Annotated in this window: 51 protein-coding genes and 9 pseudogenes (1 of these 60 only partly in view); 20 read left to right on the top strand and 40 right to left on the bottom strand. The window is 67.7% G+C overall.

Annotated elements, in window-relative coordinates; translation table 11 throughout:
* Both ACIRP2_RS37875 and ACIRP2_RS37870 read left to right on the top strand, forming a co-directional pair.
* Positions 1-1,171 (top strand): annotated as a pseudogene (locus ACIRP2_RS37875) (NF041680 family putative transposase); it begins 288 nt to the left of the window's first position.
* 54 nt (positions 1,172-1,225) lie between these two features.
* Entirely contained in the window at positions 1,226-1,849 is a 624-nt protein-coding gene (locus tag ACIRP2_RS37870) for an MBL fold metallo-hydrolase (RefSeq protein ID WP_404258316.1), read from the top strand.
* A 291-nt stretch (positions 1,850-2,140) separates the two neighbouring features.
* Here the strand turns inward: ACIRP2_RS37870 and ACIRP2_RS37865 are convergent, their stop codons facing one another.
* Positions 2,141-2,752, bottom strand: coding sequence for a TetR/AcrR family transcriptional regulator (locus ACIRP2_RS37865; RefSeq protein ID WP_404258315.1), 612 nt, complete (start codon positions 2,750-2,752; stop codon positions 2,141-2,143).
* A gap of 86 nt (positions 2,753-2,838) precedes the next feature.
* On the opposite strand from ACIRP2_RS37865, the gene ACIRP2_RS37860 reads away from it, so the two are divergent.
* Complete coding sequence (locus tag ACIRP2_RS37860) at positions 2,839-3,264, top strand: nuclear transport factor 2 family protein (RefSeq protein ID WP_404258314.1); 426 nt, start codon at positions 2,839-2,841, stop codon at positions 3,262-3,264.
* Positions 3,261-4,109: an NmrA family NAD(P)-binding protein gene (locus tag ACIRP2_RS37855; RefSeq protein ID WP_404258313.1), complete on the top strand. Its 849-nt coding sequence runs from the start codon at positions 3,261-3,263 to the stop codon at positions 4,107-4,109. Before ACIRP2_RS37860 ends, ACIRP2_RS37855 begins: the two co-directional genes overlap by 4 nt.
* A gap of 272 nt (positions 4,110-4,381) precedes the next feature.
* On the opposite strand, the gene ACIRP2_RS37850 is transcribed toward ACIRP2_RS37855, so the two are convergent.
* The 5 genes from ACIRP2_RS37850 to ACIRP2_RS37830 all read right to left on the bottom strand — a co-directional run bounded on the left by ACIRP2_RS37850 (position 4,382) and on the right by ACIRP2_RS37830 (position 8,726).
* Positions 4,382-5,419 (bottom strand): ImmA/IrrE family metallo-endopeptidase, encoded by a 1,038-nt coding sequence (locus ACIRP2_RS37850; RefSeq protein WP_404258312.1) that lies wholly within the window; start codon positions 5,417-5,419, stop codon positions 4,382-4,384.
* Complete coding sequence (locus ACIRP2_RS37845) at positions 5,416-5,781, bottom strand: hypothetical protein (protein ID WP_404258311.1); 366 nt, start codon at positions 5,779-5,781, stop codon at positions 5,416-5,418. Before ACIRP2_RS37845 ends, ACIRP2_RS37850 begins: the two co-directional genes overlap by 4 nt.
* 533 nt (positions 5,782-6,314) lie before the next feature.
* Positions 6,315-7,361, bottom strand: coding sequence for a TniB family NTP-binding protein (locus ACIRP2_RS37840; RefSeq protein WP_404258310.1), 1,047 nt, complete (start codon positions 7,359-7,361; stop codon positions 6,315-6,317).
* Positions 7,352-8,041, bottom strand: coding sequence for a hypothetical protein (locus ACIRP2_RS37835; RefSeq protein WP_404258309.1), 690 nt, complete (start codon positions 8,039-8,041; stop codon positions 7,352-7,354). Before ACIRP2_RS37835 ends, ACIRP2_RS37840 begins: the two co-directional genes overlap by 10 nt.
* A 262-nt stretch (positions 8,042-8,303) precedes the next feature.
* The gene (locus ACIRP2_RS37830) at positions 8,304-8,726 is read right to left on the bottom strand and encodes a MerR family transcriptional regulator (RefSeq protein WP_404258308.1); all 423 of its coding nucleotides are present in this window, start codon (positions 8,724-8,726) and stop codon (positions 8,304-8,306) included.
* 55 nt (positions 8,727-8,781) lie between these two features.
* Here ACIRP2_RS37830 and ACIRP2_RS37825 point away from each other — a divergent pair, with 55 nt between their 5' ends.
* A complete protein-coding gene (locus ACIRP2_RS37825; protein ID WP_404258307.1) occupies positions 8,782-9,753 on the top strand; it encodes an SDR family NAD(P)-dependent oxidoreductase in 972 nt (323 codons plus the stop codon).
* Between the two features lie 217 nt (positions 9,754-9,970).
* On the opposite strand, the gene ACIRP2_RS37820 is transcribed toward ACIRP2_RS37825, so the two are convergent.
* From ACIRP2_RS37820 to ACIRP2_RS37810, 3 genes and pseudogenes are all read right to left on the bottom strand, one after another.
* Positions 9,971-10,165, bottom strand: a complete 195-nt coding sequence (locus tag ACIRP2_RS37820) for a hypothetical protein (RefSeq protein WP_404258355.1) — start codon at positions 10,163-10,165, stop codon at positions 9,971-9,973.
* 128 nt (positions 10,166-10,293) lie between these two features.
* Positions 10,294-10,557, bottom strand: a pseudogene (locus tag ACIRP2_RS37815) (DUF6262 family protein); the annotation flags it as partial.
* Positions 10,554-11,732, bottom strand: a complete 1,179-nt coding sequence (locus ACIRP2_RS37810; protein WP_404258306.1) for a tyrosine-type recombinase/integrase — start codon at positions 11,730-11,732, stop codon at positions 10,554-10,556. The pseudogene ACIRP2_RS37815 and the gene ACIRP2_RS37810, both read right to left, overlap by 4 nt.
* A 128-nt stretch (positions 11,733-11,860) precedes the next feature.
* Between ACIRP2_RS37810 and ACIRP2_RS37805 the strand changes: the two genes are divergently transcribed.
* Positions 11,861-12,046: a hypothetical protein gene (locus tag ACIRP2_RS37805; RefSeq protein WP_404258305.1), complete on the top strand. Its 186-nt coding sequence runs from the start codon at positions 11,861-11,863 to the stop codon at positions 12,044-12,046.
* Between the two features lie 278 nt (positions 12,047-12,324).
* Here ACIRP2_RS37805 and ACIRP2_RS37800 read toward each other — a convergent pair whose 3' ends face one another.
* From ACIRP2_RS37800 to ACIRP2_RS37780, 5 genes are all read right to left on the bottom strand, one after another.
* Positions 12,325-13,173, bottom strand: a complete 849-nt coding sequence (locus ACIRP2_RS37800) for a hypothetical protein (RefSeq protein WP_404258304.1) — start codon at positions 13,171-13,173, stop codon at positions 12,325-12,327.
* A complete protein-coding gene (locus ACIRP2_RS37795; RefSeq protein WP_404258303.1) occupies positions 13,170-14,177 on the bottom strand; it encodes a tyrosine-type recombinase/integrase in 1,008 nt (335 codons plus the stop codon). Before ACIRP2_RS37795 ends, ACIRP2_RS37800 begins: the two co-directional genes overlap by 4 nt.
* Before the next feature lie 3 nt (positions 14,178-14,180).
* Entirely contained in the window at positions 14,181-14,321 is a 141-nt protein-coding gene (locus tag ACIRP2_RS37790) for a hypothetical protein (RefSeq protein WP_404258302.1), read from the bottom strand.
* A gap of 120 nt (positions 14,322-14,441) precedes the next feature.
* A complete protein-coding gene (locus ACIRP2_RS37785; protein WP_404258301.1) occupies positions 14,442-15,830 on the bottom strand; it encodes a hypothetical protein in 1,389 nt (462 codons plus the stop codon).
* A 64-nt stretch (positions 15,831-15,894) separates the two neighbouring features.
* Positions 15,895-16,584, bottom strand: a complete 690-nt coding sequence (locus ACIRP2_RS37780) for a TnsA-like heteromeric transposase endonuclease subunit (RefSeq protein WP_404258300.1) — start codon at positions 16,582-16,584, stop codon at positions 15,895-15,897.
* A 483-nt stretch (positions 16,585-17,067) separates the two neighbouring features.
* On the opposite strand from ACIRP2_RS37780, the gene ACIRP2_RS37775 reads away from it, so the two are divergent.
* Entirely contained in the window at positions 17,068-18,288 is a 1,221-nt protein-coding gene (locus ACIRP2_RS37775; protein ID WP_404258352.1) for a hypothetical protein, read from the top strand.
* A 68-nt stretch (positions 18,289-18,356) separates the two neighbouring features.
* The gene (locus ACIRP2_RS37770; RefSeq protein ID WP_404258299.1) at positions 18,357-18,866 is read left to right on the top strand and encodes a hypothetical protein; all 510 of its coding nucleotides are present in this window, start codon (positions 18,357-18,359) and stop codon (positions 18,864-18,866) included.
* A gap of 183 nt (positions 18,867-19,049) precedes the next feature.
* Here ACIRP2_RS37770 and ACIRP2_RS37765 read toward each other — a convergent pair.
* Positions 19,050-19,196: pseudogene (locus tag ACIRP2_RS37765) on the bottom strand (NAD-dependent deacetylase); the annotation flags it as partial.
* 60 nt (positions 19,197-19,256) lie between these two features.
* Between ACIRP2_RS37765 and ACIRP2_RS37760 the strand changes: the two are divergent.
* Complete coding sequence (locus ACIRP2_RS37760; protein ID WP_404258298.1) at positions 19,257-19,829, top strand: XRE family transcriptional regulator; 573 nt, start codon at positions 19,257-19,259, stop codon at positions 19,827-19,829.
* A 26-nt stretch (positions 19,830-19,855) separates the two neighbouring features.
* Here the strand turns inward: ACIRP2_RS37760 and ACIRP2_RS37755 are convergent, their stop codons facing one another.
* Entirely contained in the window at positions 19,856-20,911 is a 1,056-nt protein-coding gene (locus ACIRP2_RS37755; RefSeq protein ID WP_404258297.1) for an NAD(P)/FAD-dependent oxidoreductase, read from the bottom strand.
* Between the two features lie 305 nt (positions 20,912-21,216).
* Between ACIRP2_RS37755 and ACIRP2_RS37750 the strand changes: the two genes are divergently transcribed.
* The 3 genes from ACIRP2_RS37750 (at position 21,217) to ACIRP2_RS37740 (ending at position 24,366) form a co-directional block, all read left to right on the top strand.
* The gene (locus ACIRP2_RS37750; RefSeq protein ID WP_404258296.1) at positions 21,217-21,855 is read left to right on the top strand and encodes a rhodanese-like domain-containing protein; all 639 of its coding nucleotides are present in this window, start codon (positions 21,217-21,219) and stop codon (positions 21,853-21,855) included.
* 251 nt (positions 21,856-22,106) lie between these two features.
* Entirely contained in the window at positions 22,107-23,471 is a 1,365-nt protein-coding gene (locus ACIRP2_RS37745) for a rhodanese-like domain-containing protein (RefSeq protein WP_404258295.1), read from the top strand.
* Between the two features lie 145 nt (positions 23,472-23,616).
* Positions 23,617-24,366, top strand: coding sequence for a sulfite exporter TauE/SafE family protein (locus tag ACIRP2_RS37740; protein ID WP_404258294.1), 750 nt, complete (start codon positions 23,617-23,619; stop codon positions 24,364-24,366).
* Between the two features lie 225 nt (positions 24,367-24,591).
* Here ACIRP2_RS37740 and ACIRP2_RS37735 read toward each other — a convergent pair whose 3' ends face one another.
* Positions 24,592-24,894: a sulfurtransferase TusA family protein gene (locus tag ACIRP2_RS37735; RefSeq protein ID WP_404258293.1), complete on the bottom strand. Its 303-nt coding sequence runs from the start codon at positions 24,892-24,894 to the stop codon at positions 24,592-24,594.
* 358 nt (positions 24,895-25,252) lie between these two features.
* On the opposite strand from ACIRP2_RS37735, the gene ACIRP2_RS37730 reads away from it, so the two are divergent.
* Together ACIRP2_RS37730 and ACIRP2_RS37725 are read left to right on the top strand one after the other, a co-directional pair.
* Complete coding sequence (locus tag ACIRP2_RS37730; RefSeq protein ID WP_404258292.1) at positions 25,253-25,549, top strand: hypothetical protein; 297 nt, start codon at positions 25,253-25,255, stop codon at positions 25,547-25,549.
* Positions 25,536-25,757, top strand: coding sequence for a hypothetical protein (locus tag ACIRP2_RS37725; protein ID WP_404258291.1), 222 nt, complete (start codon positions 25,536-25,538; stop codon positions 25,755-25,757). Before ACIRP2_RS37730 ends, ACIRP2_RS37725 begins: the two co-directional genes overlap by 14 nt.
* A 331-nt stretch (positions 25,758-26,088) precedes the next feature.
* On the opposite strand, the gene ACIRP2_RS37720 is transcribed toward ACIRP2_RS37725, so the two are convergent.
* The 6 genes and pseudogenes from ACIRP2_RS37720 to ACIRP2_RS37695 form a co-directional block, all read right to left on the bottom strand.
* On the bottom strand, positions 26,089-26,970 hold the full coding sequence (locus ACIRP2_RS37720; protein ID WP_404258290.1) for an alpha/beta fold hydrolase: 882 nt from the start codon (positions 26,968-26,970) through the stop codon (positions 26,089-26,091).
* 38 nt (positions 26,971-27,008) lie between these two features.
* On the bottom strand, positions 27,009-28,289 hold the full coding sequence (locus tag ACIRP2_RS37715; RefSeq protein ID WP_404258289.1) for a hypothetical protein: 1,281 nt from the start codon (positions 28,287-28,289) through the stop codon (positions 27,009-27,011).
* Positions 28,290-28,400: 111 nt separating this feature from the next.
* Positions 28,401-28,979, bottom strand: coding sequence for a TetR/AcrR family transcriptional regulator (locus ACIRP2_RS37710; protein WP_404258288.1), 579 nt, complete (start codon positions 28,977-28,979; stop codon positions 28,401-28,403).
* An 89-nt stretch (positions 28,980-29,068) separates the two neighbouring features.
* Positions 29,069-30,127 (bottom strand): annotated as a pseudogene (locus tag ACIRP2_RS37705) (transposase); the annotation flags it as partial.
* A 15-nt stretch (positions 30,128-30,142) separates the two neighbouring features.
* A complete protein-coding gene (locus ACIRP2_RS37700) occupies positions 30,143-30,370 on the bottom strand; it encodes a DUF4232 domain-containing protein (RefSeq protein ID WP_404258351.1) in 228 nt (75 codons plus the stop codon).
* A 52-nt stretch (positions 30,371-30,422) separates the two neighbouring features.
* Positions 30,423-30,674 (bottom strand): annotated as a pseudogene (locus tag ACIRP2_RS37695) (DDE-type integrase/transposase/recombinase); the annotation flags it as partial.
* A 247-nt stretch (positions 30,675-30,921) separates the two neighbouring features.
* Between ACIRP2_RS37695 and ACIRP2_RS37690 the strand changes: the two are divergent.
* From ACIRP2_RS37690 to ACIRP2_RS37680, 3 genes and pseudogenes are all read left to right on the top strand, one after another.
* Complete coding sequence (locus ACIRP2_RS37690) at positions 30,922-31,323, top strand: peptidase inhibitor family I36 protein (RefSeq protein WP_404258287.1); 402 nt, start codon at positions 30,922-30,924, stop codon at positions 31,321-31,323.
* 803 nt (positions 31,324-32,126) lie between these two features.
* Positions 32,127-32,225: pseudogene (locus ACIRP2_RS37685) on the top strand (IS5/IS1182 family transposase); the annotation flags it as partial.
* A 248-nt stretch (positions 32,226-32,473) separates the two neighbouring features.
* A complete protein-coding gene (locus tag ACIRP2_RS37680; protein ID WP_404258286.1) occupies positions 32,474-33,316 on the top strand; it encodes an IS5 family transposase in 843 nt (280 codons plus the stop codon).
* Here ACIRP2_RS37680 and ACIRP2_RS37675 read toward each other — a convergent pair.
* The 5 genes and pseudogenes from ACIRP2_RS37675 to ACIRP2_RS37655 all read right to left on the bottom strand — a co-directional run bounded on the left by ACIRP2_RS37675 (position 33,311) and on the right by ACIRP2_RS37655 (position 37,507).
* The gene (locus ACIRP2_RS37675) at positions 33,311-33,616 is read right to left on the bottom strand and encodes a hypothetical protein (protein ID WP_404258285.1); all 306 of its coding nucleotides are present in this window, start codon (positions 33,614-33,616) and stop codon (positions 33,311-33,313) included. The two genes, ACIRP2_RS37680 and ACIRP2_RS37675, sit on opposite strands and share 6 nt — an antisense overlap.
* 180 nt (positions 33,617-33,796) lie before the next feature.
* Positions 33,797-34,966 (bottom strand): hypothetical protein, encoded by a 1,170-nt coding sequence (locus ACIRP2_RS37670; RefSeq protein ID WP_404258284.1) that lies wholly within the window; start codon positions 34,964-34,966, stop codon positions 33,797-33,799.
* A gap of 302 nt (positions 34,967-35,268) precedes the next feature.
* Positions 35,269-35,893, bottom strand: a pseudogene (locus tag ACIRP2_RS37665) (transposase); the annotation flags it as partial.
* A 28-nt stretch (positions 35,894-35,921) separates the two neighbouring features.
* Positions 35,922-36,761, bottom strand: a complete 840-nt coding sequence (locus ACIRP2_RS37660) for a DUF2690 domain-containing protein (protein ID WP_404258283.1) — start codon at positions 36,759-36,761, stop codon at positions 35,922-35,924.
* Positions 36,758-37,507, bottom strand: coding sequence for a peptidoglycan-binding protein (locus tag ACIRP2_RS37655; RefSeq protein WP_404258282.1), 750 nt, complete (start codon positions 37,505-37,507; stop codon positions 36,758-36,760). Before ACIRP2_RS37655 ends, ACIRP2_RS37660 begins: the two co-directional genes overlap by 4 nt.
* A gap of 418 nt (positions 37,508-37,925) precedes the next feature.
* On the opposite strand from ACIRP2_RS37655, the gene ACIRP2_RS37650 reads away from it, so the two are divergent.
* Positions 37,926-38,360: a hypothetical protein gene (locus ACIRP2_RS37650; RefSeq protein WP_404258281.1), complete on the top strand. Its 435-nt coding sequence runs from the start codon at positions 37,926-37,928 to the stop codon at positions 38,358-38,360.
* Positions 38,361-38,807: 447 nt separating this feature from the next.
* Here the strand turns inward: ACIRP2_RS37650 and ACIRP2_RS37645 are convergent, their stop codons facing one another.
* Positions 38,808-39,362 (bottom strand): hypothetical protein, encoded by a 555-nt coding sequence (locus ACIRP2_RS37645; RefSeq protein ID WP_404258280.1) that lies wholly within the window; start codon positions 39,360-39,362, stop codon positions 38,808-38,810.
* 165 nt (positions 39,363-39,527) lie between these two features.
* Complete coding sequence (locus ACIRP2_RS37640; RefSeq protein ID WP_404258279.1) at positions 39,528-39,917, bottom strand: DUF6009 family protein; 390 nt, start codon at positions 39,915-39,917, stop codon at positions 39,528-39,530.
* 73 nt (positions 39,918-39,990) lie between these two features.
* On the opposite strand from ACIRP2_RS37640, the gene ACIRP2_RS37635 reads away from it, so the two are divergent.
* Positions 39,991-40,851 (top strand): IS110 family transposase, encoded by an 861-nt coding sequence (locus tag ACIRP2_RS37635; protein WP_404258278.1) that lies wholly within the window; start codon positions 39,991-39,993, stop codon positions 40,849-40,851.
* 17 nt (positions 40,852-40,868) lie between these two features.
* Here the strand turns inward: ACIRP2_RS37635 and ACIRP2_RS37630 are convergent.
* The 5 genes and pseudogenes from ACIRP2_RS37630 to ACIRP2_RS37610 all read right to left on the bottom strand — a co-directional run.
* Positions 40,869-41,197, bottom strand: a pseudogene (locus ACIRP2_RS37630) (transposase); the annotation flags it as partial.
* Positions 41,198-41,240: 43 nt separating this feature from the next.
* A complete protein-coding gene (locus tag ACIRP2_RS37625) occupies positions 41,241-41,435 on the bottom strand; it encodes a hypothetical protein (protein WP_404258277.1) in 195 nt (64 codons plus the stop codon).
* A gap of 189 nt (positions 41,436-41,624) precedes the next feature.
* Entirely contained in the window at positions 41,625-42,101 is a 477-nt protein-coding gene (locus ACIRP2_RS37620) for a hypothetical protein (RefSeq protein WP_404258276.1), read from the bottom strand.
* 1 nt (position 42,102) lies between these two features.
* Positions 42,103-43,014: a hypothetical protein gene (locus ACIRP2_RS37615; RefSeq protein ID WP_404258275.1), complete on the bottom strand. Its 912-nt coding sequence runs from the start codon at positions 43,012-43,014 to the stop codon at positions 42,103-42,105.
* Positions 43,015-43,059: 45 nt separating this feature from the next.
* Complete coding sequence (locus ACIRP2_RS37610; RefSeq protein WP_404258274.1) at positions 43,060-47,226, bottom strand: hypothetical protein; 4,167 nt, start codon at positions 47,224-47,226, stop codon at positions 43,060-43,062.
* An 868-nt stretch (positions 47,227-48,094) separates the two neighbouring features.
* Between ACIRP2_RS37610 and ACIRP2_RS37605 the strand changes: the two genes are divergently transcribed.
* Positions 48,095-48,787, top strand: a complete 693-nt coding sequence (locus ACIRP2_RS37605) for a DUF6882 domain-containing protein (protein ID WP_404258273.1) — start codon at positions 48,095-48,097, stop codon at positions 48,785-48,787.
* 23 nt (positions 48,788-48,810) lie between these two features.
* Here ACIRP2_RS37605 and ACIRP2_RS37600 read toward each other — a convergent pair whose 3' ends face one another.
* The 5 genes and pseudogenes from ACIRP2_RS37600 to ACIRP2_RS37580 all read right to left on the bottom strand — a co-directional run bounded on the left by ACIRP2_RS37600 (position 48,811) and on the right by ACIRP2_RS37580 (position 54,773).
* Positions 48,811-50,052 (bottom strand): IS701 family transposase, encoded by a 1,242-nt coding sequence (locus tag ACIRP2_RS37600; protein ID WP_404258350.1) that lies wholly within the window; start codon positions 50,050-50,052, stop codon positions 48,811-48,813.
* Between the two features lie 641 nt (positions 50,053-50,693).
* Positions 50,694-50,996: pseudogene (locus tag ACIRP2_RS37595) on the bottom strand (transposase); the annotation flags it as partial.
* Positions 50,997-51,144: 148 nt separating this feature from the next.
* Positions 51,145-53,091, bottom strand: a complete 1,947-nt coding sequence (locus ACIRP2_RS37590; RefSeq protein ID WP_404258271.1) for a WD40 repeat domain-containing protein — start codon at positions 53,089-53,091, stop codon at positions 51,145-51,147.
* A 639-nt stretch (positions 53,092-53,730) separates the two neighbouring features.
* Complete coding sequence (locus ACIRP2_RS37585) at positions 53,731-53,934, bottom strand: hypothetical protein (RefSeq protein ID WP_404258270.1); 204 nt, start codon at positions 53,932-53,934, stop codon at positions 53,731-53,733.
* Positions 53,931-54,773 carry an IS5 family transposase gene (locus tag ACIRP2_RS37580; RefSeq protein WP_404258269.1) on the bottom strand — a complete coding sequence of 281 codons (843 nt, stop codon included), beginning with the start codon at positions 54,771-54,773 and terminating at the stop codon, positions 53,931-53,933. Before ACIRP2_RS37580 ends, ACIRP2_RS37585 begins: the two co-directional genes overlap by 4 nt.
* Positions 54,774-54,969: the final 196 nt, after the last annotated feature.

Below are 54,969 nucleotides of genomic sequence, written 5' to 3'. Positions count from 1 at the left end.
CGTCTGGTGCTGGCGGTTGACGTGTCGCCGTGGCTGCGCTCGGACGCGCCCTGCTCGGCAGACCGGCTGTTCTGCCACGTCTACGGCCGGGCGAAGTCCGCCTCCCAGTTCATCCCGGGCTGGCCGTACTCCTTCGTCGCTGTCCTCGAACCGGGCGCCACCTCGTGGACGTCGATCCTGGACGTGGTCCGGCTCGGACCCGAAGACGATGCGACCGCCGTCACCGCCACCCAACTCCGCGCCGTGGCCGAGCGGCTCATCTCAGCCGGCCAGTGGACGCCCGGCGACCCGGACATCACGATCGTCATGGACGCGGGTTACGACGTCACCCGCCTGGCCTGGGTCCTGCGGGATCTTCCTGTCGAGCTGGTCGGACGGATCCGCCGCGACCGGGTGATGCGGCTGCCGAAGCCCTCGCTCAAGGAGTACGCCCTGGCCTATCCCCAGGGCGGGCGGCCTCCGAAGCACGGCAAGGAGTTCCGCTTCGCCAAACCCGAGACCTGGCCGACGGCGGCGATCACCACCGTCACCGACACCACCAACTACGGCAAGGCCGAAGCCCAGGCAGGGGACCGGGTCCACCCGAGGCTGACCCACCGCTCAGCCTGGCTGGAGCACGACGGTGAACTCCTCGTCGTCGAGGGCACCTTGGTCCGATTGAAGGTCGAGCGCCTCTCCAGGGAACGGGAAGCACCGCCGGTATGGCTATGATCCTCCAGGACCGGCGCCATCCCGGCAGACGTGGATCTGTGGTGGCAGGTGTTCCTCAGGAGATTCGATCTTGAGCACACCTTCAGGTTCGGAAAGCAGATCCTCGGCTGGACCACCCCGAAGGTCCCGTACTCCCGAGGCCGCGGACCGGTGGACCTGGCTCATGGTCGTCGCCCACACCCAACTCCGCCTCGCCCGGCCACTGGACGCCGACCTCCGCCGGCCCTGGGAGAAGCCGACCAGACCCGAACGCCTCACCCCGGCCCGGGTCCGCCGGGGGTTCAGGAACATCCGAGCCCACCTGCTCTGTCCTGCCCGTGTTCCCCAACCACGCGGCGCTGGCCCCGGACGACCACCCGGGACCAAGAACCGCCGTCCCGCTCCCCGCTACGACGTCGGCAAAACCGTCAAACGCCCCGAGACCCTCAAGGTCATCGGCAGACCTGGCCGATCTTGGTAGATAAAGAACAAGCTCCAAACCAAGGTCATTGCCATACCTGTGCTCGGTCGGCACGTGGTCGACGCCTACCTGCTGCTGGGCAGACACCCGGTCATCGTCGACGCCGGAACTCCCGGCAGCGGCCAGCTGATCTACGACCGGGTAGTCGCTCACGGCGTCGACCCCAAGGACGTCCGCCTGGTCGTCGTCACCCATGGACCCGTCGATCATTTCGGCTCCGCAGCAGAACTCAGCCGGCTGACCGGTGCACCTATCGCAGGCCATATCGCCGACCTCGGCATCTACCGAGCGGGCGGGGTCAGTGAGCCCTACCTGCCTATCGGGCTGTTCGGGCGTCTGTTCGTGCGCACCTCAAGGGCGCGCGAAACCACCGAGCCGTTCGAACCGAACGTGCTCATCCGTGGTGAGACCCGCTCGGCGGACTTCGGTATCGAGGCCCGCATCATGCCCACGCCGGGCCACACGGCCGGCTCCGTCTCCGTCCTTACCGACACCGGCGACCTGGTAGCCGGAGATCTCGTGGCCATCCGTTGCTGGGCGTCATCAAGGGGCGTCCCAGCAATCCGCCCTTCCACGACGATCGGCTCGGCAACCTGGCGCGCCTGCGCGAAATGCTGGCCCTCGGCCCCACCAAGCTCCACGTCGGCCACGGCGCGCCTCTCGACCCCGAACGGGTAGTCCGTTGGGCAGCAGCGGAGCAGCAACGGCTCGACCGCCTCTCGGCCCGGGGATGGTGGATGACGTGCAGGTTCCCCGAGGGCTTCCAAAAGCGGAGAAGGTTGTCCCGTCCCGTTCGACATTCTCGCGCCGCGCCTCGGTGACCAGGGGGTAGGCACATCATGGTGAAGACCGCAGTTCACGAAATCCCAGGAGACGTTGTCGCCCAGAGTTACGCGTGTGCAGCTGTCCCAACCTTCGTTGCCGGTCGTTTGCGAGGCTTCGCTGATCAAGGACTTGCCCGATCCTCGATCACTCCTCGGCGGTCAACCCTTGCAGTGGACCGCAGGCCAGGACTCTGGTGGCGAAGTTCGCCAACTGTGCCCGCATTCTTTCCCGCGGAATGCGCCCTTCTCCGGCCAGGTGCTCGACGAGGTCGGCTCGTGTGGCGGCGAGCAGGGCGTGGGTGGTGAAGTCGCTGTCGGTCAGGCCGGGGATCTGCTCCAGTACGGCTCGCAGCAGGCTGTGCCACCGCTCGTAGTGCTCCGCCTGGTACGGGCTGCTGCTCCCGCCTTCCTCCAGGGCCAGCGCGAGGCGCCGGTTGTCGAGTTTGAAGCACAGGATGGCATCGAGCAGGGCGGGTACGCGATCTTGCGGTGGGGTCGCGGGCCCCAGGGGTGGTGGGCCGGTCTCGACGGCCTGCCTGATCGGTTCGAGCCGTGCCTCGTACAGCGCGCGGAGCAGCCCGGCGCGATCGCCGAAGGCCCGGAAGAGCGTGCCCTTGCCGACGCCGGCCGCTGCCGCGACGTCGGCCATGGTGACGTCCTCGGGACTCTCGCGGCGAGTGAAGAGGGCGTCGGCGGCCGCGAGCACGGCCTCCCGGTTGCGGATGGCGTCCTTGCGGGACGACTGGCGTTCGGGCATGCCACTCCTTCCACTTGCAAAACGGACCCGTGGTCCATATCGTCGAATCGGACCCAGGGTCCGGATTCTATGACTGGAGGATACCCATGTCCGCACCGACCTCCCCAGCGGATCTATACCGCCACAGCCTTCAACTGCTGCTCAACAAGGACATTGCCGCGTGGGTCGCCCTGTGGGCCGAGGACGGCCTCATGGAGTTCCCCTTCGCCCCCGACAGCTGGCCCCGGCGCCTGGAGGGCAAAGAGGCCATCGCCGCCTACATGCGCCACTACCCCGACCACATCGACCTGCACGACTTCCCCGACCTGCGAATCCACCAGACCACCGATCCACAGACCATCGTGGTCGAAATGCGCGGCATCGGTCGCCTGGTGGACAGCAACGCTCCCTTCGACATGACCTACATCGCCGTTGTGACCGTTCGAGACGGGCACCTCACCTCCTACCGCGACTACTGGAACCCCCTCGCCGTCCAGGAACCCGGCACCGACTTCACCAGGAGCAGCCGATGACCACCACCGGCACCACCCTGGTCATCGGCGCCACCGGCACCACCGGAAGCCGCACCACCACACAGCTGACGGCCGCGGGTCACCGCGTCAAAGCCGCCAGCCGCCGAGCCACCCCGGTCGCCGGCGCCGAGCCACTCCCCTTCGACTGGTACGACCCCGCCACCCACGCGGCCGCCCTCGACGGCGTCGACCGCGTCTACCTCATACCGCCCCTGGGCGACCCCGACCCCGCGACGACCATGCTGCCGTTCCTCCAACAGGCCCGCACCGCCGGCGTGCACCGCGCGGTGCTGCTGAGCTCCTCGGCCATCCCCGAGGGCGGCCCGGCGGTGGGAACGGTGCACCAGGCCCTGCCCGATCTCTTCGAACAGTGGGCGGTACTGCGGCCCTCGTGGTTCATGCAGAACTTCACCGGCACGCACGCGCACGCTCGCAGCATCCGCGACGAGGGCATCATCTGGACCGCCACTGCGAGCGGTCGAGTCGGCTTCGTCGACGCCGAGGACATCGCAGCCGTCGCCGTGCGCGCTCTCACCGACGAACAAGCCCCCAACACCGATCTCATCCTCACCGGACCCGAGGCACTCAGCCACGACGACATCGCCACGATCATCACCGAGGTCACCGGTCGGCCCGTCGTCCACCGCCGCCTGTCCTACGAGCAGATGCGCGACCGCCTCACGACGCAGGTGCCGGTGGAGTTCGCCGCAATGCTGGCCGGCATGGACCGTGCCATCGCCGAAGGGGCGGAGGACCGCACCACCGACACCGTCCAGCGCCTCACCAGTCGGCCCCCACGCACCTTCCGAGCCCTCCTCGAGAGGGAGATGCGATCCAGCGGATGATGTTCCAGGGCGATCAGCCGTTCGGTTTGAGACCCTGCATAATCTCGGCCTGGCCGTCTGAGGAGGCTCGGACGCCGGTGAAGTCGTCGCAACCGCCTCCCAGATCACCTCCGGCGACTGCGATGGCTGGACCACGCCTACCAGCGCGGTGTCGCCTGCTTCCGTGATGCCCTGCGCACCTCACGGGTGTCCCTCCCGTGCAGACGTATTGCACGGCTACTTCTACCCGGCGGCAGGCGCCCCCCGAGGGCTTGTACCTACTGGCCCCGGACTTAAGAAACCGCTGGGCCGATCGTCGTCGGCCAGCATGGAGGGTCGTCGGGGTGAAGGCCGGTTAACTCCGCGACGGAGTCGACGGGGAGCCCGCGGGCTCGAAGGTAAGCCACGGCTCTGGGTAACAAGTGGCTGCGTTCAACGTGAGCGGGTTCGGGCTGGTTGGAGGGGGGCGTCTCGTCGCCGAGTCCCTGCAGGGTGGTTCTGTGGGACCACTCCGGTAGTAGTTCCAGGTCATGCAGGCGGTGGAGGGCGGCGGATGTCGGAACGCCCCAGGCGCTGGCTGCTGCGGTCAGGCGTTCGGGAGTGGCTGTGCGGAGCATCGAGGCGACGACGGCAGTGCGGGGCATGAGGAACGCGGAGGCGAACTGGACGGCCGCTGGGCGCGAGTCTCGGTGGCCTGGCCGATTGTGGCCAAGGACGAGTTGGCCGAGTTCCTGTGCGAGGTGCTGCCGTGCCTGTTCGCCGTCCAGATGGGGTGGGAGGAAGACGAATGTTGTCCCAGTCTGGCGTGTGGAGAACGCTCCGACGTCGCCGCAGTCGGGCGGGAGAGCGAAGACGCGGATGCCGTGTGATTCGAGGAGCGGTGTCAGCGGGCCGCTGGAGGCGTCGCCCATCTGCCAGTGGGCCCGTAGGCACTCGGCGGCGTTCTCGGGGTCGTGCTGTGGCCAGGAGGGCAGGTTGGGGCATGGCAGCCACAGGTGCGTTTCTATCCATGAGACCAAGGCGGCGGTGAGCTCGGCGACAGCGACGGCGCTGTGCCGTTTGCGCGCGGTCAGTCTGGTCGGGCTTCGCAGGCTCATCGTTTCAGGCAGGATCTGGCGGGGCGGCGGTGCCAAGAGGAATTCTGGGGTGACGTCCAGAGCGCCAGCCAGCCGGTCCAGTGACTGGGGTGACGGGTACTTCAGGCGGTTCTCGAAGTGAGTGATGCTGTGCGTTGTCAGCTTGGCGGCGCGGGCGAGCGCAGCCAGCGTCATCCGACGGCGGTGCCGTGCGAGGATGAGGCGCTTTCCGGTGAACGCGGGGATCACCGTCATGGGCAAGCGGCCATCGGATTGGGGAGCGTGCGCCGGCGGTGCTCCTGTGCGATCCAGCGCACCAGCGGGTCCTGCTGATCGTCGTAGTCGTACTGGTACCCGGGCAGGACGCGCATTCGGACCTCGTCGATGAAGCGCCGCATGTCTGCTGGGTGGCCTGTGAACGGCAGGTCTCGCAGGCCGGGTGCGGCCAGCAGGCCGCCCAGGGCAACGGTTTCGGGGTAGGTGCTGGCGATGATCATCGAATCGTTGTCGTAGGCCCGCCAGTCGGGTCCGCAGAGGGCGGACATCCGTGCGTGCCGGGTTTGCACGAGAGCGTCGTACTCGAACCAGCCGTTCATCACGGTGGTGGCCGCGCGCATGGCGAGGACGACCGGACCCCAGCCATGCTGACGGCTCAGTCGATGGTGTCGGCGCTGGGCCTGGAGAACTTCCGGGACCGGGCGGAGAGCGAATTGCTTGGCACGGTCAGCTGTCCACTGTCCGTGCCGCAGGCAGAGCCGTGTGCTGACCGGAGCCCAGTGCCAGCATCTGGGGAGTACTTCTGTGATGCCCTTTCTCATCAGGCAGCGGCTGCATGCGGGGTGGAGCTTCCAGCCGCTTCGGACCAGCCGCAGGCTGGCGATGGGCTCGCTGTCGTCGGGCCCGGGTGGCCGCAGATCAGGAAGCGCGCGAAGGAGTCGGTCGCGAGGCTGGCCGGACAGATCGCAGATTGCGTCCAGCAGGGGCAGGGGCCCTGGCTGAAGGCGAGCGGGGTCGTCGAGGTGTTCGTGCAGGAGTGTGAACGGGAGCCGGTTCGCCCTGGCGAGCCGCTTCACGTAGGAATCCCATGATTCGCGGTGCAGCGGGGCGACGGTGCGGGGCAGGGGCTGAAGTCGGCGAGAGAGAGAAGTAGTCACGCCGCGTCCTCGATGGTGCCCTCAGTTTCTCGCGGCGGGCGGGGGCTGTCGGACTGAGTGCTGTGATCGACCGTGATGGTGTGGAGTAGGCGGCGGGTGATCTGTTCGCTGCCGTCGGCGATCGCGCTGATCGCGGCGGCGCGGATCAGGTGGGACAGGCTGCTGATGCTGCCGCCGGTGCGGGCGTGGAGATACTTCGCCTGCCGGGCCAGGGTGCCGGAGTCGTGGCGGTGCAGCCGGAGTGCATGTTCCATCGTGGCGATCACCGAGCGCCATTCACTGCCGTAGGGGAAGTTCGCGGTGTGCCGCATGACACAGCGGGCGGCGATCTGCTTGCCGCGGACCCCGGTGAACAGCCCCTCCCGCTCGACATTGATGCCGGCATAGACGAAGGTCGCCGGGATGTGCTCGGCGAAGTACTTGAGATGGTCGGACATGTCCTTGCCGTTGGATGTGCCCATCTGGATGTTGTGGATCTCGTCGACCAGGACCAGGTAACAACGGGCTTCGGTGAGGATCTCGCAGACCGCGTCGGCGGTGTCCATCTCGTTGTGACGGGACTTGAGGGGAAGCCCGAGGAAGTGCGCGAAGCGGGTGGCAAGCTTCCTCGGGGAGCCGTTGGGCGGGGCAGAGACGTAGACGACCGGGATGCGGTCATGGTCGGGATAGCGCCGCCGTACTCGCAGTTCGTGGGCCCGGCCGAGCTGTTTGATGGCTGTGGACTTCCCCGTTGCCCAGGGGCCGGAGACGATCAGACCGCGGCGGGCGCTGATCTCGTGCCGGTTGACCAGTGTCAGCAGACGTCCCTGATGAAGGATCTCCCGGATGGTCGGGGTCTCCACGATGATCAGCTCGGAGTGGTAGTCGACGCGGGACTCGTCGTACTCGTCCCGATCCGGCTCAGACAGCGCCCGCCAGTCCGCCTCAGTCAACAGCTCGAACTCGGGTGGGTCCTCGTTCACGAAACACCGCCAGTTCGGCAGGGTCGTCGTCGGCATGCGTCGCTTGTCCGGCATGCCGAACTGCTCGGGCACTACCACCATTTCTTTGCCTCCTTGCGGGCATCGAAGACACGCAGCGGAACGACATCGGCGACTTCCTCGTCGTCGGCTCCCTCGTCCGGCTCCTCGTCGGGAGCCGGTGCCGGCGGCGGGGCCGGTCGAGGCCAGGACGGATCAGCAGCAGCGCGGGTGCGGGCGGCTGCCCGCTCGGATCGACGATTCCGGGACTTCTTGCGGACCGGCGGCGCTTCCTCTGCCTCGACTGGGCCGGCACCCGCCCGTTCCAGCAGGTCGCCCACCGCCTCGGAGATCGCCTCCTCGGTCACCGTGGTGCCCTGCTGTTCGCGCAGATCCCTGGCGGAGTGATCCCAGGCCATCTCCCCGAACGGGACAGGCTGGGACGACAACAGCCGCCAGGGGACGGTGATCCAGGTGTCCTCGCGGTGATCGTGCAGCCAGACCACACGGACGTCATAGGGGTCGTGACGTACTTCCCACCGGTCCTTGTGATCGGCGGGCCCGGACTTCTCCCGCCGCAGCCCGTCGATCTCGTCGCAGTCGTAGATCCGGTGCTTGATCTTGATTCCGTAGGAATTGACCGCCTGCCAGCGTGTTGGCAGGAGCTTCAGATAGTCCTCGGCCGAAAGCGCCAGCGGCAGGTAGCCGGCCGTCTCCACGAGGGCGGCGTACTTCTCGTTCGGCGAGAACGTCCGCCCTGGCACGAGCGGGTCCCGCAGGCCGTCGTGCGGCCGGTTCTGCCAGATCCTTTTGCCGACCGCAGGAGCTCGTGAACCGGCTCTGAACTGCGGCGATTCATAGACTACATGTCCGCGACGGTGACTCAACGTTCTTTGCCGTTTTCGCCTTGGCGGATGTCGCTAGATGTTGCGGGCCAGGATGTTGATGACGGTGTCGGCAAGCAGGCATTCCGCTCTCAAAGTCGGCGCGTGGTTCGTCACATCCGCGACCATGTCCGTCCTTGTCTCAGCCTGTCGGGTCCCAGAGTCCTCCGGCCTCGCCGCGGGTGAGGTGCTCGGCGTAGACGCCGACCTTCCAGGCAATGACGGAACGGCACTCCTCCAGTGCTTGAATCTGTGCCTCGACGCGTTGCTGATGGGCATCGAGGAGCTGCAGGCGTTCTGCCTCGTTGCCCGGTCCGTGGCGTACCAGCTCGGCGAAGTGCTTGAGGTCGGCGAGCGGCATGCCGGATTCACGTAGTTTGACGCAGATCAGCAGCCAGTCGACATCGACAGTGGCGTATCGCCGGCGGCCGCCCGTGGTGCGCTGGACCGGTCCGACGAGCAGGCCCTCGCGTTCGTAGAAGCGCAGTGCATGCACGCTGAGTCCGGTCCGCTCGGCCACCTGGCCGATGCTCAGTGGCCCCGTAGGGGTCGCGGTAGTCTCCATGCCGCCCAGTCTAGGACTTGATCTAGACCTTGCTCTAGCTCGTAGCGTCGTCGGCATGACCACCACCGATCAGCAGCCACTCGGCTCGCCCTTCTCTGCCATCAGCACCACCGAGGACGTCATGGTCGGCCTCGACCTTTCCGGCACGACCGCCGTCGTGACCGGGGGCTACTCCGGGCTCGGCCTGGAAACCACCCGGGGCCTGGCGGCCTCCGGGGCCCAGGTCATCGTTCCGGCACGCCGGCCCGGCATGGCCCGCGCCGCACTTGAGGATGTGGATGGCTGCGAAGTTATCCCCATGGATCTGGCAGACCTCGACAGCGTGCGTGCCGCCGCCGCACGGATCAGCGACTCCACCAACAGGCTCGACCTTCTGATGGCCGTCGCCGGCGTCATGGCCACCCCCGAGCGACGCGTCGGACCCGGCTGGGAAGGCCAGCTCGCCGTCAACCACTTCGGACACTTCACACTCGCCTGCGAGCTCTACCCGCTCCTAGCCGCTGCCGACGGTGCGCGCGTCGTCATCAACAGCTCTGCCGGGCACACCCTGACCGACATCCGCTGGTACGACCCGCACTTCCGCACCGGCTACGACAAGTGGCTGGCCTACGGCCAGGCCAAGACCGCCAACGCCCTTTTCGCCGTGCAGCTCGACGCCCTCGGGCGCGACGACGGAGTCCGGGCGTTCTCCCTCCATCCGGGAAAGATCATTACCGGCCTCCAGCGGGAGATGACGCTCCAGGAGCAGATCGAACGCGGATGGGTGGACGAGCACGGCAACGTGATTGGCGCCGGCTTCAAGACGCCCTCCCAGGGCACCGCCACCGGTCTCTGGGCAGCCACGTCTCCGCTCCTGGACGGTCGCGGCGGGCTCTACCTCGAGGACTGCGACGTCGCGCGCATCTCTGCTCCCGCCGAGCCCATGGACGACGGCGGCGTCCGCGAGTACGCCATTGACCCCGACACGGCCGCACGGCTATGGGAACTGTCCGTCGCGGCGACCGGCGCGACCCCGATCCCTCGATGAACCCGCGTGCTGCCTACGCCGACCCACGTGCCATCGCGGCACTCCAAGCAGTACGAGAAGCCCCCGACCTCATCGCGGCCGACCTGGACCACCTCACCCGGCGATCTGTCGTGGCCGCAGGCGGAGAGATCTCAGGAGCCGAGCCCGACTGCCTATGGCGGCTGGGCTCCCGAGACCGAGTCGTGCCGTCAGGCGCGATGTGTCGGAACCGTCGACGTTACTGCTGAACTCCCTGTGAGGTGTCGGTGATCTGGGCTTCGAGGTCGGCCATGCGGCGGTCCTGGAAGCGGAGGTTGGAGCGGGCGGCCTTGAGGCGCTCGTCGAGGGTGCGGTTGTCGGCCGTGAGCTGACGGACTCGTTGTTTGAGGGTGGTGTTCTCGGGGTGATCCGTTGGATGGCTCCCTCGGTCCATTCGGCTTCCAAGTCCCGGACTTGACCGAGGAGTTCACCGATGCGAGTCCGGTGAGCGAGGATCTCGCTGAGGGCGGTCTTGAGGGCCTCTTCGGCGTTCAGGGCGCGTTCGCGCCAGGTCGCCTCACGTTCCTCGTCCTGGTCAGCGAGCACCTGGGTCCGGCGCTCTCCGGCCTCGGCCATCGCGGAGGCGATGACGGCTCTGGCCTCGGGATTGTCGTAGATGAAGGTGCGGGAGACGTCCGCGTGACGGGCGACGGCGGCGACACTGACCTGGGCCTTCTCACGCCGGAGTCGGGTGATGGCCTCGCGGACCCTCTTCAGGGCGGTCTCGGTCTTGTGGCGGCGGGCGGCCAGGGCAGCTGCGGTTCGGGGTTCGGGGACAGTGTTCATGCGACGTCCTGTTCGGGGTCGGTGTCCTCGGCTGTGCACGTATCGCTGTACTCGCCCTCCCCCTCGGTGCCCGCCTCGACGAGGTCCGTGGCGCGGAAGGCGGTGGACCACACGCGGTGAAAGTAGTCCTGGGGTTTGCGCAGGTCCAGGGCAAGGGCGTCGTCGAGAAGGCCGAGGCCGGCCAGGGCCTTCTCCAGGCCGTCGATGGCGCGGGCAGTGGGCTCGAAGTAACGATGGAGGTAGTCATCGGGGGCACCCTCAGCCAGCAGTCGCCACTGCTCACGCTTCCGCCGCCGATACAGCAGGTCGGCGCCGGACAGGACGAACTTGTCGCAGGAGTGGCAGTTGAGGCTCCAGGGGCAGTCGCCGCCGTCGACGACGGGCTGGAAGGTGCAGAAGCCGCCCTCGGCGGGAGTGCTGCGGCGGCCAAGGTCGATCGCGAGGGCCATGGCGTGTTCTCGGGTGAGCGGGGTGAGGTCCTCAGTGAGGATTTCGCCGGGGTTGGCGGCGCCGGGGCCCGCCACCCAGACGTGCTGGAGCACGCTCTCCAGGTCGGACTGGGCGAGGTGGACGTAATGCTCAGCCATGCGCTCGGAGACCTGACCGAGGTAGCGGCGGGTCAGGCTCGCTCCGGCTCGCAGCAGGCTGGTGGCTAGCGAGTGCCGGGCTTGGTGGGGCACCCACCGGCCGATGTCGAGATCGTTGATCCACGCTTTGAAGCCCCGGTGGAACCACTGGTAGGACAGCGGACGACGGCTGTCGCTGTTGCGCTGATTGCTGGGAAACAGCGGCAGATGGACGCGCTCTTCCAGGGTCGGCGGCCGATTGTGGCGCGTGGCGAACAACGCCAGGGTCTTGCGCTGTCGGGCTTCCAACCGCTGGTGGAGCTGTTCGGGGATGCGGATCGCGGCGTCGTAGTTGCCGACCTTCGTCTGGTCGTGCCAGAGCATGGGGAGCCCGCCGTAGCGGCCCAGGCAATCCAGACGCGGTTTGATCACCTCACTGCAGCGCCGTCCGGTGACGACGATGGTCTCCCAGGCATCGCGGAGTCCGCGGTCGCCCGGGTCGTGGCAGGAGGCGAGCACTTTCAGGTTCGTCTCCGCGGCCAGGGCTCGGGCGACTGCGTCGGAGAAGGGGGTTCGTGTCCGGGTGACGATCCTTCCCGGAGAGGGCATGGCGGTGACGAAACCCCGGTCGAGGCAAGCCGTTCGGCTTCGCCGGATTCCAGGGCTTCCAGGAGGATTCGCCGGGTGCGGGTGAAGACCATCTGGCGGGTGTAGGCGGTCACGATGGACGGTTTGCCGTGCAGGCCTTTCACTCCCAGGGACGGCAGCCCGTCCAGTTCGCGAAGTCGTTGGTCGGCGGCGAAGTCGTGGACGTGGTGCGGCCGAAGCAGCATTGGGTCGTGACCGCCGCCGGGGGCGTGGATCTCCAGGAAGGCGCTGAGTTCGGTGCAGGCTCGCCGGGTGCCGTCGAAGGTGTGGCCTGAGCGCGGGCAGCTCGGGGATCGCAGTATCGCGGCGAAATGATCCCAGGCCAGGTCGCGGAGCCATCGCTGAGATATCGGGGTCAGGTCGATGCGTGGCGACCGGTTGTTCAGCCTGCGGCCGAAGTGCTCGGTGTTCAGGTAGCCCTGCTCGCGGGTCCGCTCCGGCGTCACGTAAAGCGGGGTGAGCAGGTCGATGAGGATCCTGGCGAGGTAGGAGGCGTCCCGGCCGGCTGTGGCCAGCCGACTACCTTCCTCGTCTGGGTCCAGGCTGTCGGAAGTCAGGTCGGTGAGTGAAATCCGTGGTCGCGGCAGTAGTCCGCGAGGCTCTGGATCTGGGTGAGTTCCCAGCGCCTGCCCGATCCACGGGCGTGGACGAACAGTCCCCACTGGATCTCGGCTCTCAGGAGCGGGTGCAGGCCGCGGAGGTTGATCTGACCCGGTCGGGATATTGGTGCTGTCCTTGAGCACCACCGCCGGAAGTCGGATTCGTTGTCGTAGGCGACCGGGACTGGCGAACCAACTCGCTCGTAGCGGTTGCCCCACTGCGTTGGCAGCACGGCTCCGCCCGGCCGTCCCTCTCTGCGATAGCGCCGGTGGTGCCGATAGCAGAGCCCCAGGGGCGATTCCGCCCGGCCAGGGCAGACCACGGCTTTGCAGCGGCCGTATCCGGGCCGGGGCAGCTGTTTGGCCAGCCAGGTGTCGAAGTCGGCGGCGTCTCCGTGTCGGTCGCGGTAGTGATACCAGCTGAACTGATGGTGGTGACACAACTCCAAGGTCAACTGGCGTGACGGCCGCTCGGGGCAGAGCCGGCACCGTCGCTCGCGCAGTTCCTCGCCGTGCCCGACCAGGTCGGCGGTGCGTAGGAAGTCCGCCCGGGACTGCTCAGCGCGCAGCCGCCGCCATGCAACCTCGTGGGCGCCGCAGAGATCTCCCCGGCCCGCCCTCGGCCGCTCGCAATCGGTGACCAGGCAGATCCATCGGTAGACAGGGTGGTCCGGTGGGATCTCGACGATCTCCGAGCGGAACACTGGATCGAAGGACGGTGAGTTGATCAGCGCGGTCATGATCTCGAATCGGTCCCGTCCCTCCCGGGCGTCCCGCACCGAGGTCAGAGCTGTCTCGGTCACCGCGTCTCACCCCAGACCGCGCGCAGAGCGGAGTCGAAGGCGGGGTCGTGGATGTCGACGTGTCCGTAGACCTCGTCGACGGTGGCGGCCGAAGCCCAGCCGCCGGCATCCCGGGCGATCAGCAGGTTGCCGTCGGCGGCGTCGAGGACCGCGGAAGTGAACGAATGCCGGAAGGCATGGGGTTTCACCAGCCCGAGCCCGGCGCGTTTCCCGGCCCGGCCGATCATCCGCCTGGCCCCGACCGGCGCCCACGGCTGTCCGGCGCAGGCCCCGTGCAACTGGACCAGGAGCATGCCGTGACCGGCTTCGCGCGGGTACTCGCTGGTGAGGTACTCGAAGTAGGAGTGCACCATCGCCGGACTGACCCTCTTGATCAGCCCGCCGGTCACCGTGCCGTGCTCGACCCGCCAGGAGTGCTTGGTCTTGGCCTCGGCCCGGTTCGGATTGCCGGGCCGGTGGCAGACGTGCAAGTGAGGGGCGCGGCACTCGCCGCAGGCCGCATTCTCGCGCAGGTGCAGGTCGACCAGGTGCAGCCCGCAGAGCTCGCCGATCCTCAGGCCCCCGTCGGCCAGCCAGGTCACCGCCATCCGGTCCCGTGCCGAGTTCACCGCCGTCAGCAACTTTTCCCTCGCGCCGTCAGGCAGCATCTTCAGGTGCCGGCGGTGCGGTCTCTTCGGCGTGAGCGGGTTCGCCGGCATCGCGGACTTCACATGCCCGAGGAGCGAGCGGTGCCGGTCCACCCGCGAGGGCAGCCGCGTGCCGTCGAGCTCCTCACCGAGGTCCACGTTGACGCCGAGGGAGGCTTGGCGCAGGTAGAAGCCCTTCAGGCAGGACGCCGCGGTCGACAGCGCGGACCGGCCGTACGGGCGCTTGCCCACCCGCCACGGCTCCCCGAGCGGTATACGGACCTCGGCGCCGACGATGCCCATATACCTTTCCAGGTCGTGCAGTTGGACTGTGTCGAAGGCCAGGCACTCGCGCTCAAGCCATCGCAGGTGGTCCACCAGTTAGTACGCGTAGGTCTTCTGTGTGCCCGAGCCGTCATAGACGCGCAGGAACCGGTCCGCCTCGACGTGGAGTGTGCCCTCCGGCCAGACGATGGTCCATGACCTCCATCCGCTCTTCCGCTCGATCCGCTGGACTCTCAAGTCCCCGACCACAAGGTGCCGTACCACTCGTCCTCCGTACCGACTCCAGAACATGACGAACGTCCTGAACCCGGTCGGTAAACAAGCCCATGACGTCCACGCCACAGCCTCGAACGGGCATCACGAACAGCACAAACTACGGTCGGTAAACCTGGCAGTGATCCACTCCTCCAGCAGTTCCTGCAACTGCGGCAGCGACCACAGCGGCTCGTCCTCGACGCGGTGCCCGCGGTGTTCGGCCGACCGGCCGGTGTGACCCGAGACGAACTGAGCGAACATCGTGGACACCGACCCCAGCGTCCGCTCGATGTGTGGTTTGTGCGTCGGCGTCCTGGGCGGCGCATGGATCACCTCGGTGTCGAACGCGTCGCAGGCCATGTGGAAGTTCTTCGACAAGAACGCTTTGCCGCCGTCCACCACGATCGCCTCGGGAATGATCAGAGGGACGGCCGCCGCATGCCGCAGCCGCTCGTCCAGCGCGAGCAACCGCCGGTAGGGCAGCACCGACCGCTCCAGACGCAGAGCATCCGTCCACCCCGGGCGCATCGGCGCCGGTGTCACCGAGCGGGCCAGCAGCAAGGCTGCGTCGACCGACTTCGTCGTCGGCCGCAGCACCGCCGCAGTGACCGTGCGCGTGGCGACATCGACCAGCCCGGTCAGCTCGACCCTGCCCACCACCCCCCGGTCCAAGCGCACCAACGCGTCGAACGGGGTGGAGTCGATCTCCATCAACTCGCCCGGGCGGCAGACCGTCGCCCGGTCGAAGACGCCTTCGGGCTGATTCGCCAGGGACCGGCGCGTCCGCGCCGAACCGGTGGTGTGACGGCCGCGTTCGAGCCGCTGAAACAGCCGGTAGAACGCCGACCGTTTCTGCACCGCCTCCGTTCCGTACTTGTCCTTGACCGTCTTGCTGACGCGCTCGAAGTAGTAGCTGACCATCCGGGTCGAGCCGTCCGTGGCCTGGCTCATCAGCTGCTGCAACTCGTCGACGACTTCCGGCCGGAGCTTTCCGTGCACCGCTCGGCGCGGCGCGTGCCGCCCGTCCACCATGCCCGCGATGCCCTGCTCCTGATGGCGCCGCCGTCGCCAACGCACCGTGTGTGCACTTACCGGCCGCCCCAACTCGACCGCAAGCTCGGTGGCCTTGGACGCCTCCCGCTCGGCCAGAGTCCGCATTGCCGGGTCGTACTCAGGCCGCGGCAAGGCCCCTCGCGGGGCGTCCGGAGGCAGCCCCGTGCGCAACTCGACCATGTGCCGGTGCCACCACAACGCTTCCTCGACCTGGCCCGCCGGGACGTGGTCGAGTAGTCCCGCGGGCATCACCCTGCGGCTGCCAGAACCGAGCACCTCGAAACCGGGCGACATCATCAGCGTCGGCAGATGCATCGTGCTCGTCCCGCCCGCCTCGTCCGCCAGGCGTACCAACATCCCCGACAGCCCGGCGACCGTCTGCACTTGGCCGTCAAAGCGGACCCGGTCGCCGGGCCGGACAACCAACGGATTGCGCATCACCACAGCCCGCCCTCCTTCTGCGGCCGACGGACCGTGCAGTCGGGCCCCAGCACCTGCGACTTCACGTCCGTGGCCAACATCCCTCGCCAGAGCAGGTGGTAGAGCACCGGCAGCACCGCGATCCGGTCCCCGGCCGCCTCCGCCCCGGACAACAACGGCCTCGGCTCGGCGAACAATCCAGCAGCCGCCCGGCCGTCTCCTGCCGCCAGCAGCGAGGATGGCCGTAGCCCCGCAGCCAGCGCAGGTTCGCCAGCAGAACCGGGCTGATCACACCCACCCGCCTAAACGACCAGCCAGCCAGTTCGCAGACACGCTCGGTCGCTGCGAACGCCTCCGCGTCGTCCGGCTCGATCCGGTCCTGCGGACGGACATCGACCACCACCCCAGTGCCGTCGACACGACGGGCGAAGAAGTCCGGGACATGCCCAAGCCGCCCCCGGCGCGTGGGCCAGAACAGCCGGAACGGCTGCGACACCAGCCCCGTCACCTGCGGATCGAAGTCCATCAGCATCGCGTGATCACGCTCCAGCCGGGAGTCGCACGCAAACGACTTCCGCATCGTCGTCGACCAGTAATCCCGGGTCACCGACCGCTGCCCGGCGTACGTACGCACCTTCCGCACCGGCGGCAGCGACTCGAACCTCGCCGTCCACACCGCCGGCAGGGGCTCACGACGGCGTACGCGGTCCTCATCGACGTACTCGACCTCGAAAACACCGTGCCCGACGTCGGCGAACGCTTCGACAGCCACCCGACCCCCTCACCAGAGCGAACGCACAAGCGCTGCCCACGAGAGAGCCACACCCCTCAAGATCAGCAACGGATCGGCAGGTAAACCGCCCCTGAGAGCGAAAACGAAGCGGGACAAATGACAGCGAGCGGCAAGAAGGACTGGGACACCAAGCCCTGGTGTACAAGCGAACGACAACATGCCCCGGGACGAACTGCGAACTGAACAAGCTCAGGTGGGACAGCGGCAACATAGGGAGGGACGGGACAAAGGTGCACATCAGCAGGTCAGCAGTGTGCGTGACGCTCGTTTCACAATGTCCAGGAATTTACGAGTAACTCGGAGAAGTTCGCTGATACTGCAGTGAACTCTGCTCCTGTGTCAGATTCCGAAGATCACACCCCCACTCTCGTGCCGCCGCCACATGCCGCGGAGGAGGGCTCAGGTCCGATCGAGACCGGTTTGGCGGATGTCGTCACCCTCCAGCGCCGCCGCCAGGCACGGATGTCCGCCCAGGACGAGGAGGGTTTCTTCGTCGACGCGCTCACCGAGTACCAGTGGGCACGGGACTCAGCCGGACTGGCTCCGTCGACGATCGACCAGCTGATCAAGCCGGTCATCGAGGTCTGCGACTTCTACGGCACCGTGCCGTGGCACCTGACCCCGTGCGAGATCGACAAGTACTTCGCCGGCCCGGGGAAGCGCGCCCACAACACGCACCGGCAGCAGCTCAATCACATCGACGCGTTCTTCGCCTTCCTCGAACAGCGCTACACCCACGAGATCACGATGCGGTTCGGGGCGATGGTGGAATCACCGGTCGACCCGTTCAACAGACCCGCCCATCGCGGGGACTTCGGGCTGCGGATTCCGCCCTCGCAAACGGCGACGAAGGAGTTCTTCGGCCGCTGGCGGAAGCAACTGCCTCACGCCCGGAAGTACGCCGCAGCCTGCCGCGACTACGTCATGACGAAGATCGCATACGTCTCCGGTGTACGGGCTGCCGAGCTGTGCCCGGTGACGATCGGCGACATTCACTGGGAGCACGGCCAGTGGGGCCGGTTCGTCGTCCAGGGCAAGGTCCCTGGGCAGGAGGGGCTGTTCGAGCTCCGGCGAGACTGGAGCCCGGTGGTCGAGCTGTCGCGGCTGGATCTGCCGACCCTCACGGACTCGGCCGAGCGGCTGCTGGCTGACCTCGACAGCGTGATGCAGCGGGAGATGTGGTCCAAGTTCGCCGCCACCAAGACCCGGCGCACCTTGGCCGTCTTGGTGTCCTGGCTCGGGGCAGATGCCCCGCTGTTGGAGTCCGACATTCGGACACTTGCCGATAACCGTTCTCAAAAGTTCAGCGGGCGTCGGGTCACGCAGTTCCTGGAGAACCGGGGACTGCTCGTCCCGGATGCCGAGTTTCGCCAGGACTCGCAGCAGAAGCGCTTGGAAGCCGAGCTCTCCGCACTGCCCGCAACGATCGCACAGGAGCTCTCGGTCTGGATCAAGGCCGTGCGCGGAGAGGGCAAGTGGGAGCACACCGGCCGCACCTACCGGAACATCGCCCGCTACTGGCATGTCCTCGACCCGATCCTCAAGGGATGGCTTGCGAACGGCATCGAGAGCCTGCGCGAGATCACCCAGGACGACATCAAGCGGGCCATCGCCACCCGCAAGGGGACGCCAGCCCGTTCGATCCACATCGTCCTGCGGAACGTCTTCCGGGCCCTTCGATAAGAGGGCGTATTCTTCCGCGATCCCCCTGCGGCCTCGTCTTCGCAGGAATCAACACGGTCCCGCCTTCCGTGCCCTCGGACCGGCTGGCCGGCGTCCTCAGCCACGCGCAGAACGACTTTCAGCGCTTCGTGATGGTGCTGGTCTGCGTCCGCGCGCTCAGCGGCACCGACATGCGCCACCTACTGCTCGCCGACCTCGACCTGTCCCGTGAGCGCCTCATCGTCCGGCGCCCCGGCAAACGGCACATCATCTACCTGGACGAACTCACCTACCGCTGCGCCTCCGCGTGGCTCCGTGAACGTCACCGCCGCTGGCCGGTGACCACCAACCCGCATCTGCTGATCAACCGATGGACCGCGGTAGACACCACTCACTCGCCCATCGGCACCACATTCACCGCCATCTTCGGGCCTACCGGACTTACAATGCCGACGCTGCGGCAGGACCGGATCCGCGATGAGGCGTTCGAGGTCGACGACCCGCTCCACCTGATGCGCCTGTTCGGCATCTCGCCTCAAACCGCAATGCGGTACATCACCGCAGCCCACCCTGAACGCACCGCGAAGCTCCCACGGTGAGGCCAGCACACAGCGCAGGGGGCAGGTCACCTCTTCGGATTCGAGCCCCTCGGCCGCCGACTGCGCTTGGGTGATCGGAGTCCGCTTCGTCTTCGCCCTGCACGCCACGCACGCGTGGACCGAGTCCCGGCCGTCATCGACAACCCGCCCGCGACTGATCACTGCTCAGGGGCGGCCGTCTTCCGAGCCGTGGTCCGCGGCAATCGCTGTCGGCTGCACCTGAAGGGTGGTCCCCACCGCGAGGAACACCGCGCAGGCCTTGGTGATCTCCCATGCCTGCGCCAGCACCTCCGGGTCGAGCCGCTCGCCGAACGTCACCGTCGCGGACCGCTCAGTTGCTGCTCGAACTCGAATTGGAAGAGGCCATGTCGCTTCGGGCAGTATCAGGGTGTGAACAGCGCGAAGAAGGACGTTCTGGATGCGGTCGGGCCCCGTCTGCGGGAGCTGCGGCGTCGGCGTGGGATCACGCTGGCTGAGCTCGGCCAGCGGACCGGAATCAGTGAGAGCACGCTGTCTCGTCTGGAGAGCGGCAGTCGCAAGCCGACTTTGGAGCTGCTGCTTCCCCTCGCCGAGGTGTACGCGGTGCCGCTCGACCACCTCGTAGGCGCGCCCCGTACGGGGGACCCACGCATTCACCTGCGCCCGGTGACCCGGGGCGGCATGACGTTGGTGCCGCTCAGCAATCCTGGCGGCGCCCAAGCCTACAAGCTTCTCATTTCACCCGCGTCCAACGGCGAGCCGGAGCTGCAGACGCATGAGGGTTTTGAGTGGATCTATGTGCTCGCGGGACGGCTCAGGCTGCTGCTGGGCGAGCAGAGCCTGAGCCTCAATCCGGGCGAGGCCGCGGAGTTCGACACGCATGTGCCGCACTGGATCGGGGCCGATGGCGATCAGGCGGTCGAACTTCTCATCCTGCTGGGACGCCAGGGAGAGCGGGCCCACCTCCGGGTCCGCGCCACCTGACCCGGTTGCAGTGAGAGGCGCGGTGCTCACTTCCCGCTGGGGAGGGGGCCCAGCCCGTGCACGCGGCTGCCCTGCACCCGCCGCGACACTTCAGCCTCCATCTCCGCGCTGAACGCACCACTGCCGCCCTTCGCCGTGAGGGCGGCGGCTTCCGCATCGGCCTTCAGCAGGTCCATGTGGATCGCGGCAGCCGCGGTGGTTCCGGCTGCCGCGGCGGCCGGAACCCCGGCCAGCACATCGCTGACGTTCCCCGCTGCCCACACGCCCCGCACTCCGGTAAACCCGGACGCGTCCACCCGGAGCTGTTCCCCCAGGCCCATGGGGTGCTCCTGCATCGTCACGCCCAACTCGGCCAGGAAACCGGCGCGCGCGAGGAACCGGGGGGCGACCACCAGTTCCTGGACCGGCACCACCTTTCCCGACGCCAGCCGCACGCCCGTCAGCTGGTCCTGATCGTCGACCTCGAGCCCGGTGGCCTCACCGTCGACCACGCCGACACCGAGAGCCGCCAGCTGCTCCCACTGTTCCTCGGTCAGCTCTGTTCCAGTGTGCAGGAACAGGGTGACGTCCTTGGACATCTGACGGAACAGCAGTGCCTGGTGGAAGTTGCCGAGCACCCCGATGACCTTGTCCCGGACTTCCCAGCCATGGCAGTACACGCAGTGCAGCACGTCCCGCCCCCACCGTTCGGCCAGCCCCGGCACGTCCGGCAGCGCATCGACCAAACCCGTGGTCACCAGCACTCTGCGCGTCCGTAGGCGCTGCCCGTCCTCGGTGACCACCCGGAAGCCCGCGCCGTCCGGGGAGATCTGCGCGACCCGCCCCGTAACGACACGGCCGCCGTATGAAGCGACCTCCTCGCGCCCGAGCCGCAGCAGCTCCAGGGGGGAGATGCCCTCGCGGCCGAGCACACCGTGGGCGCCGGAAGCCGGAGCATTGCGGGGCTCGCCCTTGTCGATTACCAGAACCGACCGGCGCACCCGGGCCAGACTCAAAGCCCCGGACAGGCCGGCGGTCCCGCCCCCGACCACCACGACGTCCCAGGTCTGTTCACCGTCTCGTATCAACTCGAACTCGCTCATGCCATCAGCGTGCGGCGGCGCCACGGGCGCCGCAAAGGTTCTTGCTGTCCTGGCAAGAGCGCCCCGGCATCCCGGCGCCGACGTGTCCCGATCGGCCGACGGCTATCGGACCACACCGACCATCTTGCCAGTTCAGCAAGAGGATTCGTTGCCTGCCGACACGTGTGTGCAGGCTGCGTCCAGTCGGTTCTGGCCCATGACCGAAAGCCGGTGTCTCCAGGGCTCGGTCGTGTTCCCGCATTCATTGGGAATTCCTCCGGACCGGAGCGGCATGTCGGTAGTCGAAATACTTGAGGGAGCAGCAGATGGAAAATCGCCACGTCGTGATCATTCCGATCGAGATCGACGAGGAGAAGGAGGCATCGTATCTCGACGCATGGCAGGATGCCGCGGAGGTGATGGCGGCCCAGCCCGGCTTCCTTCGGACGTATATGTTCCGCACGATCGTTCCAGGGAGTAAATTCTCTCTCGTTAACGTGGCGGAATGGGAGTCGACCGGTCACTGGGAAGAGGCGATGAATGTCTGCCCGATGATGGGACAGCAGATAGCCGTCGTCCATGCCTCGAACTACGAGGCGATCCGGACGGTCCTGCCCGCGCAGGGACTGGGCTCCAGCGATGCTCGCATGCCCGCTGAGCTGTCTCCGCTCGAGGCGCGTCGCCGTGCCGAGGACGGGGAACTCACGCTGGTCGATGTCCGTGAAGACGATGAATGGGCAGCGGGTCACCCGGCCGGTGCCGTCCACGCCGCGCTCGGCACAATGCCGGCGTCGCTGTCGGATCTGCCTGACGGCCCACTGGCCTTCGTCTGCCGCACGGGCAACCGCAGCGCGCAGGGCGGCGTGCAGGCGATCCGCGCAGGCCGGCCCTCCGTCTACAGCGTGGCAGGCGGCCTTGAGGCGTGGGAGGCGTCGGGGCTGCCCGTCGTCCTGCCCGGCCGATAGGGCGCGGTCAACAATGCCGATCGCACCGCGACTGTGGTGCGTGAGGGCTAACGAAAGCAGAACCTGCAAATAACCGTCGCGGCATGAGGCCGGCCGGGTACGCCGTCCGCTCGCAGTCTTCGGGAAATTCGCTACTGCCATTCCATGTGGTGATCGTTTGTGCAATGGCCGGCGCGAATTTCCCGGAGCTGCGGCGGCCCTTCAGCAAGACAGAATTACCCGGGTATGTCATCCCGTAGAGGAGTAACACCATGTTTTTTATCGACACCCTGGAGTTCGAGGGGCTGGGCAACCATAGTTACCTGGCTGGGGGCCACAGAGCGGCGGTCGTAGTCGATCCGCCGCGGGACGTCGACCAGGTCATCGCCCTCGCCGCGCGGCGAGGAGTGCGCATCGCCTACGTGGCGGAGACGCACGTGCACAACGACTACGTCACCGGCGGGCTGGAGCTGGCCCGCCTCACCGGCGCCCGCTACCTGGTCCCGGCCGGCGCCCAGGTCTCCTTCTCCCGCACTCCTGTCGCGGACGGGGACATGTCCGAAGTGGACGAGGACCTGGTGCTGCGAGCGATAGCCACCCCGGGCCACACCCCGCACCACACCTCCTACGTCCTGGAGGAGCAGGGACGCGCCGTGGCTGCTTTCACGGGCGGCTCGCTGCTGATCGGCTCCGTGGGACGTCCGGACCTGGTGGACCCGCGACTGACCGAGCAACTTGCCCGTGCGCAACACGCCTCCGTCCAACGGCTGGCGGCGACACTCGACGACGAGGTGCCGGTGCTGCCCACGCACGGGTTCGGCAGCTTCTGCTCCTCCTCCCAGGCCGAGGGCGATGCGAGCACCATCGGCCAGGAACGCGCCGGCAACGACGCTTTCACCCTGGATGTGGACGCCTTCGTCAAGCAGGTCCTGGCCGGGCTGGAGAACGTGCCCGCCTACTACACGCACATGGGCCCGGCCAACGCCGCCGGCCCCGCGCCCGTCGACCTGACCCCGCCCGAGCCCGCCGACGCCGCACAGATCGCCGAACGGCTGGCGGCGGGTGAGTGGGTGGTGGACCTGCGCAACCGGGTCGCCTTCGCCGACGGCCATGTGGCCGGATCGTTCAACTTCGAGGGCACCGGCAAGCTGGCCACCTATCTGGCCTGGCTGATCCCATGGGGCAAGCCGGTCACCCTGCTCGGCGACACCCCGGAGCAGATTGCCGACGCGCAGCGGGAGTTGACCCGGGTCGGCATCGACCGCCCGGCTGCCGCCGCCACCGGGGATCCCGCCACCTGGGTCCGCCAGGGGGAACAGCTCGCATCCTTCCCCCGCGTCGGCTTCGCCGACCTCGCCTATGCACTCGATCGTGGCGAGGACGTGGTGGTGCTGGATGTGCGCCGGGAGTCCGAGCGTGCGAACGGCTTCATCGAGGGCTCCGTGCACATTCCGATCCACGAGCTGCACGGCCGGACCGGTGAGGTGCCGGAAGGCACGGTGTGGGTGCACTGCGCCGGCGGGATGCGCGCGGCGATCGCCGCTTCCCTCCTGGACTCGACCGGACGAAAGGTCATCGCCGTCGATGACGGCTTCGAGACCGCCGCCGACACGGGCCTGAGAATCACCCGGCCCTGAATCCCTTGCTCCACCTGCACAGAAGGCACACGATGTTCTTCACATGCCACGGTCCTGGCCGTCTCGGCCCCGAACAGGGCCACCCGCGCGTCACCGGAACCGGGCAGCCGGTGGCCGGCGACAGCGGACACAGCGGGCGAATAGCATGACCGCCCTGACCCTGGCCCTGATCGCAGGAGCCGTCGTCGGCCTGGTGCTCGGCGCCCTCGGCGGCGGGGGCAGCGTCCTGGCGGTGCCCGCGCTGATCTACCTGCTCGGCTTCACCCCAGCCGCTGCCACCACCGCCAGCCTGATCATCGTCACCGCCACATCTCTGACCGCCCTGTACGCGCACGCCTGTGCCGGACACGTGCGGTGGAAGCCCGGAGCAGCGTTCGCAGCCGCCGGGATTCTCCCGGCGGCTGCCGCCGGAGCCGCCGCCGCCCACGTCCCCCAAACCGTCCTCACCGTCGCCTTCGCCGCCATAGCCGCCCTCTCCGCCATCAAAATGCTCCAGCCCGCTGCCACCGCCCGCCCCAAAGACGGCGGTGTACGGCCGGGCAAGGCAGCCGGGGCCGGCGCCGCACTGGGCACACTGACCGGACTACTCGGCGTGGGCGGCGGCTTTCTCGCCGTCCCCGCCCTGGTCACCGTCCTGTCCTTCGAGATGGACGTCGCCATCGGCACCAGCCTGCTGGTCATCACGGTCAACTCACTGTCCTCCCTGGCCACTCGCTCCGGCACCGCCGCCTCGCTCGACTGGGCGCTGATCGGCCCGTTCATCGCAACCGCGATCCTGGGCACCGGGTACGGCAAGCGCATAGCCGCGAAGGTCTCCGCGACCCACCTGCAGCGCATCTTCGCAATGGTCCTGCTGGCCGTGGCCGCCTTCATGCTCGCCGACGCCCTGACGTGACGGCGGCTCGGCCTGCGACACCTTCGACGGTCCGCATGCGCCCGGTATCCCCGGCCGCCGACCCGCCCTCCTCTCCGGTTGGCCTCCTACGTGACGAGCTTCTCGGCACCGGGATCTCGCCGCCACAGGCCGTTCGGACCGCGGTAGTGTGCGGCCGAAATGCCGTCAAAGGGGCAATGAGTTGATCTTGAAACCCTGGGAGCCCTTCTGCCTGGGCTCGTGAGGCTATTTGCTGTGGCCGTGTCCCGGATCGTCTGGGTGCCAAGGTGCGTCGGACCGCGTGCGAAGGGCGCCGGCGGTGAGCTGTAGCGCGTACACCGACTGTTCGGTTCCGGGGGTAGGTGTGGCCGGCCATGTGGCACCAGGCGGGCAGGTCGAGCGGGGCGGCCGGGTCGTGGCGATGACGTGGACGACGGCGCCCGGCTCGGCGTTGTGGATCTGTTTGCGCAGACGGCGCAGGAGGCCGATGCTGCGCAGGCCGGTGCCGTCGACGGTGATGTCCGCCGTCGGCACGGATGCCGCGGTCATCGGGACAGGGCCTGGGTGACGCGCCACAGCCGGTGGGGCACGAGATCCTCGCCCGGCTCGTAGCACACGGCCTGGAGGTCGGGGACTGACTCAGTGACGCGTGACCTACTGCTGCCCCGGAAGCGGCTGCCAACCCGTACGCGGGGCCCTGCAATCCGAGGGCGCGCGTACGGGTTCCTGTCGTTTGGCACCCAGGATTCCTGGAACCTGCGTGCCTTCGCCTGCGTACCAAGGAAGAGTCCCCGACCTGACCCACGGGTCCTCGAACCGGACCGTCGGGTCGTGGCAGGAACTGACGGTGGCTTCCGCTCAACCGACGGCGCGGGGGTTCACAAGGCTGTCAGTTTTTCACCATGGTGTGTCGCGGCTGACCGTCGCCGCCTACGAGGACTACCAGCGCGGGATCCTGCCCAGCGGCCAAGGCGCCCGCGACCTCATCGTCGCCTTCAAGACCGTCGACCAGATCCTGGAACGGCACGACGCCGGGCCGGTCACCGTCATCGACGACCGGCGCGTCGAGCATGTCCTCAAGGCGAAGGCGAAGACTCTACACATCGGCATCGGTAACTACTGCTGGTTCTCCGATCCGGGGAAGGCGTTGCCTGAAACTCGCCGGCACCCCGGACGCCGACGAACCCCTCATGGGGATGTGTGACTCGGCGCGCTGCCCGCAGGCCACCCACCACTCCCAACACCGGCAGATCTGGGCCAATCACGCCGAGAACACCCAGGCCGTCTTCCTGGGCAACCCCAGACTCTCCAGGCCCGAACGGGCCCGAGCCCAGGCCGCGTTCGACCGTGCCACTCGCGTCGTCGCCGGGATCGACGCTGCCAACCACCCTGACGAGGAGCCATGCTCATGACGCACAACCAACAAGCAGAACCCGAAGCCAGGATCCGGAACGCGATGCGACAACTCCTTGCTGGCCCCGTTCCCGATGGGCTGAAGTGTGATGTCAAGACTCTGTGCACCCTCGCGGGAGTACCGCGGGCCACGTTCTACCGCACCTACCCACACCTCAAAGCCGAGTTCGACCGTCAGCGGCACGCCGCCCAGGAAGCCGGCGCGCCCGCCGGGCGCTGGTGGGGCCGAGGGGGCCTCGTGGCTGTGCGGAACCAGATCGTTCGTTTCAGGCACGAGGCCCTCGCCGTGCCGGGCCGCTTCAGATCGCCGACCTCGGCGGCCGGGTGCGGTTACTGGTGCGTGGCCAGGAACGGCAGGAGGACGTCGGCCATCTCGTCGGGTACTTCCTCTGCGAGGTCGTGGCCGGCGTCGAAGGTGTGTCCGGTGACGTCGTGGGCCATGAGCCGCATCTGGGACTCGTTGCGGTCGCCGATGAACGCGGATCCGCCGAGGGCCAGGACCGGGATGTCCAGTTTCTTCTGTGCGGTCTGCCGGTTCTGTTCGGCGTCGACGAGCATGGCCCGGTAGATGGAGAGCATCGCGCGGATTCCGCCGGGCATGGAGTAGCAGCGCACGTATTCGTCGACCGTGTCGGGGGTGGCGCTGTCGGGCCGGCTGCGCTCGTACTTGATCATGTAGGTGATCAGCTCGCGCTCGCGTCCGGCGATCAGCATCTCGGGTATGTCCGGCTGGAAGTAGAAGCCCAGGTGCCACAGGTGCATGCCGCTGGAGATGTTCTCGGGGGTGAGTGCGGTGTGGTCCTCGAAGCCGAATCCGGGGAACAGGGCCTCGGCGAACACGAGAGCGGTGACGTGGTCGCGGTGGCGGGCGGCCAGTTGGTAGCCGATCACCGCTCCCCAGTCCTCGCCCGCCACGGCGTATGTCTGGTGTCCGAGGTGGGTCATCAGCTCGGCGATGTCGTCGCTCATGGTCGCGGAGTCGTAGCCGTCCGACGGGCGGGCGGAGTCGCCGAGCCCGCGAAGGTCCGGCACGACGACGGTGTAGCGGGGCGTCAGCTTGGGAACGAGGTGGCGCCAGTGGTAGCTGGTCTTGGGTACGCCGTGTAGGAGCACCACCGCGGGGCCGGACCCGGCTGTGCGGTAGTGCAGACTCGTTCCGTTCACGGCGGCTCGGCCCGTGCGGACGGGCGTTCCTTCATGGTCGAACATCATGTTTTTCAACCTTCTTGGTGTGCGTCGCGATGTGGGTGTCAGTGGGCTTGCGCGGGGTCGACGAGGGTCACCAGGCGGCTCGGTCCGATGCCGTCCGCGGTTGTCCGGGCAGCGGAACGGCCGGCGGGGCGCAGGGTGACGTTCTCTGGGTAGAGCCGGCCGAGCAGGGCCAGTACGACGAGGTCGTCCTGACCGGTGGCGTCCAGGGTGACGTCGCCGCTCTGCGTCCACACCAGTCCCGGCGCGCGCAGCGCGGACCAGGCGTCGGCGGTGCCGGATGCTTCGCCTGCGGCGGGGTCCTCACGCTGGGTGAAGCGGTGGCCGCGCAGGGCTTGGCCGAGGTCGACGTGGGCGGTGGTGCCGTCGTGGGTGACCTCGATGCGGGCGGTGCGGGTCCCGTCGGCGACCGGCGCGGTGACGGTACGGGCGGTGAGCGGGCCGGATGCGGTGGTTGCGGGCGGCAGGTCCTCGACGAGGGTGCGGGGTGCGGCGTAGTAGTCCTGTACCTCGGGGACATACGTGGCGGCTTCACCGACGGCCGGGTCGGGGCGCCAGGTCAGCAGGTGCCGGGGTGTGGTCAGGGGTGGCTGGTCGAGGACGGCGGGCAGGGCGGTGCCGCCACCCGCCTCGAAGCCGTAGCCGGCCGGGCCGGAGGTGCCGGTGACGACGTTGCGGGCGAAGGCCACGATGCTGGTGTGCCGGATCTGCCGCACCAGGAGTTCGGTGAGGAACGCGTCGCGGGCCGGTTCGGTGTGCCGCAGTCCGGTCGGGGTGATCAAAAGCGGGACACCCTGCCAGTTGGTGAAGGGCAGCAGGGCGTCGCGCAGCAGGACCATCTGGTGGAGCCACTCGTTGTAGAGCTGCATCGTGACCGGTCCACCGCGACGTCCGCGGAGCAGATCGGCTGCGGGAGGGGTGAGCAGGTGGCCGTAGCAGTGGCTGCGGACGACCAGCGGGCCAGCGGGCAGCGGTACCGGATCGGTGAGCAGCCTCTCCAGCGCCTCGGTCGACCAGGAGGCAAGCTCCTGGCCGATCGTCTCGGCCTGCGCGCCCAGTTCGCGCGCTGCCGAGGCACTGTCCGGGCCGAGGGACAGCGGGAGGGAGGTCTCCCGGGTGCCGAGGGCGAGTGCCGCGCGGATCTGGCCCTCCAGCACCTCGCTGTCGGCGCTGGTGAGGGCGTTGTCGTCGATGATGCCCTGGAGCAGCGGCTCGGTGGCGGTGAAGAACTCGCGGGCGGTCAGGGTGGTGCCGGCCGCGGGGAAGGTGTTCCAGCGGCTTCCGCCGAGAGCGGGCGTACCCGGGATGGATGCGCGGGGCATGGGTCCTCCGAAGTCTTCGATTGAAGCGGGGCGGGGTCGCCGGATCCCGTGTCCGAGCGGGCACCGGCGATTTTTCTGGATCGTTTGATACAGATTCCGGACATGAAAAAGTCAGTCGAGGGCGGCCAGCGCGACCTCCACAAGGGGTTCGAGGGCGCGGACGTCCGGCGTGATCTTCGCGGAGACCAGCAGTCCGTTGAGGAAGGTGACGAGGAAAGCGGCGAGGGTGTACGGGTCGTGCCGCTTCGCGATCTCGCCCCGCTCCGCCGCGACCCGCAGCACTTCGGCGAGCGCGTCCCGGCTGGCGTCCTGCATGTCGCGCACGGTGCGCCGGGTCGCTGCATCCTCCGGCAGGCGCTCGCAGGCGGCATTGACCACCAGGCAGCCCCGGCCGTTGTCCTCCACGGCGATCCGGACCCGCTCGACCAGCATCGTGCGGATCGCCGACCGGGCGCCCGCCCCCTCCTCCAGACTGCGCAGGGCGGCCGCCGCGAGGGTGGTGCGGTAGTGCTCCAGCGCCGCCCGGTACAGGCCGTCCTTGTCGCCGAACGCGGCATACAAGGACCCCTGCCCGATCCCCAGGTGCCCGGTCAGGTCGCGCACCGAGGTGGCCTCGTAGCCGCGCGTCCAGAACAGCTCCATCGCGCGGCTCACCGCCGCTTCCGTATCGAACTCCCGGGTCCTTGCCATGACCCCACCGTAACCTATCTGGATCGTCCGCTCAAGAAAAGAGCCTGTGGCCGCCTGGCCATTCGCTGACCTGCAGGCCGGCCTCACGGCTACTCGTCGTCGGCGTCCTCGGCGGTTTCCGGGTCGCGCAGCGGGCGCAGGCCATGCCCGGGGCCGCTGGATTTGATGTTGAACAGGTAGCGGCCCAGGAAGTTGATTTGCCGGTCCTTGAGCGGGGAGAGGCGGGCGACATCCTCGCCCTTGATGTCGTGGCCCTCGGCGCGGAGCTGGGCGACAGTCGCGTCCAGGTAGCGCGTGTTCCACAGCACCACGGCATTGAGGATCAGGCCGAGGGCGGCGAGCTGGTCCTCCTGGCCCTCGCGGTACGCCTGCCGGATCTGGCCCCGGCCGCCGTGGCAGATCGCGCGGGCGAGGCGGTGGCGGGACTCCTGCACGGTCAGCTGCCGGTTCATCAGGCGCCGGTAGGTGTCGTCGACCGGGTCGGCCAGGGCGAGCAGGTGCATGGTCTTGTCGATGCCGCCGTATTCGGCGAACGCGGCACCGAGCGGGGTGGGGTGGCCCTCGCGGCCGAACATCCGCAGCAGGTCGTAGGCCCGGACCTGGTTCGTGATCAGAGGTCCGGCGACCCGGAGCATGTCCGGCCAGTGCGTGGCGATCCGCTTGAGGTTGACCTTGTTGCGGGCGAGGGCCTCCAGGGGCCCGTACCCGGCGGCCGGCGTCTCCCCGTCGTCGGGCAGGTCGGCCCGCCAGAACCGCTGGTCTTCCAGGTCCCGGAAGCGCGGGGCGAAGCGGAAGCCGAGCATCTTGTACAGGCCGAAAGCCATGTCGCTGTAGGAGGCGTTGTCGGTCGCCACCATCTCCGGCTTCACCCCGCCGTCGAGGTTCAGCAGGGTGTCCAGCGTGTAGAGGCTGTCGCGAGGGGTGCCGCGCACGACCATCGCACCGATCCCCGCAACCTGGTCGTTTGCCACGTTCAGCCAGGTCACGCCGCGTTTGTAGCCGTAATACTTGGGCGAGGGACCGGTGTTGATGCTTTTGACGGGGACGACGAAGCGCAGGCCGTCGACGGAGGCGAGCAGCCCGCCGCCCCACATCTGGGCCAGCTCGATGCGGGACTGGGCGGTGATGAGCGCGGCGTTCGCCGCGGCGACATGTTAACTGAACTAAGAACGGTGTTTTCGCAGGTCAGCGGCTTGTCTACCCTTGATCGCCCCCGCGCCCGCGGGCCACTTCAGGTTCACGGTGTGGGTCGCGTTCGGGGGCGTCACCAGGATGCTGGTCGGGGACGCGAGGCTGTTGCCGGTGTTGTCGATGGTGTACGCGAGGTTGAAGACAGCGGCGTCGCCGGGCTTCAGGGTGGTGATGCGCGGCTGGGCGTGGCCGCGCTCGATGGGGTTCGAGGTGTGGTCGGCGTCCTTGAAGTCGACGCCCGCGAAGCCCGGCGCGTTCGCGCTGGCGGGCGGGCTGGTGGGAGTTCTCGGCCCGGTTGTTCAGCCCCTTGTGGGCGCGGTGCTCGACCGAGCTCATCAGCGCGCGGTGGGCGACCGGGCAGCTCTTCAGCTTGTCGGTGACCAGTACCCGGGGCACGCGGCACTGCTTCTTCATCAGCTTGGCCAGGAACCGCTTGGCGGCCTTCGCGTCCCGACGGGACTGGACCAGGACGTCCAGCACGTTCCCGTACTGGTCGACGGCCCGCCTTCCGCAGTTGTCGCAGCCGCACGGCGAAGGCCTCCAAGGGGCCATCGTCGGGGTTGATCGGACGCTCCGCCCGTCCCTGCCTGTTCTCCGTCCCACCCCCTCCGATTCTCTGCGGGCTTGATGACCGGTTGATGACCGGCCGACCAGGGTGGTGCAGGTCATCAAGCGCCGGACCAAGCTTCGATTACCGAGTCGTCGGGCTGCCAATCGGGCGTCGGAGATCGGCCAGTAGGTAGGAAGAACTGTGATCAACATTCGCAAGCGCCTCGCACAGGCAGCCCTGTCCGTAGGAGGGGCGGCCGCCCTCCTTGCTGGAGGGATGGTGACGGCCCCCACCGCATCTGCTGTGGCCAGCGAGTGCCCGCGCTCGTTTCCGCATCCTTCGCCGCCGGCTCTCTGCCTCTTCGACACGAAGGGGTTCGAGGGAAGGATCCTGAAGTTCCGCAACTACGGCTGTCAGAACCTGGGCCCGTCATGGGGATTCGACAACAGGGCGGAGTCGTACATCAACAACACCTACCACCGCGCAGTGCTCTACTACGGGGCCAATTGCACCGGAACTTCGATCACTGCTGGCGCACGATCTGCAAGCAGCGATCTCGGTAGCGCCCGCAACAAGGTCTCATCCATTCGCATCTTTCGCTGATTGATTACCGCTGCCTGTGGCCGGAACAGCGTGGCTGGCCACAGGCAGCTTTACCGCCTGCTCGCGGGAAGTGGACCGAGTACTTGTCGGTCTCCTCGTTCAGGAGCAGGCTCGCGAGAACATCCGCACGCATCGCTTCTCCTTCGCGTCCGTCCGTCTGTGCCCTCAACTGCTCACACCCTGATCGGCACCGTCCCGCAGGAGCGGAAGGGCACCGCACAACGATGCTGCAGGTCAGGATGCTCGGCGGTACCGCTCCACGCCGGGCTGGGTACGAGGAGCACTGTCCCACACGTACGAGAGGTGGGGAGTCCTGCGCTGGAGGAGGTCGTCTGTCGTGTCGTGGTCGTCGGTCTGGTTCTTCCAGCCCTTCCAGGATGTGGTGGATGATCGAGCGGCCCGTCATCTGGTATTCGTCGCGGCAGTTCTCGTGCTGTGCGAGGCCCTACCGAAGGGTGACTGCGAGGCTCGACCCTTCACGTAGCTACTGAACTTCCCCGAATAGCCTTTCGCAGCCCTCACCGCTCCCATCGAATGATGGGTCGCCCACTGACCTGCTCGAATGCCTGCCGTCGTGCCATACGGCACTATCGCGGTAGCCGTAGCCGCCTGGCACCGGACCAGACAGCCCATGTCACCGGCGGCCGGAACCTGAGGGCCCGGCGGCGAAGCGGGGATACCGAACCCACCCGGGCGAGCGCACGCACGTACCCTCGACCGCCGCAACCCCTCACCTCGCATCAGCCGTCGAAGCGGCGTGGGTGTCGCGCCGCGCCGTAACGGCGGGCTGAACCACCGGCCCGCACCCCGCCCGCTCCGAAGCCATGATCCATCTCGCGATGATCAACCTCATGACCCGCCGACTCACCGGCGAAGCCACCCCCACCTGGCACGAAACTTGACCCTCAAAACCGGGGATGAAACGCCCGGTTAAAGAGCGTTTTGTCCTGGTAGGGGTGTTTGGTTGTGTTCTGCGTGGTCGACTTACCTGAAACCGTAGAGGTTGCTGGTCATTGCTGTGGTGTCTGCGGCCGGTGACGACGGCAGAGGGCCCGTTTCGACCCCTTCGCTCCTGTCTGATCCCAACACGCCCCCGGTCACGCCTGTTTGCGCCCTGTGGCAGGACCGCTGGCATCGGTACTACAGAAACATGCCTCGCCGACAGCGACCGTATCCGAGTGACCTTTCCGATGCCCGGTGGGAACTGCTGGAACCAACTCTGACAGCCTGGAGGGCCGAGCGAAGAGGGAAGGGCCTGGACATAGGCCGGCCACCTGAGCACGACCTGCGCCGGATCATGGACGCGATCCTCTACGTCGACCGCACCGGGATTCCCTGGCGCTACCTCCCACACGACTTCGCGCCATGGGAAACCGTCTACGGATACTTCGCCGCCTGGCAGAAAGACAGCGTCTTCGACCAGCTCAACGGTTTCCTGCGACGCCTGGTCCGGAAGGCTGAAGGCCGGGATGCCGAGCCGAGCGCCTGCATCCTCGACGCCCAGAGCATCAAGACCTCAGCCAACGCGCCCGCTGCCGGGCAGGGCATCGACGCGGGCAAGAAGATCGCAGGCCGCAAGCGCCACATCGGCGTCGACACGCTCGGGCTTCTCCTGGCAGTACTGGTCACCGCCGCCAGCGTCTCCGACAACGCTGGCGGCATCCATGTACTCTCGAACATCGCCGCCGGCCACCCCCGCATAACCAAGGCATGGGCCGACACCGGTTACCGCACGAAGGTCATCGACCACGGCGCCCGCCTGGGCATCGATGTCGAAGTCACCCGCCGCGACCCCGCCCAGAAGGGCTTCAAGGCGATTCCGCGGCGCTGGGTCGTCGAGCGAACCTTCGGCTGGCTCATGCACCACCGCCGCCTCGCCCGAGATTACGAGACCCACCCGCATCGCTCCGAAGCCATGATCCACCTCGCAATGATCGACCTGATGAGCCGCAGGCTCACCCGGGAGTCGACTCCGAACTGGAAGGACTCATAGCCCCCTGGCCACACTGACCCGCGCGTCCTCACCTCTCATCGCCTGCGGCCAGCGGTCGTCAATGACACCCGCCACTTCCCGGCAGGCACCACAGGCGTCCTCTCGTTCTGGCAGCCACCAGCGGTCGGACGGCGACATGCCCGTTTCCCCGATCCCGCACAGCGTCCTGTCGAAGATGCCGAAGGCGTGGGAGGCATCAGCAGGAAGGCCATCCGCGACGGCCCTCTCCCAGCGCATCTCCATGGGCAGGTAAGGCGGTCGCGAGATCTCAAACCACTCGCCGCCCACGTGGGTCGGCATGGCACCAGGAACAGGACCAGATCTCCCTTTCCCAAGCCGTCGGCGGCACCGGCCATCGACACATCGACTGTCCACACACGTCACACTCCACAGGCGGATCCTCACACGTCGGCACGGACCGCCCCAAGCGGCTGACATCGCCCCAGTTACCAAACACCCCCGCCAGGACAAAACGCTCTTTTAGGGTTCAGTGGATGGACACATGTCCCGAGTGCATTCCTTGCGCTCGCACGGGTCTTTTGCCTTCATATCGCAGGCGCGCACCGTCGAAACGGTACCCCTTATAAAAATCTGCCGAGGTTTGGATGGTACGCCATATACTGACATCCTTTCGATATTCTTCTTGTGTACGCCCTCGGAATCGATCCATTCAGCCTGCAAGGTGAATGTGCAGTCCTGATCCCTCGAAGTGAATTCGATATTCAGCCCCGCCGGTGAGGAGTTCGCCCCTAGGTCTACTCTATTGCCATGGAAGAACGGCTTCTTGAACTCGCTTTTACTCCCACCGATGCTCATCGGTGGTTTCTTGCCCGGAAGGTCAAATAGCATAGTCTTGTAATCGGCCCCTCCCTGGGGCGGCTGGATAATGACTGCGGTTCCCGTAGTCGGCTTACATGTGAGATCGGTTGCCGTCAGGTTGGTAATGGAGAGCGAAGCCTGGCGGTCACTGAAAAGGTTCATTTGATACCTGGCCACCTGCTGGGTGATTTTTCCGTCCGCAGAATCTTCGACCCATTTCGACTTATGCTTCTTCAGGAGGTCGGAATACCTCCTGTAGCCCTCATCGCTACTCAAATCCAGCGATGAAAGTTCATTCGTCTCCGCTTCCGTAAAGGGGACCTCCAGTACATTGGAACCCGAATCGCCGGGCGAGTCTTTGCGGATCTGAAATGAGAAGTCCTCCTTACGGTCCAGTGAGTCATCCTGCGCGTTAGTGATCGCTTTAACCAGCGGATTAGTGAACAGCTCCCATGTCTGGCTCAAGACAACGGCAGCGATTGACGCGCAGACGGTGACGATCAGCACAAAACGGGACTGGTGGCGTGACATTTCCCGAGTGTCGGGAAGCAGCGTTTGGATGATGCGCCGGGCCATGGGCTGCCTGGTTTCCGGTCCTGTGGACGTATCGGGACCGACGCCCGGCGAGCTTCCTGGCTCGGGTTGGTTCAGTGGCTGGGTGTCGGGGGTGGGGTCGGGCTGGTTCAGTGGCTGGGTGTCGGGGGTGGGGTCGGGCTGGTTCAGTGGCTGGGTGTCGGGGGTGGGGTCGGGCTGGTTCGGTGGCTGGGCGTCAGGTGTCGGCTCAGGCTGATTCGGTAAGCCGTCCGAGCGAGGGTTGTCGGTGCTTGACATCTCTCCAATGCCTCCTTGGCAGAAGGTTGCAATAGTGGCAGACCGGCCGCAGCCGCGAACCGGACTTCGTTCGAGATAACCGGCGCGAGTGACCAGGACGCAGCGCCAGGACGATGACGACGGTCAGCTTCTCGTCGAAGCGGCTGCGGGAATGTGTGCGTCGCCGCAGCCGGATAGTGACGATGACTGCGAGCAACACGGCCACGCTGATGGTCAGCACCCGTCCAGACCTCCCCCAACGATCGGCCATCACTACGCGGGGGCAGCAACGCGCACCCCCAGCATTCTTGTGCAGCTGGACCTCAGTGATGTTGGGACCGGGTGCCGACGTCGTAGCGGGTGGCGGGCCGCTGGTTCTTCGAGCCGAGCGGGCGGCCGGGGCCGGGCCGGTTGGGTTGCGGTGCACGGGCCGAGCATGGCAAGTGAGCACGGCGGTTCCGAAACCCCCGCCGGACGCGGGGTGAGCCGGCCGGGCTCAGCGGGCTTCTCCCAGGGACGGCGGAGGTCCTCTGCCAGCGGACGGGCCAGACGGAGCCGCGTGTGCGCGGTAACGATCAGCCAGGTCCAGCGGCCCGCCGCCTCCGGGGTGCGGAGCTTCGGGCGGGTCCAGCCGAGGGTCTGCCTGATCATCCGGAAGGTATGTTCCAGATCGAATCTCCTGAGGAACGCCTGCCACCGAAGGTCTACCTCGGCACCGATCATGCCTGTCCCCGAGGACCACAGCCAGACGGGCAGGGGTTCCCCGCCACCGGGCAGGTGGTCGACCTCCAGACGGACCAGAGTGCCTTCGACGAGGGGCAGTTCGCCGTCGTGGTCGATCCAGGCCGAGCGGGTGGTGAGGCGGGGGTGGATCCGGTCCCAGGCCATGGCCCGTGCGGTGCCGTACCGGTCGGTGACCTGCACGGTTGCCGCGTCAGGCTCGCCCCACCCCACCCGACGCCAGGTCGACCCCCGGTCAGCGGTGGACGCATTCCGTGTGCCTGCCGTCTGCCGGTTTGAAGCAGGCCTGCAGTCCGGTGAGGTCGCTACCGTCGACCATGGGCGTGAAGAGAGGCTCCCCTGCTTCGAGTGTGTCAGCGACCTTGACCCGTTCCGGTCTGCGGCCGGGAACCGACACTTCGAGTACGTCTCCGATATGCGTGTTCCACGCCAGTGCCCACGCGGTGTGGCACTGCGTGCTGAAAGTGACTGACAGCCGCGCTCCGGTACGGGTCTGGTACGGCAAGCCAAGTCTCTGGGCTTGCCCGGGAGCCGCGCAGCCCATCATTTCCGGGTCCTCGCCCGCACATTTCTGGGCACGGCATCCGGGTGCAGGCAATGCGGAGGGCGCAGTTTGCCTCGCGGTGTCCATGGCGTCTATGTCGCGTGAGGTCGTCACCCATGTCGCAGTCGCCAGCGCGACCGCACATGCCGCTGCTGCAAGCGCCCACCTTCGCGGCCGGGTGCTCCATCGGTTTGCGAGGCGGCCCGCAGACGTACCGCCATTGCCCGGCTGGTCATTGTGTGGTGATGCCGCGGCTGATGTCCTGTGGCGACCGCTCCACTCCAGCTCAGCCAGTTCCCACAACGCCACCAGGCGCCCTGGTGGCTCCCCTGCCATTGCGCACAGTGCCTCTACGGCTTTGCGCGGGGCGAGTTGCTTGCCGTTGAGGTAGCGCGCCCAGGAAGACTTGCTGTACGCGGTGCGCTCGGCCAGTGCGGTCAGGCTCAGGCCGGTCCGGGTCTTGAGATCTTGTAATCCCTCGGCCAGCCGCGTGCATGCGGGCGTGGCAGCTGGCGGTGCGGTGTCCGTCATCCCCGCAGTGCCTCCCAGGTCTGCGCGCCTACGAGGCCGTCGGGTGGCAATCCGGCCTTCTGCTGCAGGCGTTTGACGGCCCGCGTGGTTTTTGGCCCGATGACGCCGTCAACACCACCTGGATCGAAGCCCTGATGCCTCAGCAGGCACTGCGCCTCCACGACATCCCACCCCGGCCCGGAGAGCAGGGCGGTGCGGGTGGAGCTGTAGCCCGCATACAGCCGACCGTTCTCCCGGTTGACCGTACAGGGGTAGGTCTTTCCTGCCTTGTATGCAAAGGCTCCACGAGGCGCCGAGGCTGAGCTCGGCTGCGCTCCGGACACGCCGTTCTGTCCCTGCTCGCCGTCCTTCCAGGGCGCCGCGACCAGCAGTCCGGCGAGCAGCACGCCGAGGACCACAGCCGTGCAGACGCCGATCAACACCACTCGCCGCGTGTTCCTCGGTTCCGGTGTGTCCACAGCTGGTGCTGTGGCGACTTCCTGATTCCACGCTTCCCGGGCCACTTCGTGGAGCACCAAGAGCCGGGCGGGATCAACGCCACCCGCCCGCGCCAGTTCCTCCACGGCCTTCTGCGGCGGCAGCGCCCGCCCGTTGAGGTAGCGCTCCCAGGACGAACTGCTGTAGCCCGTCTTGGTCTGGAGCGACGCCAGACTCAGCCCGCTTCGATCCTTCAGCCGGCGCATCTGGACAACCAGATTCCGCACCCGCTCATCCAGCGAACTCGGCAATTCCTTCCAACGTGGCATGTTCCACCCCACACCCGTTGAGCTCTTCGAGGCCCGGTGTTCGCCTCCTGGCATGTGTTATACGGCTCTCTCGGACTGCGGTTCTTGGCGCGCTCGTTGCACAGAGCGCGTTTCGGCCAGCCTTTTTGCTGCCCACCGGGCCCGGTCGCGTCCCAGGGCTTCGTCATGCCCGGCGATATCCCAGCAGGTCAGCGCATGGGACGGTCCACGAGTACCTCAATCAGCAGCGATTTCTGTTGGAGAGCGGGATTGTCCGGCAATGTCGGTGATGCAAGCCGGGCGGCGCGGTCCACCCCCGCGCCGCCCTCACCACCAAGGCTTGCGGCCTATACAACAGGTGGCCACCGGCCGGTCGCGGGAGCTCGGCTCTCAAGAGGGCTTATGCCGGGTGGTGGTCCTGCAGAGACGGGAGAAGAAGATGTTGAAGCGCTTGGCCGCATCGACCGCGATCGGCACCGCAGTCGCGCTGGGGTGTGGTGTGCTCGTCATGGCTCCGGCGAATACCGCTGCGGCGGCGAACTGCCGGAGCTGGGGGACAACCGGCACGTCTGGGGACATCGCCGGCGCCTATACGCACGGCGAGAAGTGCGAACTGGACAGCGGCAGGATCCAGATCGACGTCATCATCAAGGACACCAAGGCCGACGGCAAGGGCGCCTGCGCGCAGCTCCACGCAACGTACGCCGACGGCGGCACCCGGGACGAGTGGATCTATGTGGCGGGGGTGAACAACACCACTAGCAAGACCTGGACTTATGCGTCCAGCGTGCGGAACATCTGGGTCCGGGAAGGGCTGGGGAACAGCGGCAAGTGCACCCAGATGGCCAAGGGCGTGCACACCATCTGGAAGTGACATCCGGGCTCGTGTCCGCTGCCTCAACAGCCGGTGACCAAGCAAAAGGGGCCCCGTCGACGTGACGGTACCCCTTTTGTGCATGTCCGGACTCTGCGTTCAGTGATCCCGAGGCGACGCCCAGCCGGGCTTCGGTGTAGAGGACGAAGTTCAGGTAGCCCTTCGTCGGGTCGGTCAGGTTCAGGTCGTGGGCCTGGTAGGTCAACGTGGCGCTCTCCAATGCGGGGGTGTTTGGCGGCCAGGGCACGCCCGTCGCGAACGCCATGTTGACGTCCAGGCCCACGAGGTTGCGGCGCAGGCATTCGTCGTCGGTGAGCGGCCGCACCCAGTCGTCCGTCTCCTCAATCAGCTTCTCCGCCGGGCCGCGGACGTGGAACCGCGGCAAGAACGGCGCTCGTCGTACCGAGCACAGCACCGGAGCTGCTGAGGGCTCGGGACCGGGCCGCGCTACTCATCGGGGCGGTAGCCGCGTTCAGCTCGTCGCGGATGGAGAGCGCGACTCGTTCCAGGGCCACCTGGGAGTCGACGGCTTCCAGCGCGTCGCTCCCACTCCCCCGGGTCCGGGGGTCGGTGCGAGGCGGGTGCGCCGAGGCTGGCTGGGCGTTGCTGGTCCGGGTCGGGGACGACGGTGGGTGGGCGCCGGGTGGGTTCGAGGTCGAACAGGCTCCATCGGGCGGTGTAGAGGCGGTAGCCGGGCTCCTGGCCGCGTGAGGTCTTCGGTTCGGTGATGTCCAGGCAGTGCGCGGCGGCTGCGGCGTTCACGATTTGGTCGTCCGGGCCGGGGTCGCGGCGGCGGCCGCGCAGGACGAGGGCGAGGTGGCGGCGGGCTTCGGCGAGCAGGTGCCGGCGGCGGAAGCGGCCGCCGCCGTTCATCACGAACACCATCGCGGTGACGTCGACGGCCGCCAGCACTATGTCGACCACGGCGACGACCCGGGCCCGGATCTCTCGGGCGGCGGCGCGGGCGCGCTCGAAGGACGACTCGATGATGTCGACGGTCACCCCGGAGGTGACAATCGCGCTCTTCTTCCAGGACGGAGTCGGCGCTGTGGACCGCTGCGCAGCTCACATTACGCGCGCCTCCTGCCGGCGGGAGCCAGCAAGATCTTTCACGGAATGTGTGCCGGAACCCAAACCCGTGAATATAGGCAGTTACAGCCGCTCGTCTCAGCTGACGGCAGGCACCATCTCCGCGGTTGCCTGGGACCGTGGGGCTTTTGCTCCGGCCTTCCCTGGTTCGATGGTCCGTGGGTCGACGGCTTCGAGTGGCGAGCCCACCTTGTAGGGGCACTCGGGGTCATCGGGCTGGTTGGGGCGGTCGTGCGGCAGCAGGTAGAACGTACGGCGCACGAAGAGGCCGCTGTCAGGGCGTCGCGGGGCGGTCGGCACGAGGTTGGCGTAGCCGACGAGGCGGCCGTCGCGTTCGTAGCGCGGTCTGCCCTTGCGGGTGTTGACCTTGTCCAGGGCCTGCCGAACGTAGTCGAGGCCTTCCGTGCTCTCCAGCCACACGACCTCGGCTTCCTGGGCGAGATCGCCTTCCTTCGGCATCGCGCGCATTGGTCCTCCTGTTGGTCTGCCACCGGGCATCGGCCGGCAGGTGTGGCGGTCATACGGCTTTACCTCTGGCGGATTGTGTGGAGCCGTTCGGCGGAGCACCGTCCACCTCGCACCGAACGACGAGACGATCGCAGAGCTGGGGATGATCGTGGGCTTCGACGACGACCTGGCCGGCGAGGTGACACGCACCAAGAACCGTCTGCGCGGGCTCCTCACCCAGGTTCACCCCTCACTCGAGCGAGTCCTGGGCTCGTGGCTCGACCATCCGGCCGTCCTGGTTCTCCTTGAACGCTATGGCTCACCAGCTCAGTTGAGGAAGGCCGGCCGACGACGGCTGGAATCCCTACTGCGACCCAAGGCTCCGCGCATGGCCGAACGTCTCGTCGAGGACATCTTCGCGGCACTGGACGAACAGACCGTGGTCGTCCCGGGCACCGACGCTGCCGCACTGATCGTGCCCAGCCTCACCGGCTCCCTACGGTCCGTGCTTGACCAGCGGAAAATCCTCGCTACCAAGATCGAGGAACTGCTGGAGGCCCACCCTCTTTCCCAGGTCCTGATCTCCATGCCCGGCATCGGGGTCAGGACCGCAGCCCGGATCCTCATCGACGTCGGCGACGGCAGCAACTTCAAGACCGCCGGACACTTGGCTGCCTATGCAGATCTGGCTCCTGCCACCCGCAGATCCGGCTCGTCCATCCGCGGTGAACATCCCTCCCGACGAGGCAACAAACAGCTCAAGAGAGCCTTCTACCTCGCCGCCTTCGCGTCGCTGTCGCAGCCGGACTCACGCGCCTACTACGACAAGAAGCGCCGGGAAGGCAAACACCACGTCGCAGCCATCGTCTGCCTGGCCCGGCGCCGCATCGACGTGCTCTTCGCGATGCTCCGAGACGGCACGTTCTACGACCCCGCACCCACCGCCGCTGCTTGACCAAAACCATAGGGGCACTTTTTACGGGCCCCGGCCGCGTGCTGGTGTGCGCGCACTACGGTCGAGTCGACCGAGACGGCCCAGTTGAGGTCTTCGTCGGCGTCTGCCTGAGCGGCCAACGCGGTGAGCACCCGCTCCCAGGTGCCGTCGATGGCCCACATCCGCAGCCGGTTGTAGAGCAGTTGCCGTACTTCTCGGGGAAGTGGATCCACTGCGATCCTGTCTGGAACTTCCAGGCGATCGCGTCGATCACCTCTCGGTGGTCTCTCCACCTGCCACCCCGCCGCGGTGTCCGATCTGGGAGTAACGGCTCGATTCGCGCCCACTGCGCGTCAGTCAACGGCACGCACGAACAACGACTGGCGGGGCTGGTTGGAACGGTGTAACTGTCAGGCGGTCGGCCCAGTGCGGAGCCGCCGCACGTCCCGCGCGAGCGTGTACGAAGCGCCGAAGAAGATCGCGGCTCCAGCCACGAGCCAGAGGACCGACGCCCCGGAGCGGTACTCACGAACGGCAAAAACGAGCAGTATCACGCTGGCAAGGACACCGAAGGCCGAGATCAGAGCGCTGATGCGGTGAGTCACACGGACATCATCAACGACAACCTCGGCCAGCGGAAGTGACCCAAACGAACCGGCCTACCGCACCTCGTCACCGCCGACCTCGCCACCGAGGAGTGCCGCTGCGCCTCCTGGACCGGCGCCCCTCCACACGGCACCCCGGGTGCGCAGTTCGTTCAGGCCGACCTGTGCGACCAGGATGTGTCCGGGCGACTATTCCGAATCGCCCTCGCGCGAGCTGCCCTGGGCGCCCACAACCCCCGCCTCCCGAAGCCGAAACCTGAGGGACTCCCGCACCTCCCGGCGAAGCCGCTCCCGCTCCGCCGTCTTCTCGGCTTCCCGATCCCGCACGATCAACGGTCCCAACTCGCTCCGCAACCGCTGGACCATGGCGTCCACCTGGTGCCCGCTCTCCTCCCCCGGCTCCCGAATCCACTGGGCGAACACCTCCAAGGCTTCGCCGAGCAGCGCTCGGTCACCGGGGGTGATGCCGCGCAGAATGTGCGAGATGTCAACGGCCGGCGCTTCCTCGCCAGGCGGATCCGCCAACTCGGAGAGAGCGGCGACCGCTTCCTCCCGTACCCGCTGGGCATCCCTGCCCCGCGCCGTGGCCGCGACCGCGAGCGCCTGCAGCGAGCCCAGGAACCGAGCAGTCTCCGCAGCCTCGTCACCCACGTGATCGGGGCTCATGTCAGGCACCTGTCCCTTCTGGCGGTTCTTCGCTGTCCAGGCGGGTCTTGACCTCATTGATGATCGTCCAGCACTCCAACCCGTACGGCCACAGCCTGGGTACGTGCGTGTCGGCCTCGGACGGGTCGAGGAAGACGAAGGCGACATTGTCGATCGGCTGCTCCGGGCCGAGTACTTGGTCTCGGCGTGCCGCACACGCGTCGCGCATTTCCCGCGCCGAGACGGTCCGGCCGATCACGACCAGTTCGAGCACGCGCCGCGCCGAATTGTAGAACCCCCGGATATCGTCCTGGTATACATAGTCCGGCTGAAGATACCCACCCTCGTTCGTGATGCCCATACGCTGATGAGCGAATTTCGCCTGGGCGTACGCGAGATCTTCGTCGAGTTCGAGGTCGTGGAATTGCACGAAGGAGGTGTCGTTCGCTCCGCGGTACAGACGCCAGGGCCCGTGATCCAACCAGCGGCGGGAAGCCAGGCGGGCGTGTCCGTCCCCTCGGAAAGCGCAGGCCCAGCCGTGCGTGAAGTGGTATCCGCCGAAACCCGGGATATCCCTGTACTTGTTGTACCAGACGCGATATCTCGGCGCGAATGACGCAACCTCGAAAGGTAGATCGCTCAATAGTTCGATCAGCTTCGGGAGGTCGCCTGAAAAGCTGAAGGAAGCCCGAACAGTTTTCGCTGCGGGATGCATGATGAGGTAGTTTTCGTAATTCTGGTCGAAGTACGCGGAAACTCTCTTTCCTGTATCCGAGTACTGCTCGATCCAGCGCTCCGACGCCTTCGCCGGCAGGGAGTCCACTTCGACATTCTCCGGTGTCGCCCCAGGTCCCCAGAGGTGGCGTTCTCGTACGGACTCCGCCAGGCTGACGACATCTTTCCCCTCGAGTGCCATCGCGATCATTCCTTGCATGGGACTTACCCTTCTCCGCGTGTTCGCATCGGTCGATCGGTTGCGTTACGTGTCGCTCTTGCCATCCAGGAAATTCAAAAGTCTTTGAGCTTTTTCGTTCAGCTCCCCTCCCTTGCCCTTGAAGTCGAGCATGGAATCCGTGATGGGATCTTTATCCGGCCACTTCTTCCCGTCTTTGTTGTAGACGCCTACCTCAAGCTTCCCCTCGTTGTCCCGTAGCAATCTCCGTAGCCAGGAAGCGTTTTCTGTCAGCCCCTTCGGATTGAGGAAGACTACCTGTAGCCGGCTGGGCTTCCCCAGGTTGGGAACATCCGTATGGACAAGCCGGAGGTAGTCATCCAGTTGCGCTTTGATCTCCGAGTCGTACGCTTCGACGTTTTTTATCTCGTACAGAGTGCCGTCCTTGAAGTGGTCGATCCTTCGTGGCGACGAGAGCGGCGGGTCGACGACATCTTTCGGTATGCGCACCTCGCTGAGAACTCCGCTTTGCCCTTCGAAGCCCTCCATCTTCGCGAACCAACGCTCTCCGAGATTCCCCTTGTCCTTGACGCCGAGCAGCTGACTGATCTTCAAGAATGTCTTGTGATCCTTGATTTCATCGAGCATCTTGTCCTTGTAGTCCTTCTTCAAGGCGTGCCGCACGTCATCGTAGGTCATGCCTGATGGATCGTCCGGCATGTTGCGGAACATCTCACTGCGATCTGTGATGATGCCCAGCTCCTCAAGGGCGTTGACGTACCCTTCGAACCCTGGACTCTCGTCGATCAATTTCTGGAAGGCGTCTTCCTGGGAGGTATCGGGGTCGAACCTCTTGGGCGACGTGGTCTGCCCCTTGGGAATCTCGGCGCCCGTCTCTGTGTTCCACTGGTGGAGCACCTCTGTCGTCACCTTGCCGTCCGGTGCGGTGACCTTCCCGCGGAACTCGAGCCGGGGTGGATTATCTTTGGACATGAAACGATAGAACTCCCCCTCTTTCGGCGTGGGGAAACCGTTCGGCCATTTAGCCTGGTCGAATTCGGAAAGATTTCTCCAGTTCTTCCTGATGTTGGCCACTTCAGGGCTCTCGGCGGCGACGTACCCCCGCCCCGAATCCAGGTTCCACTGCTTGAGGGTTTCGGCATGGGTCTCGAATTGCCGGATGAGGGAGTCGAGTTCGGATTCGAGTTCGGCGCGTGCCGCCGGATCGGCGTCCGCGTAGGCACGCGCGCGGTCGACGATGATGTCGGGGAGCTTGCGGAGTTCGAGGCGGGCCTCCCAGGCGCGGGAGCCGACCGGGGGTGAGCCATGGACGCCGGCCCATGCGCCCACCTGCCGCAGCATCTGGCGTACGCGCCCGGACAGCCCGCCGTAGCGCATCATCGTGCGGGCGGTGGGGGTGTGGAGCCGGATGTCGGTGGGCGTGGCGGAAGGGCCGGCGGCCATGCGGACGTTGGTGATCAGGCCGTTGTCGTCGACGTCGTAGTGGACGCGCACGGTACGGCCGGGCAGCTTGGGGTCGATCCTGACGTCGACCTGGTCGCCCAACGGGCCCAGCGCCTTGCGGAGTTCCGCCTCGACCGCGTCCTGGTCGCGAGGACGTATCGGGCCGTCCACGCTGCCTTGACCGCCCGTCGGGTCGATACGGGAGCCGTCCCAGGACGTCACGCCGTCGGGGCCACGGCCCGGCTGCGGCCTGCCGTCAGGGGCTCCGCCGGTGGCGCCGTCGGGGGACGGACCGGACGCGTCCGGGGTCTTGGGCGCGGACGCGGCATCGGGGGACGGGACATCGACCTTGGGAGCGCCGAGGGTATCCGGAGTCCCGGGGGCCTCGACCTCCCCCGGCGACGGGACCTTGATGCCGATCTTGCCCAGGAGGTTCTCCGTGCCCGTCTGGACCCGGCCGGTCAGCGCGTGAACGCGCGGGTGGGCCATCACCCCAGTGACCGCCACCGTCGTGGCCGCGGTCAGCAGCGCCTGCTGCCAGCTGTACTCCCGGCCGCTGAGGGCGGCGTCCCCGGCCTCCAGGCCGACCTCGACTGTCACCTCGACGGCCATCTCGATCGCGACCCGGGCACCCGTACTCAGTGCGGTCTTGCCGACGGCGGCCGACGCGCCGCCTCCGACCGCTCCGCCGATGGCTCCAAACAGGGCCGCCTTGCCGACCCCCTCCAGCACCGGCGCGCCGTTCATCACGTTGCTCACCACCGCGCCGACGGCGCCCGCCGCCGCGCCCACGAGAGCGCCACCGACGATCGTCCCGATCGCGGCCGCCGCCGCCCCGGCGCCGAGGGCCGTGGCCCCCGCGGTCACGGCGCCGATGACCAAAGGGCCGAGCGCGATCGTCAGCGCGATGACGACGACGATGACGACGATGAAGGTGAGGACGGTGTGCCAGCGCGGCTTGACCTTGGCGCGCGCCTTGTCCGCCTCTTCGGTGATCTTGGGATGGATGTCCTTCTCGCCCGTCCCGGTGGCCGCCTTCTCCAAGGCCTCGGCGATGGCCTTGACCTGCCCGTCCGCCCCCTCCTTGAACTTGCCCGCGAGCTCCGTGTACGCCTTGTCCAACCCTTCGAGGACCTGCTTGTCGGCGTCCGCACAGCCCTTCTGCATAGCCTTGGCCGTCTCGGCGAAGGACTGCTGGACCTGCCGCAGCCCGCTCACCGTCTGCGAAGCGGTACGGCTCAGTCCCGCGCCGGCGGACGTCGCGGTCCGCCCGGCCGACTCCGTCGCGGCCCCGGCGGTCTTCGCCATTCCCTGCGACGCGCCCTCCGCCGCCGTCGCCAGCGCCTTGCCGGCCCCGGCCGCCTGAGCGCGCAACCGCTCCGCCACGCCCTCCAGCCGCTCGTCGAACTGCGCGCCGGTGTCCCGCAGCACCTCCTCCAGCTGCTGGGGATCGGGCACCGCGTCCTGGCCGAGGATCCGTACGAACTCCCGCAGGCTGCGGTCCAGTCCGCCGCGCGCCGTCGTCACGCCCTTGCCGATCGCGGCGGTGGCCGCGGCCGCGTTCCGCTGGACGGCCTGCCGCTGCTGCGCGGCCTGGGCCCTGACCGCCGCGATCTGCGCACTCTGCAGCCGGGTCAGGCTCGCCTCGGCCGAACTCTGCGCCTGCCCGATAGCCGCCAGCGCGGCAGCCTTGGCGCCGTCCGCGCCCTGCGACGCCTGCTTGTGCCCGTCGGCCAGGCCCTCCTGGCACTGCTTGAGCACGGTCTTCAGGCTCTCGCGGACGTCATCGGCGATCTTGCCGATCGTCTTCTCGGCGTCCGGCTTGCCCTTCTGCATGTCGGCGATGGGCTCGTCCGCCGCCTTGGGCAGTTCGTCCTTGTAGGCATCGCCGACCGCGGTGGCGGCCTCCGCCTGCGCCTTGCACCGGTTGTCGGTGAGCGGACCGTCCCAGAAGTTGTCGTCGCGGTGGATCATCTTGGAGCGGTATTGCGCGGCGCGCTTCCTGCCCTCGCCGGCCGCCAGTTCCCCCACATGCTTCGCGGCGTCCCGGATCCGCTGTTCCGTGTGGCCGTACAGCTCGCCGAGCTTGGTGATCTGGTTGTGCTGCTTGCCGGTGACGGCCTCTCCCGCCGTACGGAATCCGCCGTCCATCGCCGTACGCGCCCCCGAGGCGGCCGTACCCATCGCTGCGACCGTCGCCGCATGACCGGCCGTCACCTGCCCCCGGGCCGTCTGCGCCTGTGCTCGGATACGCGACCGGGCACCCTGCACCGCGGCCTGCACCATCGCCACACTCGAGGCCTCGGCGGATCCGATCTTCGCCAGTGCCGCCGCGTCGGCCGCCTGGACCTGCTGCGTCAACTGGGTTCCGAGGGCGGCCAACTCCGCCGATCTGGCCCGGCGGCTCGCGGTGAAGGCCGCCACCTTCTCCTTGGCGACGCCCCGGTCCTGGGCCAGTCCCTGCTTGTAGCCCTGAACCTCCCTCTCGTGCTGCTGTGGCGACTGCCCCCACAACGGCGGAAGCAGCGGCTCCAGGTCCAGGTCGACGAAGTCGACCTCCGACCCGCTGCCCTCACGGTGACCGGAGCCGACCGCGTCGTCCTGGGCGGTCCGGCCGGGGCTGTGGCGGGGAGACGGGCCGCCATGTGGGTCGTGGTCCTGACCCCCTTTCTCTTTCCCTTTCCCTCCTTCTCCTTGCTGTTTCCGGGCCTCGCGCTGCTTCTTCAGAAGCGATACGGCGGGACGCTCCCTCGTACGGGTCGCCTGTAGCTCGCTCTGGCGCGCTTCCACCGCGGCGGCGGCAGCGGCGGCACCGCCCTGGGGGAGCCCCTCGGGCAGTGCGGACGCGCTCGCGGGTGGACCGTCCCGTTGCGGCCGCCCCGGATTCTCGCCATCCGTCGCTCGCCGGACGGAAGGGGAGTTGGCCGCGGATGGGCTGCCCGAGAGAGCATCGGCTGTGCCAGGTGCGCCTGTACGAGGGGTGGCGAAGCGCGGCGCGGCGACCCCTGTCGCCGCCTGCCCCGCGTACCCCGGCTGACCCGTCTGTCCCGGCTGCTCCACCTGACCGGCCGGCACGGCCATGCCCGCCGGACCGGCGGAGCCAGCCGGACTGGCCGTTCCACCCGGCGGCCCTTGCCGTGACGGTGACGAGGGCGGCCGCTGCGCGGTGAGCAGCCGCGACACAGCGGCGTTTCCCGCGCCTCGCTGCAATCGTTGAATAGACCGGACGTCGGGCATGCCGCCGCGTACCGCGGACTGCCGAGTCCGCTGCTCTTCGCGCGGCTCCGATTGTGGCTTCGGGGCTTTCGGCTCGTCTTTATCGGGCGCGCTTTCGTGAGCGTGCACGGCAGGCCGGTCCTGTCAGCGATGGTGCGGAAGCGTCCGAGCTGAGCCTCCACGAGTCGGCGCGGGAGGATAAGGGCCACGAAGGCAGCATCAAGGGGCGCTGCTCTCTGCCCTTACGGGCAAGCCGAGTTGGCCCGCTGGTCCTCGAAGCGCGGGTGAGGAGAGGGGACGGACAGCAGGTGTCCGGACGCGGGCGAGAGGCGTCGGCCCATTACTCCAGCCGTACATCGTGATCTTCGTGAGTGCCTCGCCCTGCTGACCCGGGGCTGAGGCCTCCGAGGGCCGCCGGCCTGGCAGGGGCTAAGCTGCCCCGATGACCGTGGCCTTCTCCGACGCCTTCCTGCACTCCGCCGAATACCACGCGGCCTGGGGCGTACAACAGCTGGAAATGATCGACCAGGCCTTCCCGGCTGGGCCGTGGACGGCAGATCTGGACCAGTGCCGCTACGAGTCCGGCGGCAGAAGCCTTCGGGTGGGACTGCTAGGCAGCTACGACCTGGCCGAGCAGACCTGGCTGTGGGGCTGGGCCAACCCGGGGCTGCGCGGCAGTGAAGTGGCCGCCGCCAGCGCGCGAATCCCCGAGTTCGGCCGTCGTCACGGCATCGTGGAGCTGCAGCAGGAGGACGTGGCACTAGCCCGTTTCGCCGATCCGCGCCGCGCCGCTGAGGCGCTGGCCTTCCTCGGCATGGCAGTGCTCGGCGCGCCCGGCTACATCGGCCAGGAGGCCGGTCCGGAGACCCGGGTTTACTTCGTGCCGCAAGACCCGCAACTCCAGCCCGCGCGGCTGGACCCGGTCGCCATGCCGCGCCATCTGCTCACTGGCGCTCAGCTTTTCGCACGCTCGCCGCGGCTGGTGGTCAACGGCTGGTTCGCCCTGCACGGCGTCCCGGTGCAGGAGGCCGCCGACCAGATCACCGCGCCTCTGCCCAGCGGGGGCGCCGCGGTGGTCTCCTTCGACTCCGTCGGCCGCATCTCAGGCATCAACGCCGGACCGGTTTCTGCCTAGTACGCCACCGTAGATCTTGATCTTCACGGCTGGGCGGCGGCTTGCCTGCGGCAATGACACTGGCGTGCGCGGGCTTGATGCCGACGTCGCCAGTGGGACCAGCGCAGACGGTGTGCGAGGTCGTGGATTGGGCTGATCAGTGCGGCGAACAGGTACTGGATCTCGTTGCCCGTCAAGGGGATCAAGCCATCAGGGGTGGGTCGGTCGCTGCGTTCGGCGGCCGCGGTGACGACGAGGAAGGCGTGGGCGAGCATCGCGAGGGTGATCCTGCGGTGCCAGGATGTCCAGCGACGGACCTGGTGCTCGTCCAGGCCGGTCAGGCTCTTGCTGGCCTGGAACGTCTCCTCGACCGTCCATCGCCGTCCGGCGACCCGCACCAGCTCGGACATCGGCACCGGACGGGGTGAGAAGCAGCGGTAGAAGGCGAGTTCGCCGGTGCGACGATCGCGGCGGACCAGGAGGCACCACTGGCCGAACTCGCCGGCCGGGCCGTGAACCTCGACCTGTGCCCAGTCGTAGTACCGCTCGCCCTTCGCGCCCGCTCCGGCCGACAGCCGCTGCCAGGCCCGCTTCGGGATCCGCGCGGCCAGGGTCTTCGCCTGGAACTTCCCGGCGTGCGTGATGACGGGATGGGTGCTGGAGACGGCCAGGACGTAGCCGGTCCGGCGGTGTTCCAGGGCGGTCCGCAGGTGGGGGTTGTCGCCGTAGACCTCGTCTCCCGCGACCCAGCGGGCCGGCGTTCCCGCGTCCAGGGCCCGCTCGACCATGCGGGCCGCGAGCTGGGGCTTGGTGGCGAACGCCAGACCGTCGGGGATGCCCGCGCTCCGGCAGCGGTCCGGATCCTCCGCCCATGAGCGCGGCACGTACAGGGTTCGGTCGATGGTCGCGTGTCCACGGTCGGCGGAGTACACGAGATAGACGGCGACCTGGGCGTTCTCGATGCGGCCGGCGGTGCCGGTGTACTGGCGCTGGACCCCGACGGTCGCCGTGCCCTTCTTCAGATCGCCCGTCTCGTCGACCACGAGCACAGCCTCCGTGTCGTGCAGATGCTCTACCACGTAGGTGCGTATGTCGTCTCGGATCGCGTCAGCGTCCCACTTCGCGCGGTGGAGCAGGTGCTGCATGCCGTCCGGAGTGGCGTCGCCGACGTGCTCGGCCAGGGTCCAGCAGTTCTTGCGCGGCAGGTCCGACAACAGCCCGGAGACCAACCGCCGCACCCGGCGGCGGGGTTCAACTCGGGCGAACCGGCCCGCGATCCGGCTCATCAGGCCCTCGAATGCTTCCTGCCAGTGAGCAGGCACTACGCTGGCGTCCGAGGTCGCCGCGTGATCATTGGTTGTCCACACAACACCTAATGATCAACGGCGGCCTCACCTGCTTGGACGCCACCGGAACCAGTGGGCCAGACCCTCGACCCGGTAGCGCGCCCCGGCGTCGAAGCACACCTGGCCAACCAATCGCCTCGCGTCGTCCGACGCCTGACGGTATGGCGCCAGTAGGAGGGCCAGCTCGTCGTAGCGGGCGTCGATCCCGCCCTGGCCCGGGTGGGTCTCCGGCCCAACCGTCCCTGCCTCATGGCGCTCGTTCCATCTGGCGAAGATCGCCCACTGCTTGCGCTCCAGACCGCCGCGTCGCTCGCGGGCCAGACGCCGTACTCGTCGGCTTCGGCGGCGTCATCCCAGTCGTTGCCCTGGAAGTGGTGGGGCTTGCCGTCGACATCGGCGAGGCCGGCACGCGGCCCGCTGCACCACTCCAACTCGACGTACACATGCTCGAAGCCGTCCGCGATCAGTTGCACTTCGTCCGAGGTCTCAGCCACATGCGCGGGCTACCGACCAGTGGCCTCAGCATCCATGATCACGATCTACGGCTGGAGTACTAAGAACCTGCGCGTAAAGGCGGCTTGTCATGGTCGGCGGTAGGGGCGTGTACCCCAGCGATGGGTGGTCCAGGCTCGGCGGATGAGGCTACGGATGGTGATGATGGCGCCGGCGAGGTCGAAGAAGGCAGCGATGGCGTTGATCCGGCGTTCGTAGCAGCGGGTGAGCCGGTGAAAGGCGTTCTGCCAGGCGTGGGTGCGCTCGACATGCCACCGCTGGGTGGCTTGGACCGGTGCTTTGGTCCCCTTCTGGGCGATCCGGCCGTGCAGCCCGCGCTTGCCGAGCAGGGCGTGTGACTTCGCCGAGTCGTAGCCAGCGTCGAGGTGCACGCCGGCCGCTTCGCCGCCGCCCGTATGTTCCCGCCGCTGGTGACGTGCGCCGCCCGGTCCGGCCGGTGCCAGGCGGTTGCAGCCGCCGGAACAGTACCGATTGGTGTGACGGCATCTGCTCCGGGCAGGCCCGGCACGGCGCGTGCTGTCAGCAGGGGGAGAAGCCGGCGATTTCCCAGCCGAATCCGGCAGTCAGTCTTCCGTCCGGCGTCATCGTTACCGCGTGGACAGGCAAGGGGAACGGCAGGGAAGCGAGCTGCTGGCCGGTGGTCAGGTCCCACACCCGCACGGTCTCGTCGGCACTGCTGGTGACAGCGATCGGGCGGCCGTCCACCACCGCCGTTACCACCGCCCACACCGGGCTGGTGTGGCCGATCAGGGGTTCGCCAACCTGCTGACCGGAGGTCAGGTCCCACACCCGCACCGTTTCGTCGGCACTGCTGGTGACAGCGACCGGGCGGCCGTCCACCACCGCCGTTACCACCGCATTCACCTGGTCAGTGTGGCCCGTCAGGGGTTCGCCGACCTGCTGACCGGTGGTCAGGTCCCACACCCGCACTGTGGCATCGGTGCTGGTGGTAGTGGCAATCGGGTGGCCGTCCACCGTTACTGCCGCCATCGCCCACACCGGGCCGGTGTGGCCGGTCAGCAGCTTACTGATGGGTTGGCCGGTGGTCACGTCCCACACCTGCACCGTGGCATCGGTGCTGTAGGTGACGGCGACGAGCCGGCCGCCTACTACCACCGTGGCCACCGCACACACCGGGCCGGTGTGGCCGGTCAGGGGTTCGCCGACCTGTTGGCCGGTGGCCAGATCCCACACCCGCGCCGTGCGGTCGGTGCTGCCGGTGATGGCGATTTGGCGGCCGCCCACCACCGTCGTCTCCACCGCCAACACCGGGCCGGTGTGGCCGGTCAAGGGTTGGCCGATGGGTTGGCCGGTCGTCAAGTCCCACACCCGCACCGTCCCATCCCAGCTGCCGGTGACTGCGACGGGGCGGCCGCCCACCACCACCATCGCCACCGCCAACACCGGACCGGTGTGGCCGGTCCGGGGCTCGCCGACCTGCTGACCGGTGGCCAGATCCCACACCCGCACCGTCTTGTCGAGACCGCCAGTGACAGCGACCGGGCGGCCGCCCACCACCGCCGTCGCCACCGCCAACACCCCACGGGTGTGTCCGGTCCGGGGCTCGCCGACTTGCTGGCCGGTGGTCAGGTCCCACACCCGCACCGTCTTGTCGTGGCTGCCGGTGACGGCGACGGGGCGGCCGCCCACCACCGCCGTCGCCACCGCACACACGTAGTCGGTGTGGCCGGTCAGGGGCTCACCGATGGGTTGGCCGGTGGTCGGGTCCCACACCCGCACCGTCCCATCGGCGTTTCCGGTGACAGCGACGGAGCGGCCGTCCACCACCGTCGTCGCCACCGCACGTACCCCAGGGGTGTGGCCGGGCAGGGGCTCGCCGAGGGGTTGGCAGGTAGTCAGATCCCAAACCCGCACTGTCTCGTAGCTGCTGGTGACGGCCACGGGGCGGCCGTCCAGCACGGCCGTCGCCACCGCATACACCGCGCCGACGTCGCCAGTCGGAAGCTCCCCGATGGCCTGGCCAGTGGCGAGATCCCAAACCCGTACCACGCCGTCCCGACCGCCGGTGACGGCGACCGGCTGGCCCTCCAGTACCGCTGTCGCCACCGCCTGCACCCGGTCGGTGTGGCCGATCAGGGGTTCGCCGATCTGCTGACCGGTGCCCAGGTCCCACACCCGCACCATCCCATCCTCGCCGCCGGTGACGGCAATCGTGCGGTTGTCCATCACCACCACCGCCACTACATACGCCCAGCCGCTGTGGCCTTCCAGGGGCTTACCGATCTGCCGGCGGGTGACCAGGTCCCACGCCCGCACCGTGTCGTCGTCGCTGGCGGTGACAGCGACGGCTCGTCCGTCCACCACGGTCGTCGCCGCCGCACGCACCGGGCCGGTGTGGCCGGTGAGGGTGTGCCGGAGGTGGGGAGTAACCAGGCCGCCTGTGGCCCAGTCCACCCCCCACCGGGCCGCCGGCTCACCCTCCACCGGCACGGCACCGATCCGCACCGACAGGTCCCGGTCCCCGTACCGGGCCGCGTCCAACGCCAGCAACTGCCGCCGCACCCCAGGTGTCGCTCCCCGATGCATATGCGCCGACGCCCGATATACCGCCGCCGCCAACCGCGCCCCTGGACCCACCCCCGAATCCAGCAACCCCCACACATGATCCGGATCACCGTTCACCAGCAACCCCGGATCCGACCACCACGCACCCGCCCCGGACAGAGCTATTGCCGAACCATCCTCACGCGCACCGTCACTCATGACCGGCACCATAGACGCCCCCACCGACACCCACCGGCCCCGGTAAACCCCCACCCGGAAAATCCGTAACCCGTTACGTACATCTACTGATAACCACGGCCCCGAAACCGCCACACACCCACAGCACTCACCGCCGGAGCAGCCGGCCAGCCGCACCACGACCCGACCAGGCCCCCAAGCCCGGCCTGCCCCGCAAGTTCCTGCCTTTCCGACCGTGCCGCATCCCACGGTGTGGAACCATATAAAACCGCCCGGGGCGCATACGGACCCCGGCGCCGTCGATCCGCGCGCAGGGCCACGAGCAGGACCAGGACGAACCGCCCCGGGCCAGCCCTACGGGTACGGGGAAGGTCAGTGCCGGTCCAGTCTGCCGGTGGGTGGTCAGGTCCCATACGCGTACTGTTCCGCCGCGGCCGCCGCCGCTGACAGCGACAGGGCAGCCGTCACGGCTGTCGCGACCATGGTGGCCGGTCGGGCGCGGCCGGACAGCAGGGGACCGATACGGCGGCCCGTGGCGGGGCCGGTCAGCCGCAGCCACCGGCCCACCGAGACCACGATCACCCGCCACCGTTGGTGTGCGGTCATGGGCGGCGGTGCGGTCGTCCGTCCCAGCGGTGGGTCATCCATGCCCGGCGGATCAGGCTACGGACGGTGATGATGGTGTCGGCGAGGTCGAAGAACGCGTTGAAGACGGTGGCCCGGCGCTCGTAGCAACGGGCGAGGCGCTCGAAGGCGTTCTGCCAGGTGTGGGTTCGCTCCACATGCCACCTCTGACTCGCCTGGATGGGCGCCTTCTCGCCTTTGCGCGCGATCAGGCCGTGCAGGCCGCGTTCGGTCAGCAGGGCGCGGGTCTTGTCGGAGTCGTAGCCAGCGTCCAGGTGGACGGTCACGTCATCGGGCAGCGGCCCGAGGCCGTCCAGGAGATCCAGGGTCGGGGCCAGCAGCGGGGAGTCGTGGCGATTGGCTCCGGCCAGGACGCGGCCCAGCGGAATGCCGTAGCCGTCCGTCATACCGGAACGTTTCCGGCCCTGTTTGCCACGGTCGACCCGGGAACGCCCGGCTGCCTCGCCACCGCCGGGAGCTTTGGTGATGGAGCCGTCGACGGCGATCTGATCGAGGATGAGACCGACGATGCGGTCGTAGGAGTCGAGTGCGATCTGCTTGAGCTCTGCGAAGACACCCCGTTGTATCCACTCATCGCGGCGACTGCGGATAGTCGTGGCAGAGCACGTTGTGTCAGCGATTGCCTCGTAAGAACAGCCGAAGCGCAGCAGTTGCAGCATCTTGTCGAAGATGATCCGGTCGCTGATGCGCCTACGGTGACAGCCGAGTGGATGGTCCGGGTGGTACTTGGGCCGCGCGGGCAGCAGGACCGCGAATTGTTCCCAGAGCGGTTCGGTGAGCCATGACGGCAGAACGGGCACAGGTCTCCTCAGTGATCACAGAGCGTCTCAACTCCATGATCACCAGGTCTTGAGCCCCTTGTGCTGCTGGTGGTTCCAACCGTGCCTATCCGCGTGGCCTCTAAGAAGTCATCTCATTTGGTGGGATCGGTAGGCTGTCGGTCATGGTGGGGATCGTTGAGCGGCTGGTGCCGGATGAGTTGTGGGAGTTGTTTCA

This window comes from Streptomyces sp. NPDC101194, from assembly GCF_044767885.1.
Classification (GTDB): Bacteria; Actinomycetota; Actinomycetes; order Streptomycetales; family Streptomycetaceae; genus Streptomyces.
This window is presented reverse-complemented; position numbering and strand designations above follow the sequence as displayed.

Bases quoted from the DNA above. Each gene is read 5' to 3' on its own strand.
- ACIRP2_RS37840 (WP_404258310.1), bottom strand. From the start codon at position 7,361: ATGGTGGTAGTGCCCGAGCAGTTCGGCATGCCGGACAAGCGACGCATG.
- ACIRP2_RS37715 (WP_404258289.1), bottom strand. From the start codon at position 28,289: ATGCCCCGCGCATCCATCCCGGGTACGCCCGCTCTCGGCGGAAGCCGC.
- ACIRP2_RS37755 (WP_404258297.1), bottom strand. From the start codon at position 20,911: ATGAGCGAGTTCGAGTTGATACGAGACGGTGAACAGACCTGGGACGTC.
- ACIRP2_RS37585 (WP_404258270.1), bottom strand. From the start codon at position 53,934: ATGACCGCACACCAACGGTGGCGGGTGATCGTGGTCTCGGTGGGCCGG.
- ACIRP2_RS37850 (WP_404258312.1), bottom strand. From the start codon at position 5,419: ATGACGGTGATCCCCGCGTTCACCGGAAAGCGCCTCATCCTCGCACGG.
- ACIRP2_RS37845 (WP_404258311.1), bottom strand. From the start codon at position 5,781: ATGCGCGCGGCCACCACCGTGATGAACGGCTGGTTCGAGTACGACGCT.
- ACIRP2_RS37720 (WP_404258290.1), bottom strand. From the start codon at position 26,970: ATGATGTTCGACCATGAAGGAACGCCCGTCCGCACGGGCCGAGCCGCC.
- ACIRP2_RS37745 (WP_404258295.1), top strand. From the start codon at position 22,107: ATGTTTTTTATCGACACCCTGGAGTTCGAGGGGCTGGGCAACCATAGT.
- ACIRP2_RS37740 (WP_404258294.1), top strand. From the start codon at position 23,617: ATGACCGCCCTGACCCTGGCCCTGATCGCAGGAGCCGTCGTCGGCCTG.
- ACIRP2_RS37680 (WP_404258286.1), top strand. From the start codon at position 32,474: ATGCCTCGCCGACAGCGACCGTATCCGAGTGACCTTTCCGATGCCCGG.
- ACIRP2_RS37750 (WP_404258296.1), top strand. From the start codon at position 21,217: ATGGAAAATCGCCACGTCGTGATCATTCCGATCGAGATCGACGAGGAG.
- ACIRP2_RS37860 (WP_404258314.1), top strand. From the start codon at position 2,839: ATGTCCGCACCGACCTCCCCAGCGGATCTATACCGCCACAGCCTTCAA.
- ACIRP2_RS37865 (WP_404258315.1), bottom strand. From the start codon at position 2,752: ATGCCCGAACGCCAGTCGTCCCGCAAGGACGCCATCCGCAACCGGGAG.
- ACIRP2_RS37605 (WP_404258273.1), top strand. From the start codon at position 48,095: ATGACCGTGGCCTTCTCCGACGCCTTCCTGCACTCCGCCGAATACCAC.
- ACIRP2_RS37830 (WP_404258308.1), bottom strand. From the start codon at position 8,726: ATGGAGACTACCGCGACCCCTACGGGGCCACTGAGCATCGGCCAGGTG.
- ACIRP2_RS37640 (WP_404258279.1), bottom strand. From the start codon at position 39,917: ATGCGCGCGATGCCGAAGGAAGGCGATCTCGCCCAGGAAGCCGAGGTC.
- ACIRP2_RS37710 (WP_404258288.1), bottom strand. From the start codon at position 28,979: ATGGCAAGGACCCGGGAGTTCGATACGGAAGCGGCGGTGAGCCGCGCG.
- ACIRP2_RS37810 (WP_404258306.1), bottom strand. From the start codon at position 11,732: ATGCCCTCTCCGGGAAGGATCGTCACCCGGACACGAACCCCCTTCTCC.
- ACIRP2_RS37775 (WP_404258352.1), top strand. From the start codon at position 17,068: ATGTCCGCCCAGGACGAGGAGGGTTTCTTCGTCGACGCGCTCACCGAG.
- ACIRP2_RS37855 (WP_404258313.1), top strand. From the start codon at position 3,261: ATGACCACCACCGGCACCACCCTGGTCATCGGCGCCACCGGCACCACC.
- ACIRP2_RS37670 (WP_404258284.1), bottom strand. From the start codon at position 34,966: ATGTCAAGCACCGACAACCCTCGCTCGGACGGCTTACCGAATCAGCCT.
- ACIRP2_RS37785 (WP_404258301.1), bottom strand. From the start codon at position 15,830: ATGCGCAATCCGTTGGTTGTCCGGCCCGGCGACCGGGTCCGCTTTGAC.
- ACIRP2_RS37650 (WP_404258281.1), top strand. From the start codon at position 37,926: ATGTTGAAGCGCTTGGCCGCATCGACCGCGATCGGCACCGCAGTCGCG.
- ACIRP2_RS37600 (WP_404258350.1), bottom strand. From the start codon at position 50,052: ATGAGCCGGATCGCGGGCCGGTTCGCCCGAGTTGAACCCCGCCGCCGG.
- ACIRP2_RS37615 (WP_404258275.1), bottom strand. From the start codon at position 43,014: ATGCAAGGAATGATCGCGATGGCACTCGAGGGGAAAGATGTCGTCAGC.
- ACIRP2_RS37735 (WP_404258293.1), bottom strand. From the start codon at position 24,894: ATGACCGCGGCATCCGTGCCGACGGCGGACATCACCGTCGACGGCACC.
- ACIRP2_RS37725 (WP_404258291.1), top strand. From the start codon at position 25,536: ATGGGGATGTGTGACTCGGCGCGCTGCCCGCAGGCCACCCACCACTCC.
- ACIRP2_RS37660 (WP_404258283.1), bottom strand. From the start codon at position 36,761: ATGACGGACACCGCACCGCCAGCTGCCACGCCCGCATGCACGCGGCTG.
- ACIRP2_RS37620 (WP_404258276.1), bottom strand. From the start codon at position 42,101: ATGAGCCCCGATCACGTGGGTGACGAGGCTGCGGAGACTGCTCGGTTC.
- ACIRP2_RS37675 (WP_404258285.1), bottom strand. From the start codon at position 33,616: ATGCCGACCCACGTGGGCGGCGAGTGGTTTGAGATCTCGCGACCGCCT.
- ACIRP2_RS37825 (WP_404258307.1), top strand. From the start codon at position 8,782: ATGACCACCACCGATCAGCAGCCACTCGGCTCGCCCTTCTCTGCCATC.
- ACIRP2_RS37655 (WP_404258282.1), bottom strand. From the start codon at position 37,507: ATGCCACGTTGGAAGGAATTGCCGAGTTCGCTGGATGAGCGGGTGCGG.
- ACIRP2_RS37820 (WP_404258355.1), bottom strand. From the start codon at position 10,165: ATGGACCGAGGGAGCCATCCAACGGATCACCCCGAGAACACCACCCTC.